Origin of the sequence: Paractinoplanes rishiriensis (genome assembly GCF_016862375.1) — a bacterium.
Taxonomy (GTDB): Bacteria; Actinomycetota; Actinomycetes; order Mycobacteriales; family Micromonosporaceae; genus Actinoplanes; species Actinoplanes rishiriensis.
Window position 1 is genome coordinate 1 of the sequence record NZ_BOMV01000116.1, and the last position, 45,690, is coordinate 45,690.

The 45,690-nt window shown below is 68.9% G+C and carries 41 protein-coding genes and 1 pseudogene; 35 read left to right on the forward strand and 7 right to left on the reverse strand.

Annotation, left to right across the window (positions count from 1 at the left end; all coding sequences use genetic code 11):
- The first annotated feature begins 232 nt into the window (after positions 1-232).
- The 4 genes from Ari01nite_RS46960 to Ari01nite_RS46975 all read left to right on the forward strand — a co-directional run bounded on the left by Ari01nite_RS46960 (position 233) and on the right by Ari01nite_RS46975 (position 4,188).
- Positions 233-523: a site-specific integrase gene (locus Ari01nite_RS46960; protein ID WP_203790959.1), complete on the forward strand. Its 291-nt coding sequence runs from the start codon at positions 233-235 to the stop codon at positions 521-523.
- A 407-nt stretch (positions 524-930) separates the two neighbouring features.
- Positions 931-2,124 carry a pentapeptide repeat-containing protein gene (locus Ari01nite_RS46965; protein ID WP_203790960.1) on the forward strand — a complete coding sequence of 398 codons (1,194 nt, stop codon included), beginning with the start codon at positions 931-933 and terminating at the stop codon, positions 2,122-2,124.
- A 263-nt stretch (positions 2,125-2,387) separates the two neighbouring features.
- The gene (locus Ari01nite_RS46970; RefSeq protein ID WP_203790961.1) at positions 2,388-2,975 is read left to right on the forward strand and encodes an AAA family ATPase; all 588 of its coding nucleotides are present in this window, start codon (positions 2,388-2,390) and stop codon (positions 2,973-2,975) included.
- A 277-nt stretch (positions 2,976-3,252) separates the two neighbouring features.
- Positions 3,253-4,188 carry a hypothetical protein gene (locus Ari01nite_RS46975; RefSeq protein WP_203790962.1) on the forward strand — a complete coding sequence of 312 codons (936 nt, stop codon included), beginning with the start codon at positions 3,253-3,255 and terminating at the stop codon, positions 4,186-4,188.
- Positions 4,189-4,591: 403 nt separating this feature from the next.
- Here the strand turns inward: Ari01nite_RS46975 and Ari01nite_RS51195 are convergent, their stop codons facing one another.
- The 3 genes from Ari01nite_RS51195 to Ari01nite_RS46990 all read right to left on the reverse strand — a co-directional run bounded on the left by Ari01nite_RS51195 (position 4,592) and on the right by Ari01nite_RS46990 (position 7,512).
- On the reverse strand, positions 4,592-4,723 hold the full coding sequence (locus Ari01nite_RS51195; protein ID WP_275410948.1) for a hypothetical protein: 132 nt from the start codon (positions 4,721-4,723) through the stop codon (positions 4,592-4,594).
- Between the two features lie 245 nt (positions 4,724-4,968).
- On the reverse strand, positions 4,969-5,373 hold the full coding sequence (locus tag Ari01nite_RS46985; RefSeq protein WP_239163633.1) for a hypothetical protein: 405 nt from the start codon (positions 5,371-5,373) through the stop codon (positions 4,969-4,971).
- A 252-nt stretch (positions 5,374-5,625) separates the two neighbouring features.
- Entirely contained in the window at positions 5,626-7,512 is a 1,887-nt protein-coding gene (locus Ari01nite_RS46990; RefSeq protein WP_203790963.1) for a sensor histidine kinase, read from the reverse strand.
- Between the two features lie 870 nt (positions 7,513-8,382).
- On the opposite strand from Ari01nite_RS46990, the gene Ari01nite_RS50655 reads away from it, so the two are divergent.
- Both Ari01nite_RS50655 and Ari01nite_RS47000 read left to right on the forward strand, forming a co-directional pair.
- The gene (locus tag Ari01nite_RS50655; protein ID WP_239163634.1) at positions 8,383-8,859 is read left to right on the forward strand and encodes a hypothetical protein; all 477 of its coding nucleotides are present in this window, start codon (positions 8,383-8,385) and stop codon (positions 8,857-8,859) included.
- A 50-nt stretch (positions 8,860-8,909) separates the two neighbouring features.
- A complete protein-coding gene (locus tag Ari01nite_RS47000) occupies positions 8,910-9,284 on the forward strand; it encodes an integrase (protein WP_203790965.1) in 375 nt (124 codons plus the stop codon).
- 211 nt (positions 9,285-9,495) lie between these two features.
- On the opposite strand, the gene Ari01nite_RS47005 is transcribed toward Ari01nite_RS47000, so the two are convergent.
- The 4 genes from Ari01nite_RS47005 to Ari01nite_RS47020 form a co-directional block, all read right to left on the reverse strand.
- Positions 9,496-10,536 (reverse strand): tyrosine-type recombinase/integrase, encoded by a 1,041-nt coding sequence (locus Ari01nite_RS47005; RefSeq protein WP_203790967.1) that lies wholly within the window; start codon positions 10,534-10,536, stop codon positions 9,496-9,498.
- Positions 10,533-10,976 (reverse strand): AbrB/MazE/SpoVT family DNA-binding domain-containing protein, encoded by a 444-nt coding sequence (locus Ari01nite_RS47010; RefSeq protein WP_203790968.1) that lies wholly within the window; start codon positions 10,974-10,976, stop codon positions 10,533-10,535. Before Ari01nite_RS47010 ends, Ari01nite_RS47005 begins: the two co-directional genes overlap by 4 nt.
- Before the next feature lie 42 nt (positions 10,977-11,018).
- Positions 11,019-11,966: a TRM11 family SAM-dependent methyltransferase gene (locus Ari01nite_RS47015; RefSeq protein WP_203790969.1), complete on the reverse strand. Its 948-nt coding sequence runs from the start codon at positions 11,964-11,966 to the stop codon at positions 11,019-11,021.
- Between the two features lie 103 nt (positions 11,967-12,069).
- Positions 12,070-12,813, reverse strand: a complete 744-nt coding sequence (locus tag Ari01nite_RS47020) for a hypothetical protein (protein WP_203790970.1) — start codon at positions 12,811-12,813, stop codon at positions 12,070-12,072.
- 1,712 nt (positions 12,814-14,525) lie between these two features.
- On the opposite strand from Ari01nite_RS47020, the gene Ari01nite_RS47025 reads away from it, so the two are divergent.
- The 29 genes and pseudogenes from Ari01nite_RS47025 to Ari01nite_RS47165 all read left to right on the forward strand — a co-directional run bounded on the left by Ari01nite_RS47025 (position 14,526) and on the right by Ari01nite_RS47165 (position 45,608).
- Positions 14,526-15,368: a hypothetical protein gene (locus tag Ari01nite_RS47025; RefSeq protein ID WP_203790971.1), complete on the forward strand. Its 843-nt coding sequence runs from the start codon at positions 14,526-14,528 to the stop codon at positions 15,366-15,368.
- Positions 15,369-15,864: 496 nt separating this feature from the next.
- On the forward strand, positions 15,865-16,206 hold the full coding sequence (locus Ari01nite_RS47030) for a pilin (protein WP_203790972.1): 342 nt from the start codon (positions 15,865-15,867) through the stop codon (positions 16,204-16,206).
- A gap of 1 nt (position 16,207) precedes the next feature.
- A complete protein-coding gene (locus Ari01nite_RS47035; protein ID WP_203790973.1) occupies positions 16,208-17,635 on the forward strand; it encodes a hypothetical protein in 1,428 nt (475 codons plus the stop codon).
- Between the two features lie 112 nt (positions 17,636-17,747).
- Positions 17,748-18,692: a PrgI family protein gene (locus Ari01nite_RS47040; protein ID WP_203790975.1), complete on the forward strand. Its 945-nt coding sequence runs from the start codon at positions 17,748-17,750 to the stop codon at positions 18,690-18,692.
- A 6-nt stretch (positions 18,693-18,698) separates the two neighbouring features.
- On the forward strand, positions 18,699-20,531 hold the full coding sequence (locus Ari01nite_RS47045; RefSeq protein ID WP_239163635.1) for a VirB4 family type IV secretion system protein: 1,833 nt from the start codon (positions 18,699-18,701) through the stop codon (positions 20,529-20,531).
- Between the two features lie 20 nt (positions 20,532-20,551).
- Positions 20,552-23,122, forward strand: a complete 2,571-nt coding sequence (locus Ari01nite_RS51200; protein WP_275410950.1) for a type IV secretory system conjugative DNA transfer family protein — start codon at positions 20,552-20,554, stop codon at positions 23,120-23,122.
- Entirely contained in the window at positions 23,119-23,994 is an 876-nt protein-coding gene (locus Ari01nite_RS47055; RefSeq protein WP_203790976.1) for an adenine nucleotide alpha hydrolase family protein, read from the forward strand. Before Ari01nite_RS51200 ends, Ari01nite_RS47055 begins: the two co-directional genes overlap by 4 nt.
- On the forward strand, positions 23,991-25,133 hold the full coding sequence (locus Ari01nite_RS47060) for a replication-relaxation family protein (protein ID WP_203790977.1): 1,143 nt from the start codon (positions 23,991-23,993) through the stop codon (positions 25,131-25,133). Before Ari01nite_RS47055 ends, Ari01nite_RS47060 begins: the two co-directional genes overlap by 4 nt.
- Before the next feature lie 146 nt (positions 25,134-25,279).
- Positions 25,280-26,026, forward strand: a pseudogene (locus Ari01nite_RS47065) (GP88 family protein); the annotation flags it as partial.
- Positions 26,027-26,225: 199 nt separating this feature from the next.
- Entirely contained in the window at positions 26,226-26,924 is a 699-nt protein-coding gene (locus tag Ari01nite_RS47070) for a DNA-methyltransferase (RefSeq protein ID WP_239163637.1), read from the forward strand.
- Positions 26,925-27,600: 676 nt separating this feature from the next.
- Complete coding sequence (locus Ari01nite_RS47075; RefSeq protein WP_203790979.1) at positions 27,601-28,317, forward strand: hypothetical protein; 717 nt, start codon at positions 27,601-27,603, stop codon at positions 28,315-28,317.
- 25 nt (positions 28,318-28,342) lie between these two features.
- Positions 28,343-29,146 (forward strand): hypothetical protein, encoded by an 804-nt coding sequence (locus Ari01nite_RS47080; RefSeq protein WP_203790980.1) that lies wholly within the window; start codon positions 28,343-28,345, stop codon positions 29,144-29,146.
- A gap of 144 nt (positions 29,147-29,290) precedes the next feature.
- Positions 29,291-30,091: a hypothetical protein gene (locus Ari01nite_RS47085; RefSeq protein ID WP_203790982.1), complete on the forward strand. Its 801-nt coding sequence runs from the start codon at positions 29,291-29,293 to the stop codon at positions 30,089-30,091.
- A gap of 273 nt (positions 30,092-30,364) precedes the next feature.
- Positions 30,365-31,594, forward strand: a complete 1,230-nt coding sequence (locus tag Ari01nite_RS47090) for a Rossmann-fold NAD(P)-binding domain-containing protein (protein WP_438872306.1) — start codon at positions 30,365-30,367, stop codon at positions 31,592-31,594.
- A 311-nt stretch (positions 31,595-31,905) separates the two neighbouring features.
- Positions 31,906-32,193, forward strand: coding sequence for a DUF5983 family protein (locus Ari01nite_RS47095; protein ID WP_203790984.1), 288 nt, complete (start codon positions 31,906-31,908; stop codon positions 32,191-32,193).
- Positions 32,194-32,370: 177 nt separating this feature from the next.
- On the forward strand, positions 32,371-33,303 hold the full coding sequence (locus tag Ari01nite_RS47100; protein WP_203790986.1) for a GGDEF domain-containing protein: 933 nt from the start codon (positions 32,371-32,373) through the stop codon (positions 33,301-33,303).
- 387 nt (positions 33,304-33,690) lie between these two features.
- On the forward strand, positions 33,691-34,257 hold the full coding sequence (locus Ari01nite_RS47105; protein WP_203790988.1) for a hypothetical protein: 567 nt from the start codon (positions 33,691-33,693) through the stop codon (positions 34,255-34,257).
- A 528-nt stretch (positions 34,258-34,785) separates the two neighbouring features.
- Positions 34,786-35,517: a hypothetical protein gene (locus Ari01nite_RS47110; RefSeq protein WP_203790989.1), complete on the forward strand. Its 732-nt coding sequence runs from the start codon at positions 34,786-34,788 to the stop codon at positions 35,515-35,517.
- A 430-nt stretch (positions 35,518-35,947) separates the two neighbouring features.
- Positions 35,948-37,297 carry an FAD-dependent oxidoreductase gene (locus Ari01nite_RS47115; protein WP_203790991.1) on the forward strand — a complete coding sequence of 450 codons (1,350 nt, stop codon included), beginning with the start codon at positions 35,948-35,950 and terminating at the stop codon, positions 37,295-37,297.
- 267 nt (positions 37,298-37,564) lie between these two features.
- Positions 37,565-37,732, forward strand: a complete 168-nt coding sequence (locus Ari01nite_RS47120; RefSeq protein WP_203790993.1) for a hypothetical protein — start codon at positions 37,565-37,567, stop codon at positions 37,730-37,732.
- A 274-nt stretch (positions 37,733-38,006) separates the two neighbouring features.
- A complete protein-coding gene (locus Ari01nite_RS47125) occupies positions 38,007-39,074 on the forward strand; it encodes a DUF4192 domain-containing protein (RefSeq protein WP_203790995.1) in 1,068 nt (355 codons plus the stop codon).
- Between the two features lie 178 nt (positions 39,075-39,252).
- Complete coding sequence (locus Ari01nite_RS47130; protein ID WP_203790997.1) at positions 39,253-39,693, forward strand: DUF3085 domain-containing protein; 441 nt, start codon at positions 39,253-39,255, stop codon at positions 39,691-39,693.
- A gap of 344 nt (positions 39,694-40,037) precedes the next feature.
- Positions 40,038-40,637: a hypothetical protein gene (locus tag Ari01nite_RS47135; RefSeq protein WP_203790999.1), complete on the forward strand. Its 600-nt coding sequence runs from the start codon at positions 40,038-40,040 to the stop codon at positions 40,635-40,637.
- 164 nt (positions 40,638-40,801) lie between these two features.
- On the forward strand, positions 40,802-41,179 hold the full coding sequence (locus tag Ari01nite_RS47140; RefSeq protein WP_203791001.1) for a hypothetical protein: 378 nt from the start codon (positions 40,802-40,804) through the stop codon (positions 41,177-41,179).
- An 11-nt stretch (positions 41,180-41,190) separates the two neighbouring features.
- On the forward strand, positions 41,191-41,379 hold the full coding sequence (locus tag Ari01nite_RS47145; RefSeq protein ID WP_203791003.1) for a hypothetical protein: 189 nt from the start codon (positions 41,191-41,193) through the stop codon (positions 41,377-41,379).
- 284 nt (positions 41,380-41,663) lie between these two features.
- Positions 41,664-42,095, forward strand: coding sequence for a hypothetical protein (locus tag Ari01nite_RS47150; protein ID WP_203791005.1), 432 nt, complete (start codon positions 41,664-41,666; stop codon positions 42,093-42,095).
- Between the two features lie 219 nt (positions 42,096-42,314).
- Positions 42,315-43,376 (forward strand): ArdC-like ssDNA-binding domain-containing protein, encoded by a 1,062-nt coding sequence (locus Ari01nite_RS47155; protein WP_203791007.1) that lies wholly within the window; start codon positions 42,315-42,317, stop codon positions 43,374-43,376.
- The gene (locus tag Ari01nite_RS47160; protein WP_203791009.1) at positions 43,373-44,293 is read left to right on the forward strand and encodes a DNA-processing protein DprA; all 921 of its coding nucleotides are present in this window, start codon (positions 43,373-43,375) and stop codon (positions 44,291-44,293) included. Before Ari01nite_RS47155 ends, Ari01nite_RS47160 begins: the two co-directional genes overlap by 4 nt.
- A 202-nt stretch (positions 44,294-44,495) precedes the next feature.
- Entirely contained in the window at positions 44,496-45,608 is a 1,113-nt protein-coding gene (locus Ari01nite_RS47165; protein WP_203791011.1) for a hypothetical protein, read from the forward strand.
- Positions 45,609-45,690 lie beyond the last annotated feature (82 nt).

Sequence of the window (45,690 nt, forward strand, 5' to 3'; positions counted from 1 at the left end):
GACGGGGCACGGCGGGGCACATGATCCGGGTCTTAGCTTGACGACACTCGCTATGGTCCATCGCTATGGGCGCGATCAAGCCGTGGCATCTGTTCTTATGTCTCATCGTTGTGTTGATGATCGTTGGAGTGATGGCTCTCGTCAGCGCAGGACGAAAGAAGTAACAGCTCTTGCTCTTGGCGTCCTCATCTGCCGCGCCGAGGCGTGGCGATCACGCTGGCGGTGACGCACCGTGAGCTATGACTGCCTCTTCTGTTCCGATCAGCTTGCTGTCGTCGACGAGCGCGTGCTGCGCTCAGCGGTGGCCGCATACCTGGGCCGGTACCGGGGTGAGTCCCGGGTGCACACAAGCTCCGATCTGAAGGTGTTCCTGACCTGGTGCGTAGGTCGGGACCTTGATCCGCTGAACCTGGGCCGGGCCGAGATTGAACGCTATCTTCGCTGGCTGCAAGAGGTCCGCCGCTACCAGCCCTCGACCGTCTCCCGGCGGCTGTCGGTGTCGGGCCGGGGAGCGGACGGCTGACTGGCGGCGTTGCACGAGGACGCGGCGGGGTGCAGCTTCTGCAAGGGCTTGGCGTGGCGGCTGAGCGGTGAGCGACTTGCGGGATGAGGGAACCTGTGTGTGTGACAGAGCGATGGCGCACCGCGTGGCGCAACTTCTGCGGAGCCTGGGACCGAAGGCGAATTTTGCTCTTCGCGGCAGCCACAACAGGGATGGCAGGGATAGCGGTGTCGGTGTGGCAGGGGCCGGCTGCCCGGCTCACGGCATTGGCCAGCGACGTGGTCCATAAGTTCTGGCCAGGCATAATCTTGTTGCTAACGACCGTTTTGCTGGTCGTGCTAGCGCGGCGCCCGCAAGTCCGCGGAGCCTCTGCCCTCCATGAGGAACCAGCCGGGCCGCGTTGGCCGTGGATCCTTTCTGATGTCGGCGTGTGGATCGTCTCCAGCGGCTTGCTGGTCGTCGGCCTCGTCGCCTTCGCAGTCATGTGGCAGATCGCCGAGCATCTACCGGACAGCGATCGGGGAAAGGCGCAGATCGATGCAATTAAATACGGGCTCGGGATTGTCGCCGCGGCTGGCGCGGCCGTTGCCCTGCTGGTCAGCGTGCGCCGCCAGCAGCTATCCGAGTACAGCCACCGTCTGGAGTTGCGCAGGCAAGAGCACACCGAGAAGGATGCCGCTGCGCGGCACGTTACTGATCTGTACACCAAGGCCGTCGAACAACTCGGCTCTGCTGACGCCGCCGTGCGCCTCGGCGGACTGTACGCGCTGGAACGCGTAGCACAGGAGAATCCGCCACAGCGGCAAACCATCGTCGACGTCATCTGCGCCTACCTGCGGATGCCGTATGCGGAGCCCGACAGATCCCGCACCTCGGCGGCGTCCGAGCTTCCTCTCACAGAACTGCCAATGGCTCGCCCGGCACCCGCGGCGGATGATTCCCGGGGCGCGCTTCAAGAACTGCAAGTCCGATTAACCGCGCAACGCCTGCTCGCAACGCACCTACGATGGCGGGCGGACGACGAGCGGAGTCAGCCGCAACCAGAAGGTTTCTGGTCCGATATCGATCTTGACCTCACGGGCGCCCGGCTCATCGACTGGAACCTCGACTTCTGCCGCCTCCGGAAGGGCGCCTTCAGAAATGCGACCTTCACCGGAAGGGTGAGCTCGCTGAGTGTGCGTTTCACCCACACCGCGGACTTCTCGGGGGCACTCTTTGCCAGCAGCGTGGAGTTCGCTGGAGCCCGATTTTTCCACGACGCCATCTTCGAAGGAGCCAGCTTCGCTGGCACTGCCGGATTCTCCGGGGCTGTCTTCGGCGGCCATGCAGTGTTCCGTGGCACGCTCACTGGAGTCGCTGTATTTATGGTGGCCACCTTCACCGGCAATGCGATCTTCCAATCGGCCTCGACATACAGAATCGCGCTGGACCACGCAATGGTTACTCCCCGAGACAGTCGTGAAGACGCGTGGCCCCAAGGATGGCGGCTAGCACGCGACGAACCGACGATCTACCCGAACCACTGGGGACTCATCTACGAACCTCCGACTGAGCAAGTGAATCGGACCCGAAGCCAACCTTCGGAGATGAACGAACGTCGAAGGGATCGGGTGGAAGAATAGAAGCCCGGACAGTTGTCAAGGCGTCTGAACACCGTACTATCAGTCTATTTGCACAGTAAACTGAGGAACTGCGCGTGCACTATGCCGCGATTTGGGTGACCGGCGGTCTGCGTTGATCATGCGCGCTGGCAAGCGTCTCGAGGCGGACGTGCCGATACCGGCGTGAGACCCCTGTGAACCCAGGCCATGCCCAACGTCGTTTGCATGAACGCATTCATGGTTGCACGTAGGAAAATCCGTTGCCGAAGGATGGCCCGGTCTGCATGATCGCCTCCATGGCTGTTCAGCGACTGCCCGGGTGCCTGATCGTGACCGGACTGCCGGGGGCGGGGAAGTCGACCGTGACCCGGCTCGTGGCTGGTGCTCTGCCCAGGGCGGCTCGTGTGGACGGGGACGACCTCAACGAGATGATCCTATCCGGCCGGGTTTGGGCGTTGGGCGAGCCAGCCGATGAGGCGGCCCGGCAGGTCGAGCTATGTATACGCAACTTGTGCGCGCTCGCCGGCAACTTTGCCGACGCCGGCTTCACACCGGTGATCGACTGGGTGGTGCCGTCCCGGGAGAAGTTGAATCTGTTCATCGGGCTTCTCGCGCCACGCCCAGTCTTATTCATCGTTCTCGCACCTCGGTTGGACGTTTGCCGGGAACGTAACGCGACCAGGGACCCTGACCAGCGGATAAACGACGACTATTTCGCCTCCACCAGTCCGCCCTCGGCTTCCTCGCTGGCCGACGAATTGAGTCGTGACCTTGGCGACGTTGGCTGGTGGTTCGATACCTCGACTCTCACGCCGGAGCAGTCAGCCGAGCTGATTGTGCGGGAAGCTGGTCGTCGTAGCTTGGTGGTGTGAACGCACGCCTATTCGGCCCGACGCGACGGCAAACCGGAAGTCGCGCTGGACGCACTGTTCTGCCGCGAACCGCTCGCCACGGAGCGTGACGGCCGGCTGAGTAGCTCGACTCGCGGACATGCCGATGAGTGTGCACGTGATCTTGTTTGGCGAAGCGGCGGCTTCGAATGAGGCGTTGCTGGCGAAGCATCGCCCGTGCGCAGCCAAGTCACTCGGGGAAGTCCACCAAAGAGTTAACCAGCCGACACGGTCGTGAGTGAGATGCTACAGATTGCGGGTGACAGAGACCGATGCGCAAAAAATAGCCAGGCTGTGTGACACATGGCGTACCGCGGCGATGACGTCAAACAGAATCGTCGTCGGAGCGGAGCACGAGCGCTTGCGTTTACTGGCCAACGGTATCCAATTCCACCTGCTCGATTTTGATGCACTTAGAACGGCATCTGTAGGGCTGTGCGGCGTACATCTGTTGCCGCGCAGGAATGTCGTCGAGAGTGTCGACCACTACATGTTCTGGGCCTGGTGCGGCGAGGTGCTGCTGAGTTCGTTGTCTCCGTACGCCGGGGCGCTCGACCCGGAGGTCGGTCAGCTTATGCGCCTCGCGGTGAGAACGGCACTGGTTCCAGCACCGGCGGAGACACCAGAAGGTGCGCGCCGAGAGGCGGAAATGCTATCAAACCTTGCCCCAAATCCGCGGTTCCTTATTTCCGAGACGGGACACCTGCTGGGCTATTTGGCATTTCCGCTGTTGGAGGCCATTGTGAAGCTAGCTTGCAAGCAACACCTTACGCTGGCGGGCGGCGTGATAAAGGACTTCGATGGAAAGAGCCGCTCATACAAGTCCGGCAAGATATGCAGCAACGTCGTCGATATGATATATCTGCTAGTCAACGAGGTTGCCGACCAGGATCTGAAAGACGACATCATCAAGATCATCGGATTCATGGCCGAGTGCGAGGCCGAGCCCGATGGTCTCTCGGTGCTGCACACCTGGCGCAACTCGTCGGTCCACGGAGAGGTCGCCCTACCCACGATTGGTGGCGCCGTGGCAACTCTCGCCTTGAGGATCGCACTGCAGGACATTGCATCTGACTATGATGAGATACGGGCAAATATTGCTCGTTCATTCGAGCACAACGTTCAGCGCAAACAGCGATCTGGCCACTGGATGATCCTCCCTTCGACCTACTATCCGGCCTTCGCTCGCAATTAGCCCTCCGGTTTCGGAAGGGTCTCTGAACCCGCGCCGGTCTTGCGTGGGCGAGCAGTCCCCCTTGCACAGGCGGCGGCGAGCAGGTCCAACGCTTCAGTTTCGGTGGCGACCTCACCAGCAAGCGTCTCCGAACCAACGCTTGATCAGCTGCGCACTCGTGCCGTGATGAGGGCTCGGGGCCGCCCGATAACCGAACGGCCCCGGACTCGGCCCGGCTCGAACGGGCTGCCACCCTCTCCGGTTGCGGATGCGGTCATCCGGAGCCAGCGCACCTTGGGCGAGGACGGGCAAAGCCTAGACGCAATGCCCGTTCCTGCCGATCGGATTCCTGAGTAGGACACGTGGCGGCCATCCGGCATCCGGATCTGCCGCGAACAAGTTGGCCGTCCGGGGGGCGGCCCGGCTACTGCCCGAATGTGTACCGCAGGTTCGCGTTGATCAGCTCGTTGAGCCGTTTGCGCAGGTGTCCGAGCAGCGACGGATCCGGCAGCGGCTCCTCCACGAGCAGGGTCCACCGCAGGTCAGTGCCTGCCACACCGTCGGACGCCAGGTCGAATCGAACTCGGGCGTCGGGCCGCCTATCCCACAGAGGACCAGACAACGAAATCCGGCTCCCGGGCATCGATCAGCTGCGGCGGCTGCTCATCGTCCAGGAGCAACAACCACGGTCGAGCCGGATCCCGGTCGGGGTCGGTCAGCACCTCGAAGACGACATGGGGTGGTGCTGGCTGATTACGCTGCCGGCTGCCTGCTTCAAGCATGCCTTAGCGGTAGGATGGGTTACCGCCGGTGTGGTCGGCCCTTTCCGCCGTAGAGATGGACGCGGTGGTCGATGTCGTGGTCGGGTGTGCGAGCGGTGAATCCGTCGGGTCTGACTTCGCCGTTGGCGAGGAGTATGAGCCAGTCCTCGTAGAACCAGCTCGGGTTGCAGGCGCAGGTCGTGATGGTGAACCGGAAATTTGCCCGGTAGCGGCCGATCTGCCCTGGCAGGAGTGTGAAAAGGCGGGCTGGTCCGCTCTGGCGGGGGTAGGCGGCATGGCCGGGTAGCCGGTCGACGAGGACCGTCGAGGTATCTGTGGACAACCATAGGTCAAGGTCGCGTGCTCGCTCGAGCCCGCCGGTCGTTACCTCGTCGTGGGCCGTGTATCCGGTGGCTTCGTCGGCGAGTACGTCGTGGATGAGCACGTCCGCGCCATCTGGTGGCAGTGGAAGCGTCGCCGGACGGCACAGTCCACGGCGGGAGTTCGCGTGTGGTGCGCCGCGGGCCGCCGGGCTCCATCGCACGCGTATCCGCTGGATAGTGATCACTACCTACCTTGACCTGCGGGGTCGCGATGGCGCCAGTGGATTCCGTCGGGATTTGCCGCCGTTAGGGCGGGTCCGGGAAGGGCGCCGGTCAGCCGCGGTCGGCGGAAGCTGCTGCGTGGCGGACCGTGATCAGTGTCGCCGGCGGGCAGGTCGAGATTCTGTGCCGGTTCGGTCGCTGATGGTGGTGCGGTCGGACGGCGATGGCCAGGCCGGGGCGGGAGCCAGCGGGAGGGTGGCCGTCACCGCGAAACCGTCGTGGTGTGGGCCGGCGGTGAAGTCACCGCCGATCGCGTTCAGGCGTTCCTGCAGGCCGATTAGGCCGTGGCCGGTGGAGGGCACGGTGCCGCGCTTGCCGGTGTGGTGGTCGGTCACGTCGATGCCGAGTTCTGAGTCGGTCCAGGTCAGGCGGACGTGGGCGGTGGCGTCCGGTCCGGCGTACTTCGTGGAGTTGGTCAGCGCCTCCTGGATGATTCGGTAGGCCGTCAGGTTGACGCTCGGGTCGAGGTCGGCCGGGGTGCCGGTGGTCTCGATGGTCACGGACAGGCCGGTGGTGCGCATGTGGGAGAGCAGCTCGTTCAGGGCCTCCAAGCCCGGGTGCTGAGCTGGTGGGGCCGCCCCGTCCGGGGTGATGAGAGTCAATAGGTGGGCCAGTTCGGTCATCGAGCGGTCGCCGGCTTCGCGGATGGCGTCAACGGCGGCTTCGGCGCGGGTGGGGTCGCTGCTCAGGACGGCGCGGGCACCGGCGGCTTGCAGGAGCATCATGGTCACGGTGTGCGAGACGATGTCGTGCAGCTCGTGGGCCAGTTGCAGGCGTTCGGCGCGTCGCTCGCGGGCGGCGGCGCGGGCGGCGGCTTTGCCCTCGGCCGCGCGCCGCATCGAGTAACCCAGCAGCCAGGGCATGGTAACGATCACCGTGCACATCGCCGCTGTGACGGCTACGTCGACGGGGTCACTGAAATTGCCGCCCTGCCGGTGGAACAGAAGCGCGTACGGGGCGGTGCACACGAACGCCGTCTGAATCGAGACCCGACGGTCTAAGAGGCGAGACACGGCGTGCAGGGCGATCAGCGGACCGACGATGTAGTCGGAGTCCGGCCGGACTTCAAGTATCGCGACAGCGAACGCGAGGTGCAGTGCCATGACCGCCAGCGGCCAGCGCCACCTCAGCAGCAGTGCCAGCATGACGGCGGCGTAGAAGAAGTAGACCTTCTCGTTGCCCATCGGTCGCACTTGACCGAGCCACACATACCAGTCGATGTAGCACGTGGTTGCGACGAGCGCGCTGTCCAGCAGCAGTCGTACGCCAACGCGGCGCGTGCGGTGCCCGTCCGGCTCGTCCTGTGCGGACAACCGCATCACACTCAGCATGCGGCGCAGTTCGGCCATGGCGCGGGTGCCGTCCTCCTGGACGGCTTCCAGCGCGCGTGCCGCTCGGCCCGGGTCGCCGGCCAGAGCCTTCCGGGCTATGGCCGCTTCGTCGCGCATCACGTCGACCGAGCGTGTGATGATCTCGTGCAACTCCCGGGCGAGCTGCACGCGTTCGGCACGCCGCGCGTGCGCGACGGCTTTCGCTGTCATCTGCTCCTGGACCGCCCGCTGCATCCAGTAGCCCAGAATCCACGCACTGACCGTAAGACCGGCGACCGTGCCGCCCAAGATGTGTGCCGGAAACCCGTCGGCGGACCACTCATAGGTAGCTATCCCGAACGGGATGGCGCACGCGAGCGCCGCAGCGATCGAGACGCGTCGATCACTTTGCCGGGCCGCGGCATGCAGCGCGATGAGTAACAGCAGGCCGAAATGCCAAGCACCTAATACGCTTGCCGCGGTCAGGTGGGCGAGGTTGATGAGGAAGGCCGTCATCGGCCACCGCCATCGCACCAGAAGCACCAGTGATGCAACGATGACCGCGTACAACGATTCCCAATCCCGCCCGGATTCGAGGTGGCCGCGGAAAAATTCCGGGTGGTCGAGGTAGACCGCCATGGCGATGAGAGGTACGTCGATCAGCAGCAACCTGGGAGAGGCAGGGACCGGGTGAGGGGAAGCCATCATCGCCAACCGGAATCGGGACGCAAAGCTGATCAGTTCGAAAATAGACCCAGAACAGTCAGCGTGTGCGCGTTTCCGTCAGACCGACCCCAACCGCGCTGCAGATTTGGCCTCGGAGGCATATCGCTATGCGGCCAGCGATAGCGAACGCAAGATCAAATCACTCTACAGAACGACCGTTCGGCTGATTGATAGCTGTTGAGGCGAGAAGCCGTTGCGGCATACTCTCATAGCCGCTGATAGGCGCGGCCGCGCACGGTCGCTGTCCGCGTGGTCCGCAAGCACGCCTGCCGAGATCGTCGCATCGCGCGCGGCTGGCAAGGCTGATCTCGGCAGTGGTACACAACGAATCCGTCGTTCGGCTCGAGCTCTACCGCAGATCGATCGATCCTCCGCCTGCAGGCGACAGCCTGGGCCGGAGACCTCGGACCCTGTCCGCGATCCTGGAGTGCGTGCTCGGGAGCCGGCCGTCCATCGATCGCCGCGATGCCAGATCAGGAGCGAAGAGACCACGTCGGCTCGGATCCGGCACCGCGAACGGTTCCTCCGCATGATGTGGCTCCGCGATATGTTCCCAGCGCCCGGGCACCTGATCCATAAGAAGAAAGCCGCCCGGGTGAAGTTCCCCTGAGCGGCTTCCCTGTTCGCTATGGCAGTGCAATAGTCGTAGATAGGCTGGCCGACGGTTGGCCATCGGTCCGTGTCGATCTCCGGACACTTTCGCGTAGCACTCGTGCGACGTTCGGGGATTGCGTGTTCAACACCGTTTGAGCACGCGGTCCCGAGTCATCTCTCACTCCCTGTTACCTTCGCGGACTCGCGGAGGTACGAGCCATGACCATTCCTTCGCTGGCGCCGATCATCCCGGCCGCGCCGATGTCGGGTCGAAGAACAGCGTCTCCACTCCGCGGCGGCTCACTGGCGCAGCAGCGTCCGATGCCGTTGCCGCCGACACCCGTGACCCGCGATGACAGCATCACATACGCGCTGGCTACGCTGGACTGCCACGGCCGGGTCGCCGATCGTAAGGTCATGGCGGCGCTCGGCTGGACCGAGGCGACCGCGCTGACGATCCGCCAGCGGCAGGGGTTGATCGTGGTGGACGCGGACCGCGACGGCGCCTTCCGGTTGACTGCCCGTTTGTTCCTGCACCTGCCCGCCGCGGTACGCGGCTGGTGTGGGCTGCGCAGCGGCGATCGAGTGCTGTTGGCGGCACGCTCACATCAGGGACGTTTGGTCGTGCATCCGCCGGCCGTACTGGGTGCGGCCCTCGACGAACTGCACACCCGGCTCCTGGACGGTGCGTCGTGACTGGGGCAAGTACCGCGGAGCTCGAAGCGGCCCGGTTGCTGCTGGCGAGGATGGGTATCAGCCCGGACGACCTGCTCAACGCGGCGCCGCGCACGTTGGCGCCGACCTTCGCGGAGTACGTGCCGATCGTGTCAGCGGCGGTCGGCAACGGCACCCGCAGGGTCTACGGCAGTTACTGGAACCGTGTGGTCACGCGGTGGGGTGAGCGACGGCTCGACGAGGTGAACGCCTCGGACATCGACCTCAGCGACGTCTGCACCAGTCTGGAGACCGGTAAGGTCCCCGGTCGTTTCAACCGCGGTGCGCTTACTCCGACGATTTCTCCGGCGCTTGAGTCAGTGATTCTGACGGCTTCCGGTGACCGTGCCATGTCGGCGGGCGACAACATCGCGGCGAAGTTGGTGGGGTATGCGGCGACCCGCTGACGCTCGAAAAGATCCGGGATCGGGATGGGCAGGCGGGAGTCGCGCATCCCGAGATAGGAGTATACGAATTTCTTCCAATGGCCGGCGGCTGCTAGTTCGTCAGTGCTCAGCCCGGGGTAGTGACCTCGGAGACGTCCTTAACGCACTCCACCGGCAGGGCGTCGATCAGGCCCGATCACAGGACTGGTGGCGCCGACGATCACGTCTACGTTCATGAGGCTGGCGGCGAAGCGGCGAGTGGGTGTGGTTCGCCGGTGAGGGCGGACAACGCCGACGCGACTTCCTCGATGTCGGCTTTGATGTAGGTGGTAGTTGCTGCGGCGTCGCTTGTGCTGGCATGGCCGGCGTAGGCGCGGGCGACGGCGTACCCGAAGTGCCGTTCCACCCAGGTCAGCGTGGTGTGCCGTAGCCAGTGTGTGCTGACCTGTTGGGTCGCCACCCAGGGCAGATACCGGCCGAGGCGCTGCCACAGGTAGTCGTAGCGGCGGCGGGTGATCGGGCGGCCGTTGCGGTAGCGCAGCAACGGGCCCTGTACCTGGTTGCCGCCACGCTGCTCGTAGTGGTTGGCCAAGGCCGTGGCTAGGGTCGGCGAGATTGGCTGCCATCGAATGGTTTCGCCTTTCTCGTGCAGGCGGAGAAGGCACTGTTCACGGTCGAGGTCCGCACGGCGCGCGGCGAGGGCGCCGCCGCGGCGGCATGCCGTTTCCACGTGCAATCGCAGGATGAGCAGATCCAGGTCGGAGTCGTCGCCGGTGCTCCCGGCTACCTCGATGATCTCGGCGAGCCGCGGCGCGGGAATCGCGCGGCGAGTGCTGGGCTGCCGCCGTGGCTTGGCGACGCGGGCCGCTGGGTTGTCGGCCTCGGTGATCAGTCTGTCCGCGACCGCGTGCCGATAGAGACAGCGCAAGGCGGAAATCAGATGCTGGACGGCAGTCCGGCCGCCGCGGGCGTTTCGTCGTTTCACCACGGTGCGGCGAATGTCTTCGGCGAGTTGTTTGATCTCCAGCGGTGTGGGCTCGTCGATCCGCCGATCGCCCCATCGCTCGATCACGCGCCGCCAGTAGGTGTCGTAGGCGCGTCGGGTGCCCGGTCCGACAGCTGCGGTCACCCGCGGGATGTACTCGTTGAACGTCGGGATGGACGTTGCGGAGGCATGCTCTGTTTGAAGCAGTTGCTCGGGTGTGAGGCCGAGTTCGCGCAGCAGAGCGGTGACTGCGGCGATACGCGCGTTCGCCGGCAATTCGGGATTCATCGTGGACCCTCGTAAGTGCTGTACTGACGCAGCGCGAACGTCAGCACTACGGGTGAATAGATGTGAAGGGCGTTCGGGTCGTCGTCGGCCGCGAGCAGCAGATGATCGCCTGATCCGATCCCGGCCCGGCGGCGGATGGCGGCGGGGATGACAAGCCAGCCCAGGCCGTTGATCACCGCCGCCACGTCGCTGGGCCTGGGTGCCGCCGATGCGGCTGCGGCGATCAGAATGTGGTCGGTGGTCAATGACAGATCCACCCGTTGTCCCGGTATCCAGCCGAGCACATCACGAAAGAGTCGGCTCGCGATGCGGCCGTGCCCGTCGAGCTTCGACATGCCGAACCACATCGGGCGGCCATACCGAGATGGCGCTATCTGGGGCAGCGGCAGGCTTCGGTCGCCTGTCGGCGTGTCGCTCGGCCGCCGTTCGTCGGCGCTCATCGCCGGCTCCGCCGCCGGAGGTGCGACACGGCAGGCGCCTGGTCACCTCGCGGCATGGTCGAGACCACCTCCCGGCGTCTGGGTCGAGAGAACGAGGACATCGCTGTGTCGAACGGCACTGAAACGGTGATTAGCGAGATCGCATGTTCGTGGGCTGCGTGCCGTTGCCGCGGGCGTGGTGGGACGCTTGGAGCGTGGCAGGGCGTCGGTCGCGATGCGGTGGTCGGCCAGGTGCAGCCCGGCTCGGGTGGCGGTGTGCAGTATCGGGCCGGTCAGATCGTGCAGTCGGCCGTCCCGCCACCATGGGCGGGTGACCAGCACGATGAGGCCGTCGGGCCGCAGCAGCAGCCGGCACTGGTTCAGGACGGCGAACATGCCGATGTTCCAGTCGACCAGGAGACGATATTCGACCAGACGGCTTTGCCCGGGCGCCGAGGCACGGCGTGATGTGTCCAGCGGGATGCTGCGTGTGCGCGGGGGCGCGGCCAGCACCAGATCCACGCTGCCTGCCAGCCGCGCGGCCAGGGCGGCGGACGGTCTGGTCGCATCGCCGTGCACGATCCGCGGCGCACCGGCCGCTCCGAGAAGGCGCGCGCGGCGTAGGTTGTCGCGGGCGATGCTGACCCAGTCCCGCTCGATCTCTATTCCGGTCGAGCGGCGTCCGAGATAAGCGGCTTCGACCAGGCTGGTGCCGGTGCCGGCGAACGGGTCGAACACCAGGCCGCCGGGTGCGGTGTAGTCGAGGATGAGGTCGCGGGCGAGGTCGGGGGCCATCCGGTCGGGATGGGCGCGTGATCCGGCGACATAGCGGCCTCGCCGCTGTTTGATCAGGCTGCGCTGTCCGACGTCGAGGACAGATACCGGTACGTCGCGGCGCCCACGTACGGGAAGGACGGCGCGGCGACCGTCTGTCACGACGCTGTCATCAGCGACCGGCGACGTGACGGGCGTGGCCGCGCCTGGCGCCTCGTCTCTGGGTGCGTGGGTCACGCAGGCCGGGTGATGACACACGGTGTGTCGCGCAGCCGGGACCGCGTCAGGTGCTGTGGCCGCGGCAACGCGTTGGACGTCGCCGAGCTTTCCGGGCAGATGTTCAGTCACGGTGGTCACCGCCGATGGCGAACATCAGGATGTGCCGGTGAATCGCGAGGTGAGTGTCGTCGAGGTACGCCGGTTCCGGTCCGACCGGGGCTGGTGGCAGTTGTCCGCTGTCGGCGCCCGGGTCAGTGATCGGGCCTGTCACCGCGATGATGTGCTCGACGAGATCGAATCCGCTGGTCCTCGCCGCGGGGATCAACTCCCGTTTGTACTGCTGATAGCCGTCGGCGACACGGTCTGAGGCCAAGGCGACGATCGTTGCGCCGTCGCGGTTGAGCAGCATGCGGCAGGCCGCGAACAGGTCCGCCAGCGCCGCATGACCAGCCCGGTAGTCGTGGCCGCCGGACGGCCAGCTCAATACGATGAGTGCCACACGCCCGGCGACATGGTCGAGGTCCGCCAGGTCCGCCGCGGTGCTGACGGAGCGGTAGTCGCAGCCGGCTGCGCCGGCTGTTCCGGCAAGGACCGGGTCGGCGCCGAGCGACACGATCGTGTCGCCAGGACTGCCGTATCGCGCCACGATCATCGCGGTCACCGCGGCGGTCAAAATGTCGGCGCTGGACCTGTCGGTTCCCGCATTCACGTCGTCGACGTGGCACACGGTGATCGGCACAGGAGCCTCGCCACCGAAGTCATCGGGGGCAACGAGCTCGGCGACCGCCGTGTGGTCGATGAACCGAACAGTGCGCCAGCCGGTGGAGTCGGCCTGCCGCTGAGGCCGTTCGGAGAAGTGAGCCATGGGTAGGTGCGGCTGCCCTGCCGGCTGATTCGTATTCACACCTACACATGGCCCAACCAGCTACGGTCCGGCTGGCGTCGTTGGGACTGCTGCACCCAACTGACCCAACTGACTCCGCGATACCTGGGCAGACGGGTACCCAACCGGCCATCGCGGCGGCGAGTTGGGTACCCAACTAGGCAGGTATTGGCGGCCCTAGCGGCCCGCCACCGCGACGGCACGGCATCGCCGGAGCCCGAAACACGATTGCGGCCAGACCTATCCGGGAGACCGGTTGCCGGGTGTCGCCTCATCCGACGCTGCGAACTGTTTGCCCGATCGCCCGTTGGGGTCCCACCGGGTGCGTACCGGTTACCGCACCGGTACCGCACCCGGCCCGGTACGACGGGATGTACCGGTCGCCGGGCGGGACGACTCACGCGGCTGCGAAGTTACCGGTACCGGAGCCGTACCGGTGCAGCCGGAGCAGCGGTACTGGGACGGGCAAAACCGCGCTGCGGTAAGCCCGGCCGCCGACAAATCTCGTCGCCCAGCCGCGGGCGGTGATCCCTTTCGCCCGGGAACGCCGCGCCCCGCGGATCGGTTCCCACGAGCTTCTGCCGTTGGCTGTTGATGCGCCATGAGCGCTCGATCGCCGATGCCGGCATGGTGGACGGGAATCGCCCGCTCGACATGGAGACCCCTCTGCGGCAACCGCCGGAACAATCACTTTCAGCTACCGAATCACCGGGACGGCCCGCCCTGTCTTTCCTTTATCGCATGACTGATCATCGACGAAGTGCGACTTCGCCGCACATCAGATGGGTTTCCTACGGGGCTGCTCGAGCTCGACCGCCCTGGCGCTGCGGCAGCTAGGGCCGAAGACAGTTACTAATCGTGGTGACATCGTCTTTCCGTCGCCTGGAGATTATTGAAGGTCCGTCGTACTTCGCCCCGCGTGTCCCGGGCTACCCGGCGTCACTTGTTGCGCCCCGCAGGACCAAGCGGCGGTGGCACTAACCGGTGACGCGGCGCCGAGGTTACCGCTAACTCGCGTAACTACCGGGGGCCATTCCGGTAATTGCTCACATTGAGAGTGGTAGGCGTAGCGGTAACGGGCCCGGCGCGGGACCAGCCGGCGAACTTTCGCCACCAGGTACCGGTACCGGCGCCACCAGGTACCGGTACCGGGTGCCCGCTGGGATGCCTCGGCTAACGCGCGGCCGGGATCTGCATGATGCGACCGGGGACCGGGTTGAGCGACTCGGCGTCCAGGCGATAGGGGCATTCGCCTGGTGCGAGCTCACCCTCTCTCACGCGGACCACAGCAGAGTCCGCCATCACCTCGTCTTGGACTCAGCAGGCCCTTCGAACACTCCTCACCCTCGCTGCGTCGGCCAGTTGGGTAACCGGCTTCCAACTGGCCCAACGGATGCGGGTTGAGCTGCGTAAACAGACGCAGATGCCGTGGAGGTCGGCGTACAGCCGGCGGGCACCGACGGCGGGCTGAACCGGGCCCGGCTCGAAGCGCTTGAGCTGGGGCCAACAGCCCAACCGGTGGTCACTTGTTCATCGTCTCGGGGCCATCCCCGCAGTGGCCAACTCGTTGGGCGGTCATGGCTTGCTGGGCAGGTCCCGCGCCGAGCGGGCGGACCAGCGGGTTCACCGCCCGGCGCTCACCGATGTTCGGAGAGATCCTGATGCCTACTTCTGGGGACGACGAGCGTCCAAGGGTGCGGCGTGCTCCGTGGCCGTCGACAGCGTTGGCCGCAGCGGAGCGGGCGTTCCAGCTGATCACCTGCGAGCCGCGTCCGCTGAGCTTGGACTGCCGAGGGATTCCCGGCCTGCCCGAGGCGGAGGTACCGCTGGGTAAGCTGCGCCGCCTGCTGCTGCACAACGACACCAGTCGAGAGACCCGCGACGCGGTGTGGCGCCGACTGGTGGTCAACGCCCGCAGCGGGGCGCCGGCCTGGCGAGTCGCCGCGGTAGGTATGGCCACACCCGGTCTGCGCCGCATGGCCGGGCTGCTGGCCCGCAACTGGCACGGCGACTCGTCCGACCGCGATTCCGAAATGATCACCGGTTTCCTGGACCGGTTGGCCGACATCGACCTGAACCACAGCCGGATCGCCGGCAAGCTGATCGATGCCGGCGCCCGGGCGGTCAAGGCCGTCCTCGAACGGGAGTCCACCGCGGAGATCGTGCACACGGCGGCGACTTGGTCGGTGCCGCCACGGCCGACCTTCGATCACCCGGACTGGGTCCTGGCGCGGGCGGTCGCCGCGGGGGTGATCGCCCCCGAGGAATGGGAGCTGATCAGCCAAACCCGCCTCGAGGAGCAGTCGCTGCACAGCGTGGCCGAGCAACTCGCGATCAGCACAGCGATCGCGGCGGCCTGGCGGCGCGCCGCCGAACGCAAGGTGGCCGAGGCCATCACCGACGGCGAACTGGACCGGATCTCCTTGACCGAGGTCATGGCCCGGATGCGGCGCCGCGCCGTCCATCGCCGGCGGCTCGCCGCGACAGCGATGCGGCAGCCCACCTCCGGATCCACGGTGGCACCGGCCACGGCATAGACCGCCACAGCAGTACAGCTCCTCACGGCAGCGGGGGCGATGACCCGGACAGGGTCATCGCCCCCGCTTTTGTGTTTCCGGCACCGATCAGGGGCCCGGGCCGGCCTGGTCGCACAACAGACCCGGTGCTCGTGCGGCGTCCGGCGGGACCGAGGTCCGGCTGAAGTTCCGGTTGGGTCAGTTGGATTCCCGTTGGCTCGCCGGGCCCGATCACCGGCTGAGTTGGCCACCCAACCAGAGCCCTTTGTGGTCAAGGAATCGCCGTCACCGCCGCCGTTTCGGGCGCCGGGGGCGCGGGGTTCCCCGCGCCACCAACGGCCTCACGTCGGCGGGCGGGGACCGGCCGAGCTGGTCGTGTTCCCCCTCATCTCTCGGATCTGTGAAGGAGCAAGGGCTCCCACGGTCCCGCCTGCTGTTCGCCGACGTCCTGCGGTGACGCCTCCCATCCCTTTTCGCAAAGCCCCGCCCGAGCGCGGGGCGGGAGGTGTACCCACCCATGCATCACAAGATCATCAAAGGTGTCGTGATCACGGTCGCGGCCACCGCCACACTCCTGCTCGCCGCCGGGGCCGCGCATGCGGCACCCCCGGTACCGCCGCCCGCCACCTACGATCTGGCCACGGTCATCAACCACCTGCGGTGGTGGGTGTGCGGGATCATCGGCACCGTCGCCACCCTGTTCCTCACCATCGGCGGAGTCCGCTACATGATGGCTCAAGGCGATCCGTCGGAGATGGAACGGGCCAAGGGCAGCTTCAAGTCGGCCGGGATCGGCTACGCGCTCGCCCTGCTCTCGCCGGTGCTGATGACCATCCTGTCCAGCATCGTGCAGGTCTGACATGGCCGATTGGCTCGCCGACGGCATCCTCATCTGGCTGCTGACGCACGTCTCCGACACCATCGACGTGCTGTGGAAACTGCTCGTGCGGATGGTATTCGTCCTCCCGGACGTCACCACCCTGCCGCAGGTGCAGGCGGTGGCTGGCAACTCTCTGGCGGTCGTCAACACCTGCTTCGTGCTGGCGATCGTCGCCACTGGGGTATTGATCATGACCCAGCACACGGTGCAGGTCCGCTACGGTGCTGACGAACTGGTACCTCGTCTGGTGATCGGGTTCGTCGCCGCGAACTTCGCGATGCCGATCTGCAGCCAGCTGATCGTGATCTGCAACAGCCTGACCCGGGCCGTCGCCGGATCATTGGACACCAGCGACGCGTTCGCCCAGCTGTTGCGGATTGTGGTCGGTGCGCTGACCAACGACGGCGAGCGGTTGCTCCTTGTCTGTATCGGGCTGATGATCGCCGTGCTGGCCGGCATGCTGCTGGTCAGCTTCATCGTCCGGATCGGCTGGCTGGTGCTCCTGGTCGGCGCTTCGCCGATCGCGCTGTCCTGCCACGCGACCCCGTTCACCGATCCGGTCGCCCGACTGTGGTGGCGCTCCATCGGCGGGGTGCTGGGAACGGTGACCTTGCAGGCGTTCGCGCTGCACACCACCGTCAACATTTTCCTGAGTCCGGACGCGAACGTGGCGGCCCTGGGTTTTCCGCTCGATCCGACCGGCGTCTTCAATTTGCTGATCATCGCGTGCCTGCTCTGGATCACCATCAAGATTCCGGGGCTGATGCGCAAGTACGTCACGCAGAGCGCCGGCGGCCGCAACGCGGCCGGGATGTTCCTGCGGATGCTGGTGATCCAGCAACTCACCGGCATGATCCGGCTGCCGCTCAAGGGTGTCGGTGCCGCGCTGACCGGGCGCCGCGCGGCCGCACGCGCCGCCACGGGCGGTGGCCCCAATGCGGCCACCACCGCGATCCCGTATTGGCGGCCGCGTATGCCGCAAACAGCCACGCCTCGCCGGATTGGCGCCACCGCCGCGGCGCCGGGCAGTGGCAGCCCGACGACCCGGCCCATCGTTCCGCCGGGCGTCAACCCGGCCACCGCGATGCCCCGGACCCGACCCGCGTGGCGGGGCGGCACCCCGGGAACAGCGCCCGGTACGAGCTTGGTTAGACCGGGCACCGCCCGGCCGGTCGTGCCACCGGGCACCACACCGGCCACGGCGATGCCCCGGACCCGACCTGCGTGGCGGGGCGGCACCCCCACGACATCGCCACCTCCGAGCGCGACCCGGCAGGTCCCAGCCCGGCCGGTCGTGCCGCCGGGTACCACGCCGGGCACCGCGATGCCGCGAATGCGCCCGATGTGGCAGAACCCGTCGCGGCAACCGCCGTCAGGTGGCCGGCCAGGTCCACGACGCCGGACCTGACCGACGCGCCCGCGGTGCCGTCTGCTCTCGTGCCGCCGCGGTGGTCGGGATCAGGCGGCACCGTCCGTGCCGTCATCCCCTTCCTGCACTTTCCCGCTGAGAGGACTGTCTGATGGACGCTGATCTTGAGGTTCGTGCCCGCATTCCCGCTGATATCGAGGCGCCGGACCGCGTTTTCTACCAGTTGACCGCCCGGCAGGTCGCGATTCTGGCCGTCGCCTCCGCGGTCAGCTACCTGTTGTTCTCTGCGACGCACCGGCTGCTGCCGATGCCGCTGGTGGTGGCGGCCGTGATGCCGATCCTGGGCGTGGCGACCGCGGTCGCGCTGGCACGTCGTGACGGCCTGCCGATGGACGTTTGGCTGTGGGCGGCCGTTATGCACCTCCGCGCCCCGCGCCGGACGGCTCCGGCGCCCGAAGTGGCTGCACCGCTACCGGGCTGGGCCCCGGCGAGCTCCACGACGCCGGAGCCGGCGCCGTCGGTGCTGCGGCTGCCGGCCGTGGCGATCGCCGGTAACGGGGTCATCGATCTGGGCGACGGCGGCTCGGCCGCGCTGGTCGCGGCCACCACCGTCAACGTCGGGTTGCGTACCGGCGCGGAGCAGGCCGCCGCGGTCGGCGGCTACGCCCGATGGCTCAACAGCTTGACCGGGCCGGTGCAGATCGTCGTGTCGGCGCAGCGTGTCGATCTGACCAGCCACGCCCAGCGTATCGCCGACGCCGCCGAAACCCTGCCGCATCCCGCCCTCGCAGATGCCGCCCTGGATTACGCCGAGCATCTGCTTGACATCGGTGAGCAGCGCGACCCGTTATGGCGCACCGTCACCCTGGCCTGCACGGCGACCGGCGAACGGGCGAGCGCAGCGGAGGCGATGCGTCACGCCGAACACACCGCTGCCGCGCTGGCCAGCCTCGGCTCGCAGGCCCGGGTCCTGGACGGCGAGACCGCCGCGGCGGTGCTCACTGCTGCGACCGATCCGTACCAGCCGACCGACGCCAGCTGGCCCCGGGCGCTGCCCCAGCACCCGGTCACCGCCGCCGACCCGGACCGCAGGTGACGCGTCATGAGCAGACGTGAACCGAAAACCGGGCAGCGCGGCAAGCGCCGCTGGTGGGGACACCGTGGTCAGCTCGACGACGCGGCCGCCCAGGACCAGGCCGTCCTCGGCGCCGTGCTCGGGCCGGCGGCGATCGAGACCGGGCCCCGGCAGCTGCACGTGGGTGACGGCTTCACCGCCACGCTGATCATCACCGGGTATCCGTCCGAGGTCGGCATGGCCTGGCTGGACCCGCTGCTGTCCTGGCCCGGGCGCCTGGACGTGGTGCAACACATCGAACCGATCCCGTCCGCGACCGCCGCCCGGCGGCTGCGCACCCAGCGGGCGCGGCTGGAGTCCAACCGGCGCGCCGACGCGGAGAAGGGCCGGCTCGCTGATCCAGTCACCGAGGCCGCCGCCGAGGACGCCGCGGATCTGGCCGACCGGGTCGCCCGCGGCGCGTCCCGGATGTTTCGGGTCGGGCACTACCTGTGTGTCCACGCCCCGACCGAAGAAGAGCTCGTCGAGGCCGTCGCCGATGTGCGGGCCGCCGCCGCGTCGGTGCTGCTGGACACCCAGCCGGCGACCTGGCGGCAGTTGCAGGGTTGGCTGTCGACGCTGCCGGTGGCCACCGATCTGCTGCGGATGCGGCGCGTCTTCGACACCGACGCCCTCGCCGCGTCGTTCCCACTGGCCTCAGCCGACCTGCCGGCCCCGCTGCCGGGTGAGGGCGTACCGGCCGGCGGTGTGCTGTACGGGGTGAACATCGCCTCCAACGGGGTGGTGTGGTGGGACCGCTGGAACCAGGACAACCACAACTCCGTCGTGCTCGCCCGTAGCGGCGCCGGCAAGTCGTACCTGGTCAAGCTGGAGACGCTGCGGTCGCTGTACGACGGCGTCCAGGTGTCGATCATCGACCCCGAGGACGAGTACCTGCGGTTGTGCGACGCCGTCGGTGGCACCGCGATCCAGCTCGGGATGCCCGGCATCCGGGTCAACCCGTTCGACATCCCGCCCGGCGAACAGCGCCCCGACGGGCTGCAACGCCGCGCCATGTTCCTACACACCCTGGTCGCGGTGCTGCTCGGTGAGCAGCCGCCGCCGGCCGAACGCTCGGCGCTGGACCGGGCGATCAACGCTACCTACGCGACGGCCGGGATCACCAACGACCCCGCCACCTGGAACAGGCCCGCCCCGCTGCTGCGGGACCTGTCCGCCACCCTGGAGTCCTCCGACCTAGCGGCGGCGCAGAACCTGGCCGCCCGGCTGTCGCCGTGGACCGAAGGCTCGTTCAAAGACTTGTTCGACGGGCCCACCACCTTCCGCCCGCGCGGGCATCTGGTGGTCTGGTCCACCCGGCAGCTCGCCGACGAGCTTCGCGGCCCCGGCATGCTGCTCGCCCTCGACGCGATCTGGCGCGACGTCGACGTCCCCACCGGCCGCGCCGACGGCATCGGCTCCCGCCGACTGGTCGTCGTCGACGAAGCCTGGACCCTGCTTCGTGAGGGCGAAGGCGCCAAGTTTTTGTATCGCCTGGCGAAAGCGGCCCGCAAGCGGCGCGCCGGCGTCGCGGTCATCACCCAGGACGCCGCCGACCTGCTCGGCTCCGAACTCGGCCAGGCCGTCATCGCCAACGCCGCCACCCAAATCCTGATGCGCCAGGCACCCCAGGCCATCGACCTGATCGCCGACACCTTTGCGCTGACCGCTGGTGAGGCCCGCATGCTGCTGGCCGCCGGCCGGGGCGAAGCCCTGCTACTGGCCGGAGCTCATCGGGTGGCGTTCCAAACCGTCGCGTCAGCCCGCGAGCACCAGCTCTGCGCCGGCCTGGCCGACCTGCTCGACGACACCGACTTCTAACCCCTGAGGGAGCATCCATCTTGTTCACCACTGTTGTTGCGGCGAGCCCTGATCCGGCGCCGCCACCCCCGCGATACGGGCCCCCGGAATTGCACTTCCCGGGGCTGCCACAACTCGAATCCGCGCTCTCCTGGGCCGGCCACCATCCCTGGTGGCCGGCCCTTCTGCTTATCGGGCTGGTCCTGATCCTCACCGTCATCAGGGTCGGGATCGACAACGCCCGGCACCGGCGGCTGACCTCACACGCCCACCAGATCCACATCACCCCACCGCCGGAAGTCGACCCGGCCGGCGTCGCCGCCTGGTGGGCCAACCTGTTCGAACTACTCGCCCCCACACCGTGGCGGCGCCTCCTCTACGGCACCCCGCACGTCGCCCTGGAATACCGGTGGGCCGGGCGGGAGCTGACCGTCGTGGTGTGGCTGCCCGGCACCATCGCGGCCGGGCCCGTCGCCGCGGCCGCCCGCGCCGCCTGGCCCGGCGCCGCGGCCACCGTCACCGACGCCCAGCCACCGATCCCCGCCGACGCCTTCGCCGTCGGCGGCGCCCTCGCCCCGGCGATGCCGGCCTGGTACCCCCTGGAAACCGACCACGACGCCGACCCGATGCGCGCCCTGGTCGCCGCCGGCACCGACCTGCACCGCACCGAAGCCGCCTGCGTGCAGATCCTCGCCCGCCCCGCCAGCCCCCGCCGGGCCGCCGCGCTGCGCCGCGGCGCAGCCGGCCTGCGCACCGGCACCCCGCCCGGCGGCGGGCTGCTCGACCCGACCACCTACCTACGCGGCCTGCTGAACGTCACCACGGAGATGCTCACCCCCGGCCGCCCGCCGAGGCCCGCCCGCCCCGGCTACGGCAGCGGGCGGGCCGCCACCGCGGACCCGATCCGGGATCGTGACGCCCGGCCGGCGATCGACAAGAGCATCACCGCACAGTGGGAAGTCGCCATCCGCTACGCCGCCGCGAACACCGGGCACCGCCGCGACGAGAAGGTGCCCGACGCGCTGAAGCGCCGGCTGACCACGACCGCGCACGGCATCGCTTCGTCGTACGGGATCTACAGCGGCCGCAACCGGCTGCGCCGCCTCAAACTCGCGGTCCCGGCTCCATCGCTGGCCGCGCGCCGGTACCGGCGCGGGTTCCTGCTGTCCGCCGAGGAACTGGCGACCATCGCCGCCCTGCCCACCGACGTCGCCGTCGCCGGGCTCGACCGGGCCCGCGCCAAAGCCGTGCCGGCACCGGTAGCGATCCCGTCCGGCGGACGCGGCACCAAGATCCTCGGCAAAGCCGAGGTCGGCGGCCACTCCGTCGCCGTGAACCTGATCGATGCCCGCCAACACTTCCACGTGCTGGGCGCCACCGGCTCCGGCAAGAGCACCGAGATGTGCCACATGGCCATCGACGACGTCAAAGCCGGCCGCGGCGTGGTCGTCATCGACCCCAAAGGCGACCTGGCCCTGGACATCCTCGACCGGCTTCCCGCCTCGATAGCCGACCGGATCGTCATCATCGACCCCGACCAGCCCCGCGGCGCCACCCTCAACCCGCTGTCCGGCTTCGACGACGACCTGGTCGTCGACAACATCGTCTCGATCTTCTCGAAGATCTTCCAAAGGCACTGGGGACCCCGCATCGACGACGTGCTGCGGGTGGCGTGCTTGACGCTGATGCGGCACGCCAACGCCAACCTGACGCTGGTGCCGCCGCTGCTCAACGACAAGCAGTTCCGGGCGCCGTTCACCGTCGGACTCGACGACCCGGAAGGGCTCAAGGGGTTCTGGGAGTGGTACGAGTCCACCCCCGCCTCGCTGCGGGCCCAGGTGATCGGCCCAGTATTGGCGCGGCTGCGGAGCTTCCTGCTGCGTGACTTCGTACGCAACACGCTCGGCGTCCCGAAGTCCAGCTTCGACATGGGCAAGGTCCTCAACGGCGGCATCCTCATCGCCCGGCTCCCCAAAGGCCAGTTGGGTGAGGAAACCGCCAAACTGATGGGCTCGTTCGTGTTCGCCAGCGTCTGGCAGGCCGCGACCGCCCGGGCCCGGCTGCCCGAGGACCAGCGCCGCGACGCCACCTGCTACATCGACGAGTCCCACAACATCCTCAATCTCGCCGGGTCGGTCACCGACATGCTCGCCGAGGCCCGCGGCTACCACCTCTCGCTGGTCCTGGCCCACCAGAACCTCACCCAACTGCCGCGCGAAACCCAACTGGCGCTATCGGCCAACGCCCGCAACAAGCTGTTCTTCAACTGCTCCCCGGAAGACGCCCACCAGCTCGCCCGGCACACCATTCCGCAGCTCGACGAGCACGACCTGTCGCACCTGGACGCCTACATCGGCGCCGCCCGGCTTGTCGTCAACTCCCGGGAGACCGCCGCGTTCACCCTGCGCACCCGGCCGCCGCTGGACGTGGTCGGGCAGGCCAGCATGATCCGCGAAGCCGTCGCCCGGCCCGAGGACACCCAACCGGCCGCGATCGAGCAACTCGCCCGACGCAATGCACGCCGTAAAGCCAGACCGGCCGGCCGAACAACGGCGGGCGACGCTGCGCCAGAGGCCGACGATTCCACGAATGGGTCCGGGGCGGTCGCATGACTGGTCCCGTCGCGCGTTACTTGAGTCTCGGTGCCGGTGTCCAAAGCTCGACGCTGCTGCTCCTGGCCATCCAAGGGCGGATCCCATCCTTCGACGCAGCCGTCTTCGCAGACACCGGCTGGGAGCCGGCCGCGGTCTACTCGCATCTGCGGCGCCTGGAGGAACTCGCCGCAACGGCCGGGACCCCGATCGTGCGGGTGTCGGCCGGCAACATCCGCGACGACGCCCTGAACCCGCAGCACCGGTTCGCGTCCATGCCGCTGTTCACCCTCGGCCCAGACGGCGAGAGAGGTATGGCTAGGCGCCAGTGCACCTCGGAATACAAAATTCGTCCTATTAAGACAGAAGTCCGGCGACGGCTCGGCTACCCGTACCCGGCGCGGGTCCCCGCCGGCGTGTTCGTGCAGATGGCCATCGGTATCTCGGTCGATGAGGTCCAGCGGGCACGCGACGCGGACGTGGCCTACATGCGCAACACCTTCCCCCTGCTCGATCTAGGGTGGCGGCGCGGTGACTGCTCGGCGTTCTTAGCCGAGCACGGACTGGCGGACACCCCACGGTCGGCGTGCCTCGGTTGCCCGTACCGGTCGGACCTGGAATGGGTGAAGGTCCGCGACAACGACCCGGCAGGATGGTCGGACGCCGTCGCGTTCGACGCCGCGATCCGCCGCGGCTCTGCACGGGCCAACGCGGCCGGCCAACCCCTGCGCGGACGATTCTTTCTGCACCGGCAGCGCATCCCGCTCGAGCAGGTGCAACTACGGCCTCAACGCGGCGACGAGGACGAGGAACAGGGTTGCGGGCCGTGGACGTGCCCGCATCCCACCGCCGCAGCCGAGTTCGACGCCCCACCCGATCGGACCCCACGGTGACCGGCAGCCGACGCACCGGGACTCAGCCCGGTGCTGAAGCGGCCGGCACCAGGGCCGGCGGGCCGAAACCGGTTTCGACCGGCCCGGGTTCCGGGCCGGGTCTACCCCCGGGCACGCCGGCAGACCGCGACAGCACCCCGGCCGGCACCCAACCGCCCAGCTCAAGGCCCGTATCGGGGCCGGCCAACCGGCCCCGAAATATCCCTGAGGGGGATACCTCCCGACCGGGGGTCGGTCCCTCCGGTCCGACGTCCCGCCGCACCCCGTCACCGGCTCCCTCGCTCGCGGCGATCTCCCCGCGTCTGGAACCCCGTGACTACGTCCTCGCTCATCTACTGCACGAGCATCGGACGCTGACCACCGAGCAGGTCACGGCGATGCTGTTCACCTCGCCGCGGACTTGCCGCAACCGGCTCAACGTGCTGCGCCGCCTGGGCTGGATTGACTGGTTCCAGCCGATTAGGCCCGGCACTCGTCTGCCCGTGCACTGGATCGCCGGGCCACTGTCAGCGCGTTACGTCGCGCTGGCCACCGGTGGCCGGGCACCCACGGCGAAAGCTCTACGCGAAACGCAGGACCGCATTGTCGCCGCGACCTCCCACCTGGTCCACACCGTGGGCACCAACCAGTTCTTCGTCGACCTGATCGCCGCCTCCCGCCGCGGTAGAGGGCGGTTGACGCGGTGGTGGGCAGGCCTGGTGATCGCCGGTGCCACCGGACGGCGGGTGCACCCGGACGGCCACGGCGTCTGGCAGGACCGTGACGCGACGGTCGCCTGGTTCCTGGAGTTCGACACCGGCACTGAATCCCTGCCGGTAGTCGCGGCGAAACTGCCGCCGTACCGGCGGCTGCGTGAGGCCGGCGGCCCCGGCTGGCCGGTGCTGATCCTGCTGCCCGGCCCCGACCGGGAAACCCACCTGCACCAGCACCTGTCGAGGGCTGGGCGCATCGGCGTCACGGTGGCCACCGCCACCCACGCGCCAGCGCACCGCGACCCGACCGGCCCGATCTGGCGGCTGGTCGGCAACGGCCGCCGCCGCCACCGGCTGACCGACCTGCCCGCCGAGATCGGCGTGGCGGGCGGCTTCCACCCGGGACCGCCCATTCCCGAGCAGGACCCGCTCTACCTGCTCGGCTAAATCCGCCGCCGACTGATCTCGGCGGCGTCATCCGCGCACGGGCGCCGCCCTCTGCGCGTCTGCGCCCGCCCAGCTGGTGCCGGTTCATCACCGGCGCTCGCAGGGCGGGCGCAGCTCCTTTTTGACCCCAACCCTTGAGGAGTCCATTGACTAACCCCACACCGACAACCGACTCGCCGGTGACCCGGCCGAAGCGGCTGCTGACCCAGAACCGCGAACTACGCGCCATCGGCGTCTGGAACTGGACCCTGCCCGCCTGGGCAGGCCGGCTGCCGGACGGCCGGACCTACAACACGTGCCCGTCGGCCGGGATCTGCGCTCGCCTGTGCTACGCGCGGCAGGGCACCTATCTGTGGCCGGTGGTTCGCAACAAACACCAGGCCAACCTGGCATTCGTCCTCGACGACTTGCCGGGCTGGGAAGCCGCGATGCTGGCCGAGCTCTCCGCGAAGCGGTTCAACGGCGCGTGGATCCGCATCCATGACAGCGGCGACTTCTTCTCCGATGATTACTTGCGGGCGTGGCTGCGGATATGCCGGGCCCGTCCCGACCTGCACCTGTACTGCTATACGAAGGAGGTCGACCGGTTCCGGCGCATCGTCGAGGCTGACCCGCCGCCCAACTTCTTGTGGGTGTACTCCTACGGCGGCACCCAGGACCGGGACCTGAATCCCGGCGTCGACCGGGTCGCCGACGTGTTCGCAGACGAGCAAGCCATCGCCGACGCCGGTTGGTCCTCACAAGAGGCCAGCGACCTGCTCGCGGTCCTCGGCCCTCACCTGGTCGGGATTCCCGCCAACCGGATCCGCGCCTTTCTCAAGGCCATGCAGGGCCGGCGCTTCAGCGACCTGCAAGCCGACGCCGACGCAGCCCGTGCCGCCCGTCGCCGCCGCACCTGCGGCACCGGCCGCGCGCACGTAAGCGGCACCATCGCGCATGCCCCGGCGCGGGTGTCCGGCGGGCGTTCCTCCGGCGCGGTGAGGGCCGCGACGGTGCATTCCGAGGAGCCGGGACCTGGCCAGGGTTGAGCCGTACTACGCCGACGAGACCGTCACGCTGTACCTCGGCGACTGCCGCAACCTGCTACCCGAGTTGTATGCGGATCTGATCATCGCCGATCCGCCGTACGAGCAGACCTCGCTGAGCTGGGACCGGTGGCCCGCCGGCTGGCTGACTGCCGCCGCCAGCGTCGCGAACGCGATGTGGTGCTTCCTGCCGCTGCGCCAGTTCGCGATGCCGCCCTACCGGGGCCAGGAATTCGCCGCCGCCGGATGGCGGCTCTCCCAGGACCTCGAACCGGCCGCCGACACCGCCGAGGACCACTGGACCTGGGAGAAACACAACGGGTCCGGCTTCAGCACCGACCGGCTCCGCCGCGTCCACGAAACGGTGACCCACTGGTACCGCGGCCGCTGGTCGGCCGTTCACCATCAGGTTCCCACCGTCCCCGGTCAGATCCGGCCGTCGGCGACCATCGCGCACCGCAGCCAGCCGACCCACACCGGCCGCATCCGATCGGCCGGCTACACCTACGGACCCACCCGGCTGGCCCGCTCCGTGGTCCGGGTGCGCTCCGCGCACGGAACGGCGATCCACCCGACCCAGAAACCGGTCGAGCTGCTCGATCTGCTGATCCGCTACGGCTGCCCGCCGGGCGGTGTCGTCCTCGACCCGTTCTCCGGGTCGGGATCGACCGCGATCGCGGCCCGCGCCGCCGGCTGCCGGGCGATCCTGATCGAGGCCGACGAAGCGCACTGCACCCGTTCGGCCCACTGGCTCGCCACCACCTGAGTCGCCCTCCCGTAACACCAGTGGCCTAGCCGCCCGGCGCCAGGCCCAACTGAGGGATCCGAACCCAACTGACCAACCAGACCCGCACGCAACCTGACCCAATTGGTTCCTGGAACACGGCAACTTCGCTGGTCAGCCCACAAGTGCGGGGCCGGGCAGCGCCACCGGAACCAGTTGGGTTAGCGGGCTACGGTGAGAGCTCATTTCACCTGAACCCCCACATCGCACCGCTCGCACCACTTCGGGCTCTGCCCGCCGCGGTCCGGAAACCGCACGTGCCCACCGGCCATACGACCGGTCGGCTGCGATCTTCCTCCCGGCGCCCACCGCCCAACCCGCACCACCTAGGACCACCGCGGCTTCGCGCCTCACAGGCACCACCCCGGGCGACACCATCGCGGGCCTGACCGGCAAGCACCTTACCGGCTTCTTCTGCGCCCACGACAGCAGAAGGCTGTCACCCGCGAGGTTGCCCTCCCGCTCCGGGGCCACACCGCCCGCCCGATCGGCTCACCGACGCACCGTCACGACGGCCGCCGTCAGCGATCCACACGGATCGGTTTCCTGTCGGATCTGCCAGCCATCTACACCACCACCTTCACCCGCCACACAGCCCTGCGCATTTCCGAGGGGCGCCTTCTGCGTGCCCGCATGCGATCACCGAAGGAGGACCATCATGTCCAACACCATCGCGACCGCCACTCCCGACGGCAGCTCGTCGGGCACCACCGCACCCGCGCGAACCGTCATCGTCTGCCTGCCCATCAACACCGATCCGCAGTTCCTGCCCGCGCTGGGCCACGCCCGGCTCGCCACCGCCGGCTACACGGTGCTCGGCACGGTCCTGCGCTTCCCGGCCCCGGGCCGCCGCGCCCGCAAGCACCTCGACGTCCACCACGGCTTCACCTGCGCAGGCCCGATCGGTCTGCTCGACCTCGACGGCATGCGCCGCGCCGCCGCCGCAGCCGCCGCACAGACCTGGCAGCACTGGAACTACATCGTCGCCGGCACCCCCATCGCGCGGCCCTGGTGGGTCTTCGCCGACCGGTACATCGCCGACCCGGCCCGCTACCCGATCGCCCAGGCCCAGCAGGACTACCTCACCCAGCCCCGGATCCTGGCGATGCGCGCCTTCAACGCGCTGCACCACAACGCTCTGCCGACCGGTGAGCTGGAAGCCCTGCAACAGGGCCTGAACACCTACGCCACCCTCGGCCAGCTGGCTGCCGTCGCCGCCGACGGTCTCGCCACCGCCGACGGCTGCATCCTCATCCCCGCCAGCACCCGGCTGGACGACCAGCTGACCTACCTGCACCACGCCAACCACCACCTCGCGGCGCTGCCGGCCAACCAGCCGATCACCGCGTACGCCGTCACCACCCCTGCCGCCTAACGTCCCAATCAGCGAAGGAGCCGTCATGTCCGTGTTGGACACCCTTTACCGCGGCCCGCTCGCCGAGCGTGCCCGCCGGCACCGGTGGGACCAGCCGTGCCGCACCACCATGCTGGTTTGCCTGCCGGCCCGAGCCGGCCGCACGAGCATCGAGGCCCTCGGCGAGGCCCGCGCCCGGCTCGCCGGTCACGCCGTCACCGGCCACGCCGCCCTCGACAACGCCCACTTCCCGCTCTGGCGCCACCCCGGCCACGCCGAACAGCACCTGCTGATCAGTCCGCGCATCACCGCCGGCCGGGACACCATCTCCACCTGCGCGGGCGCACCGATCGGGCTGCTGGACCTGAACACCACCGCCGAGCGGCTTCTGACGGTCGCGGTGGCCGGCCACGCGCGGTGGGCGCAGATCGTGCAGGACACCCCGGCAGCGGCCCCGTGGTGGCCGTTCCTCGACCGCCACCACAGCGAACCCGAGCAGTACCCGCTCGAGGCGGCACTGTCCGACTTCGCCGCCCAACCGCAGGTCGCCGCGATGCTGCGACACGACGCCGGCACCGTGGCGGCGCACCGGTTCGACGGCGACTGCTACGGCCCCGGCCTGTCCGCGCTGCACGTCGGTGCCGTCACCTACGCCGACTACCTCACCGGCGTACTCACCTACGGCGGCGGCCTGCTCAGCCTCGACGGTGACCTGCTGGTGCCGTCCTGGACCGACCTGCTGGTCGAACAGTCACTGAACGAACGAGCCAGCTTCCATCAGCAGGCCCGCGGTCATCTGACGGCGCTGAACCCGACGACCGTCGTCGTCGCGGTCACCTGCCACCGCTAGCTCTCCTTAGCTCCAATTCCGGCGACGCCGTTGCGCTGAACAAACCCGATGTCCCTTTCTGGCCCGGTCACGATCGTTGCCGCAGCCACTAAAAGGGGTGCGGCATCCGCGGCCGGGCGGTCCCTGAAATCCCAGGAGTATCTGATGTCCACCGCGCACCCGACCGATTCCGCCGACACCAACCTGAACCGCCCGATCCGGCACGTACTCAGTGACGAGAGCATCACCGACATCCTGACGGTGATCCGCGAAGCCACGAGCACCAGCCAGCTTCTGGAAGACACGATCCGCGCGCTCTACCGAGCGATCCTCGCTGGCAACCCCGCTGCTGCGAGCTCTGCAATCCGGCCCGACAATTACGCGCTGCCCGCCACCCAGTGGCAGGCCATCATCAGCGCGGCCATCGGCCGGGCTGAACAGTGGGGCACCCAGGCCGTAGTCGTTCTGGACCTGGCAATGAACCTGATGCCCCGCCGATACGACGACCCGACGGTGCCGGAGCCGCACATGCCGCTGCCGGACTACCGGCCGGCCGTGCGCACGATCGAGTGGGCAAGCGACGCCATCGACGTGGTCACCGCCGTGTCCGCCCACCTCGACCAACTTCGGGCCGTCTATGGCCCCGCCTCGCTGCAGTTCCTCGACGCCGCCGACAGCTGGCAGCGGGCCCTGACGGCGATCATCACCATGAACCTCGGCGCGACGGCCACGGTCAGCAAGGACGGGCCGATGAGCTTGCTCGTGCGTACTGGCAGCGGACTGATCTACGCCGCCACGTTCCACGCCGACGTACGCCGCTGCACCGTTGCCGGCTGCGGCGCACATCTGCGAGACGACGGCACCATCCCGGCGTCCCACGCAGACCATCCGGTGCCCGAGCACCAGCACATCGCGTCCTACCCGCTCGACGGCCCGCGCCCCGGTACCTGGTCACTGCACTCCTGACGATTCGTCCAGGACGACAACCGCGGCGACCGCCTGGCGCCGTACGTGCACGTCCGCAATGTGCCCACCAGCGGGGTGAGGACCAGTCGGTACTCACCGACCTGCGGGCCCTCGCGTCCCGCACGTCGCACCAAAGGCATTGCAAGACACCCGGCGCCGCCCTCGGCGCCGTCGGCCGTTGCCCGGCCACCACTCGCACCCCTTGCGAACCCGGGCACGGCCGCATGGCCGCGCCCGGGCTCCCACCACGCCTTCGAGCAAAGGAGCCCTGACGTGAGCCACCTTTTCCCGCACATCGCCGCGGACACCGGCTACGACCGCCGCCGACCGGTGGCCCTACACGCACCGGCCCGCCAGCCGCGGATCGCCATCATCGGCGGTTCACTGACCGGCCCGACGCTGGCGCTGCTGCTCATCCAAGCGGGGTTCGATGCTGTCACCGTTTATGAAGCCGCCCCCGCTGCGGCGACACTCGGCGGTGGCCTGATCTCCCTGGAGCACTCGTCGCTGGATGTGCTCGACCGCCTCGGCATCGACCAGGACGAGTTCGTCAAGTTCCGCTTCGAGACGATCACCCAGATCACCGGCAACGACGCGGCCGGTAGCGGGGTGACCCGGCGGGTCTACCCGGGCCGCTTCACCACCTGGCCACTGCTGCACGACGCCCTGACCCGCAGGCTCCCGGCCGGCGTCGTGCAGCACGGTCAGAAAGTGACCGGTTTGGCCGAGACGCGCGGGATGCCGGTCCTGCACTTCGCCGACGGTGCCAGCGCCCCGGCCGACCTGGTCGCGTTCGCCGACGGCCGGGCCTCCGTCGGGCGGCGACTGCTGGACCCGCACCGGCAGCTGCACTACGCCGGCTACGTCGGCCACCGAGGCCAAACCTCGCACCTGCCGACCGAGCTGTCGCAGTTCCTGCGCCTGGAGCCGTGCCCCGGCGTGCAGTTCAACATCGCCCCGATTCCGGGTGGCTGCGACTGGACGTTCTACCTCAATGCCAGCGCCGAGCGCTACACCGATCTGTTCGGGGCCTCGCCTCACCGGCGGGTCTTCGCCCTGCCGCACCACGTTGGCCCCGCCGCGCGTCACGAGGTCGACACCTACGCTGCCCTGCACCTGCCTGCCGACCAGGCGGACGTCGTGCACGCCAGCCACCTGCGCATGGCGGTGCCGATGCTGGATATCGACCCGCCCACCCAGATGGTGTGGCCCATCGGCGCCGGCCACGCCGTCCTGCTCGGCGACGCCCTCGCCCCGGTACGCCCGCACACCGCCCGCGGCGCGAACAACGGCATCGAACAGGCCGCCGGCCTGGCAGCTGTTCTGCGTCAGCACCGCGCCTACCGCGCCGACCTGCCCGCTGCGCTCACTGGCTGGCAGCGTCGGCACTTGCCCGCTGCGGTCACCGCCGTCCGGCTGGGCCCGACCATCGGGCACCGCCTCGGGTTGGGCACCCGCCACTGCGAAGTCACAACCCGCAGCCTTGCCGCCGCTGCCGGCTGAACGACCTAAGCCCCCTGCACCAGATCGCGGCGGGCTGGCTCTCGCACCTCACCACCCGCGGGCCGCCCCACCCGGCACGTGTTCAGCCGGGTGCGCCGCCTGCTCCGCCGGGCCGCAATCCGTCACGCGGGCAGGAACACGCGGCGGCCGGCCGATCGATCCGAGAATCCGTCTCTTTACCTGAGCACCAGCACGCGGGGCGTCCTCGTGGCGCGGCGGGCAACAACCCGGCACGCGTGGTCGCTGCCTCAGGAATTCCGCTTCCGATCACGGCCAGCAACCCGCCGACCTTTTCTTATTCGCACAGAGAAATGGAGCTCGTCATCGACCCGATTCCGCTGCTGCTGGAGCTGTCCGACCGGCACCTGCCGCCCGGTCTGGCCGAAACCCTGGCGGCCATCACCGGCCTGACCGTCTCCTGGACCGCGGTGGGTGTCCTGCTGCACGTCCCGGCCCGCCAACAGCTGCCGTACACGCTGCGCAACTGTCCGGCCACCATGGCCGCGATCCTGCGCTACGCCCGCAGTCTCGGCTGCGACTACGTGCTCATCGGCCCCGACGCCGACATCGACCAGGCCCTGCCAGCCTGGGATCAGTGAACACAGTCCGGCCCACCACCTGACCCCCGCGCACAGCCCTGCCCGCCCGACCTTCTGCGACCGCCGTATGCACGGCGGTCGTCTGCGTCTTGCCCGAGGACCCACCCATCCGCCGAGGGCTCGTCCCACGAACGACGTTCTGTCCCCGGGCACTGCCATAGAGAGGAGCGCCGTCCCATGCCGACCACGACCCGTCAGGCCCCGACATGGGCACCTGACCACGTCCCGCACACCCTGACGATCATCACCACAGCCGTCACCGCCGTGGCCGCCGTAGGCATCGCGTACGGACTGCATGCCGGCATTGCGCTGCTGCTGGTCGCCGTCATCAAGGTCTACATGACGCTGATGGTCGTCGGCGCCTATCACGTGGACACCTGGCACCGGCGCCAGGTCACCGCAGCTGTCCGCGCCGCCTACACCGACACACTCACCGGCCTGCCCACTCGGCCAGTGATGGACGACCTGCTCACCGCCGCGACCTGCGAACGGCTGCCGGTGACGGTCGCGGTCGCCGACGCCGACGGCCTGCACTGGGTCAATGCCACCTTCGGCCACGCCGGCGGCGACCAATACCTCACCGAAGTCGCCCGGCGACTGTCCCGCGCGGTGCCCACCGGCGGCACCCTCGTGCGGCAGGGCGGCGACGAATTCACCCTGCTCGTGCCCGGCACCACCACCCCAGCCCAACTGGCCACGATGATCGGGTCGGCTTTCGCGGGACCGGCCACCATCGGCGGTCAGCACCTGCAACCGCGGGCCAGCGTCGGCATCCACACCGGCACCGGTGACGCCTGGAATGTGCTGGCCTGCGCTGACGCGGCCATGTACACCGCGAAGGAGACCGGCGGCAACCACATCCTGACCTACGAACCCGAGCGTGACGGCGTCCCGGAAGCCGACGGCACCCGCCCAACCAGCCGCCCCCGCGACCGGCAACCGGCCGGGAACCCGCCCGGCGCGAGCGTCGCCACGTGGGCCATCACCAGCGCGCCGGCAGCGGCCGTGCGCACACCGGCACACCCGGACGGGTCCCGCGCATCGCCATCTCCTGGTCGGTGCGCGTCTCGTACAACGCCACCATCGAGCGCGCCGAACTGCCAGGACTGACACCGCAGTCACGCCCAAGGCGGACGCCTCGACCTGGACGCTTTGGCCACAGCACCGGTCGGGCCCGCCCTCCATCAGCTGCTCGCAGCCCACGAAATACCGCAGAACTCCGACGGCGTACCGGACCGGCAGATCGAGACCGTGGAGGAACTACCCCTCCCACCGGCCGACTGAACGCACCGCGGCCGCAAAGGCTCCGGCAACAACTGGCCCGACCGGCCACCTGCTCCCGGCGAGCCACGCGAAGTAGAAGGTCACCCTCGTGCCAGGCCGCACGCCGGCACCATCGAAGCCCGCCCGCAGCACCAGCTGTCCCTCAGCCGGAGCCGCGCAGGGCGGCACGCGAGCCCGGCTGAGCACCGATCTGTTCCCAGGGATGTGATCAGCATGCTCGACGAACCCGAGCGTGACCCCCCACCCGGAATCGGGCACACCGACGACGGCCCCGACCCGCACGGCCTGCTCTACTACAGCGATGTCAAGGCCCTGCGCCACGCCGACACCATCACCGTGCGCGCCCAGGACGGGCTCGGCAGTATCCAGGCCACCCTCACCGCCCCCGACGGGCTGCGGATCTACACCGCCCAGCAGCAACGGGCCTTCCCCGAGGCGGCCGGCTTCGTACGGCACCGCCGGATCACTGTCGACGCCGACATCGCCGGCTTCGACAGCGGTCGCCGCTGGCACGACCAGCTGCCCGGCGCCGCCGCGGCCACCGTCATCGACACCGCCGCCCTCAACGACATCTGGCAATCCATCGCCGCGTTCCTGCGGACCGGCGACGTGTTGCGGCTGCGGTTCCGCGCCGACAGCAGCCACGACCCGCTGTCGGGCTACCCGCTGCACCGCGACGAGCTTTACCTGATCATCCAGCGCCGACACCGCCGGTGGATGTTCCTGCTCGACGTCACCGTGCGCCCCAGCGGCAACCGCATGGTGACCACTACCGACTGACCGCGGCCGCGGTCAGCCAGTCCAGGTCACCGGCACACGTCCCGACGGGTTGCCGTCGTGACCTGCCGATCCTGTGCACCACCCGGCACCTGCGCCTTTCCCGCGCGGGTGCTCGTCGGCCGTTGCCCGGCCACCCGCGAGACCACGCGAACCCGGGCACGGCCGTCACGGCTGCGCCCGGGTTCCCTCATGCGAAGGGACACCCGTCATGAACCCGTCACCGCAGTCCCACCCGTTCGCCCCGGCGCACCCGCACGCTGCCCGCGGCGCCCACAACGGCATCGGCCAGGCCGCCGGCCCAGCCCAGCACCGCAAAGCTCGGCGCCGACCCGGACACCGCTCGCGACTGGCAACACCGTCACCTGCCTGCGGCCGTCGCCGTCGTTCCGGCTCGACCCGGTACCCGGCCACCGATCCCACTTCGGCCTGCCGCCTGACCTCACACCCCCACCTGGTCAGGTACGGCGGGCGAGGAGAACCGCGCGTCCGGCTGCGCCAGCGCTTGATCTCGAGAAAAGAACTCGTGTGATGGGCGCACAAGCTGTCGTCACCATCATCGACCGCCAGGCCCAGACCCGGTCGTACTGGGCGCCCTGGGCCCACCCCGACTACCTCATCCCCGCCGTCGCCGAGTTCGTGGCCTGGGCCGACCAGCAGCGGTATCGGCTCACCGCCGACACCTGGCTGGCCTACGCCGACGCCTACCCCGGCACCCTGCCCCGCGAAGACGTCACCGACAGCGCCGCGGACCCCGCCTTGGTCGGTGACTTGGACTACCGCTATGAGCTGGACCTGCACGATGACTCCCGGGCACTGCGGCTGCGGGCGTTCCAAGTACGCGATCCCGACGGCCAGCCCCGGCCCTACCTGTTCGACGAGTTGACCCGGGCCACCCTGTTCGGCGAAGCGGCCCGCTTGTGTGACCTGCTGGCCGACCTCGCCGATCAACGACCCGGCGACGCCGCATTGGCCGACAGCGACGCCTGGCGCCGGCGCGCCAAGCAGTTCCGGCGCTTGCATTCCTCCCGCGCGGTGACAGCTCTGGCCGCCAACCTGGGCACCATCGTCACCGCCGGGACGTTCGCCGAGCCGAACCCGTCGATGGTGATCGCCGGGGTGCACGTCGTGGCCCACGCCGCCGTCGACGGCACCCTGTACATCGCGGTGTATCCCGGCGACGCCGACACCTGGATCCGCCGCCCGGACGGCACACCGGCCATCCACCTCACGGTCGACGACCACGCCATCTATAGCAGCTGATGCTGGCTTTCCCACCGGGCGACCGGCGCACCACCGGCGCACTCTGACGTGTTGTTTGACGGAGGAACGCCAGGCCCGGTGTGGACCGATTGATCGGGACTGCATGTCGGCCCTTTGTACGCAGCCGAGCCACGGTAGGCATCGCGCGGCGCGTTGCGTGCAGGTGGTGGGGTGCAGCCGGACTGCAGGCCCGCAGAAACCGCATCGAAAGCTGCGCGGCGACCGCTCGCCGGCAGCTGAACCACCACGCCGGCCCAGGCCGGCCGATCGCTGCACTGCTGAGGGTCTGGCCTCGCCGACCCCGAGCTAACCATCCGAAGTGATCCTTCCGGGACCGCGCCAGCCGCGTGCCGCAAACCGGGAGGCATCCCGGTGGGTGGCGCGTGGCCCGGCGCCGGCGCCCGGATCCTGAAGAAAGGATGCGGAGCCGATGTTCGAGCCTTCCGCACAGATCGAATCCCTGCTGGCCGCCGTCGCCGCGGAGAAGTCAGTCTCCGGCGGCATGCGGGCGATGATGCAACGGCAGTCCGAGTTTGACAGCCCGTTTGCGGCCCAGCTGACCGGCATCGCCCTGGACCCCCACGGTCGGGCATTCGCCGACGCGTTCCTGGACGACTATTGGGTCGACCAAGCGCGCCGGCAGAACCTGCTCGACGCGGTCGACACCGACCGTGAGCTCATCATCGGCAGCGGATTCCACGCCGCCGTGTACGCCGCGGTACGCGTCCTGAGCGGCTTGCCGAAGCCGCTGGTGCTCGAACGTCACGACAGGCCGGGCGGCACCTTCGCGATGACCGCACGGCCGACGTTCTACCTCAACTCCCGCAACCGCGCTGGCAACGCGGGACTCGCCGGCGACCAGGGCTCCGCTCTGAACTACCTGCCCGGCGCGCCGATCCAAGCCGCGAACGTATCCATGGCCGAGTACCAGACCAACGTCGACATGGCGCTGGTCATTCGTCTCACGCTGGCGCAGTACGCCGACGTCGTCACCGGCGCGACCGTCGGGTCCGTCACCCGAGACGGCACCGGCGTCGAGATCGACATCGCCGACCGCGGTCCGCTGTTCGCCGCGCGGATCATTGACGCGCGAGGACTCGGCGACCCCACCGATCAGGACCTCGCCAACGGCGCCACGATCTGCACCTTCCCACAATTCATGCAGCGCCTGACCGGCCGGTGGCCGCTGCGTGGCCTGCGACGCGTCGCGGTCATCGGAGGCGGCGACTCCGGCAAATGCGCCGTCGAAGCCCTGCTCGGCATCGGCCCGGCACCGTTGCTGGCCGCCGCCGCCCTCGACACCGTTGAACGCGTCGACTGGTACGCAGGCGACCTGCCGACCACCTGCGACGATTGGCAACAGGACATTCGCGGCCGATACCAGGCCATCGGCCGCTATCTACGCCCGGACCGGCACGGCGCGCAGCGGCTGGCCGTGCGCAACCGGCGAGCGCAGCCGATCGCCCTGCTCGGATCGGCACTGATCAACGGCCGCAGCTACGACCTGGCAGTCGCCTGCACCGGCAACACCACGGCGACCATCAGCGGACTCTACGCCGGCGACTTCGAGGAATACGCGGCACCGGACGGCACCGTCGTGGCCCGCCGGCACGCCGACCTGCCCGCATTCCAGATCGGTCCGCACGCCCGGCTGCCGTTCACCCAGAGGGAGCAAGCCGACGGCATCGCCGACATCGCCGCCAACGCCGTCGCGATGTTCCGTACCGCGACCAAGACGGCGGCCTTGGCCGCCACCCTCGACCCGGCGACGCGGAATTGACCACCACCATCACGCTCGACGAGCCGACAGATCAGACCAGGAGCGGACCGCCAGCCGGGCCAGCTGCTGACCCACCGGCTCGACCAGCAGTGGGCCAACTACCGCACACCGCCGCCTGAGATCGCCGCCCACGCCGAGGACCTCACCGAGCCGTCGGCACCGCCGCGCTGAGCTCACCAACCCCGCATCAAGGCACATCGCGATCGCGGCGATCGCCGCGCCCGCAATACCGACCTCAACGACATACCTGAAGAAAGGCAGACCGTCATGGGCAAGCACGAAGCTCCCGAGCCGAAGCGTCCCCTGCGCCACCGCCTCACACAACGCGCCATGCACCCGATCGTCCACGTGGCCGCCCTCGTCGCGCTGCACAGCGCCGCACTGCTCGTCATCGCCGGCCTCGAGAAGACACCCCTGCCGCTGCTCCTGCACTGATCACTTGCAGCGCTGCCGGCCTGGCAAGCCCCGGTAGACAGGCGGATCGCCGCCACAAACCGATCGCCGGAACAACCTTTGCGTTTCAAGCACCGCACCGAGCCGCGGCCGCAACCGTCCGCGGCTCGGTGCCCGTCCCCGCCGACGGCAGCAGCCGAGAACGCAAACGCCCACAGCTATGAACAGGTCCTCGTTGCGGCGCGACAGCGTCACCTGAACGCGTCAACGGGTCGCGCCGAGGACCGTTCCGCCATCACCGCTAAAGGAGAAAGAAATGAGCCACACCGATCGGCCCACTATCCGGGTCACCACCGTTCGGGACCTGCTTGCTCTGATTCCCTTCCTGCTGCGATTCCAGCCAGAGGACAGTCTTGTGGTGATCGTTCTGGGTAGGGACGGCATTGCGTTCACTGCCCGGATCGCCCTGGCCGGCCCTGGCCCGGTGTCCCCGGCTCTTCATGCCGTTTGGGCCACGATCGCCGAGAAGGTCGCAGCCCTGCGCGACGGCAGCGTCGTGCTCATCGGCTACGGCACAGCCGACCGGGTTCAGGCGGCAGTCGACACCGGCACCGTAGTGCTGCGCCGAGCGGGCATCCCGATCAGTGAAGTGCTGCGCGTGGCCGACGGCCACTACTGGCACCTCGACCGCCCCAACATGGTCGACGGCGTCGCGTTTGACCCCACCGCCAGTCCCGTCGCTGCCGCAGCGGTGTACGCCGGACTGGTCGCTGTGCCCAGCCGCGACGCGGTGGCCGCCGCACTCGCGCCGATCGCCGGCGCCGCCCGCGAGCGGATGTCCACCGCCACCGCCGATGCCTGCGCGTTCCTCCTGGAATTGCTGGACGCCGCCCGTCCCGACACTGGTAACTCCGACACTGACCATTCCAAAACCGGCAGCTCCGGCGACCTCGACGAGGATCCTGACTCCGTCCTGGACACACCGCTCGGACTCGCGCTGCAGCGAGGGGCGCGCATCTACCTCACCCGGGCGCAGGACAGCTACCGCACCGGTCGGCCGGTCGACGACGACACGGCCGCCGTCCTGACCGTCCTGCTCGTTCTGCCTTCACTGCGCGACTACGCAGCCCGGCTCACTAACACCGAACCGTGGCAGCAACAGATGTGGACCGACCTGATCCGCCGCGCCGAACCGGCATTCACTGCCGGGCCGGCTGCGCTGCTCGCTCTCTGCGCACTGCGCTGCGGAGATGGAGCGCTAGCTGACATCGCCGTCAGGCGGGCATTGGACGCCGACCCCGACGACCGGCTCGCGCAGTTACTCGCCTGCGCCGTCGCCGCCGGCATCGGCCCGGACACCGTTGCCGCGCTCCTCGCCGCCTGAACCGCCTGGCGAATTCCCGCCCGGGCCCCCGCCGTCCAGCGTTTCGTACCGGTACGGGCTGTGGCTCGCCACGAGACCATCGGCCGCGGCCGGCCCGCCCACACCCTGTTTCTGTCTGGCCTGTAGCGAACGCTGCCAGGTGACCGTGTCCGATATCCCCCATCGTGGAGGAGCCCTCATGATCCGCCTGCGATTCCCGCTGCGTGACGTGCTGATTCTGGCCGAACACGCCATCGCCGCCCCCGACCACAGACCGACCTACATCAACACCGTGGACGGCACGACGCCGGGACCGGCGCTCTGGTTCGTCGGCGACGAAGGCCTCTACCTGATGTCCAACGGCCGGCCGGGCCAACCTCACCCCGCCGGCGGCGACCGGCTGTACGTCGTCTACGCCGACGGCTACCACACCTCGATGTCCAAACATGCCATTGCCGACAAGATCGGCGGCGATGACTTCGTCGAAGCGCTGCCACTGCTCGTCCCCACGCCCGGCGGGACCACCCTGCATGCCCAGCTCACCGAGGCCGCCGCGGATGGCGGCGACCTGTTCGTCATCGACGTCGGTGCCACAGCGATGGACATCTTCATCGCCGACTCCCGCGGCCGTATCCGATGAGCCGACCCACCAGCGACGACATACGGAGATCAACCCTTGCCGCGTAAAGGTAGTCCGCCACCGCCGGGCCGCTGGCCGACGACAGATGGGGCCGCTCGATAGCTACGGCCACCACGACGTATGCGGCAGCGGCCGGGTGACCCGCCCGAATTCGACGAGCACCTCTTCGCCGCCGGTGTTGAGCAGTAACCCCCAACGACATCGACAGCACCGTGCAGTAATCGCCAGCGGCACTCGCCGCAACCGCTAACACCCGGAACCCTCAAGGGCAACGCCGACTTCGGTCGCCCTTGACCGGGCGCCAAGTCGGCGATGTCCATCCCTAACGGATGGAGACCTATCGCATGAGCACCACACACACTCGCGGCCACCAGAGCGCGGCAGCGGATGGCCCGGCCGTCCTGGTCGCCGCGATCGACGCGCAGACCGGCCCGCTGTTGGCCGTGATGGACTGGGCCGACGACGAGATCACCGAGGCCAGCCGCCGTCACCCCGCCCAGGCCGACCTGCTGTTCCACGCGTTCAGCCTGCTGCTGCCTCGCCAGATCGGTGCCGGCATGGGCACCGAGTTCGTCTACCGTGGCCACGTCCGTGAGCTTCTGCAGCGGGTTGCCGTAGGCGAGGATCTGCGACTCGCGACCGCCACCGAAATCTGCCTCACGTTGGCACAGGTCAGCGCGGTGACCCCGATGCACGGCGCGGGTGCCGGCCTCTATTTCCGGATGTGGCTGGCCGCCTTCGGAGATCACCCGGTCAGAGCCGACCAGCCCGGCAACGAGCGCCACTACGAGCACCTGTACGGGGCACAGATCGACGAGCTGGAAGCCGAACTCCGGCGCAAGATCGCCGACCCCGACCGGCAGCTCGGCCACATTGCCTGCGACGGCTGCCACCACGGCCGTCCTGTCTCCTGCCGATTCAATGCGGCTGACACCACGCCGTGACTGCTCCCGCAACAACGCAGGGCATGGCCGCAGCCGGCATCACCTCACTCGCCACGGTGCCGTGCCATCGGAGCCGCCCGCCAGAACGTTCCGGCGGCCTGCCTCGCAGTGGCAACTCCAACGATCACCGGCGCCACGCCGACCACCAACGAGGGAGAACAATAGTGTCCGAAACCGACGACGCCAAACTCACTATTACCTGGTCGCACACCGACACTTACCGGCGATCGTTGCCTGTCAGTGCCGTAGCCGACGTGACGGGCCTGGCCGTCGAAGAACTGCTCGCCGACCCGTCACTGCTGTCCGGTGCCGCCAACCCGGCCACCGCCGAGCTGTTGAAAGCAGCACACAATGCCGCGAGCTGGCTGCCCCCAACGGAGGTCGAGATCATCGACAGCCAGACCAATGACCAGACCAATCTGCTCGACCTGCTCGACCGGGCACGCCGGGCGATACGGGCCGAAGTCGAGGCCGGCAGCACCGCTGGTCGCGCATTTGCCGCGCTGATGGCCGGCCTGCGACGCGAAGGGCTGATCGACTGATCGCGACCACCGTGGCCCCGCAGTCGCACGGTGAGCCGGTCGACGTCAGCCGGTTCGACAGCGACACCCATCGCCTCGCGCAGGCCGCCTGCCGGCATGTGATCCACTGCGTCGTCGACGGCACCACCCGCCGCGCGGTCGCGCCGATGCTCGACTACGCCCGCAGCGTCGGCGACGACAACCTGACCGTGCTCACCTAGGCGCAGCTCACCGGGGGCGTGCACGCTGCCGCCGACACCCGCGGACGGCACCACCACGACGGCAGCGCCCGGCCAGTCGTAGACCGCCGCCGAACACCCGCGCCGCCCAGCGCGGATGTCGGGGCTACGCCGACAAAGCCGCCGATCGGATCAGCCGCTCGGCGATTCGCCCGCACCGGACATTTGCCCGGCGCGTTGACGTTCCTTCACCGCAAGCAAGCACTTGACGGCGGTGGTGGTGCGGCAACGCACCACCACCCGCCCGTCGTGCGGAAAGCCCCGAAATGATCATTTTGGCCCTCCCGCGATTCTTCGACACCGATCCGATCCTGACCGTGCTCACCGGGCGGGTTGCCGGTGGACCCGGCCCCAGCCGCTACCAGCTCGTCGACGCGGCCGGGAAGGTCGTGCTACGAGCGCTGGTGCGTTGGTTCACCGGCCACAGCACCATCACCGTCAGTCTGAACATCATCAACACCTACCAGTTCTATCCGACCGTTGCGGTCACGGTGACCGATGCCCGGATCGGCCGGCCGCCGCTGTGGCGCCCTCCTATCACCGACGTCGAGATCCGAGCGCTGGACGACTGGGCTTACGAGCACATCTATCCGTTCACCGGAGTCGGTCACACCGACGGCGACTCCTGGTACGACGTCACCATCATCGCCAGCTCGCTGCCGTGGCTGACCGGCTACACCTTCAACTGGGGCTACTGACCCCCGGTACTTGACCGGCACGGCGGCACGGCGAGCCGGTTGCCTGATTCCTCAGCTGTCAGCTGGCAGAGCTGACGGGCGTGCCGCCCAGCCCGCGGCGCTGTCCACCTGATCAACGCGGTCTCCCGCGGCCTCCACCGTGTGCCTACGGGCAAGCTGGGGCCGCGTGGTCCCAGCCTGTCCCGCCGCCACATCGGCGGAGAACAGGAGGGCCACCCGATGGCCACCACACACCGCACCCAGCAGACCGACCAACAACATGCATTTCTGGAGAAGATCCGAACCGACTTCGAGCAGCGGCTGGCAAGGTTGGCCGCCGACCCGGGGCAGTGGGTCGAGTTCATCGAGCAAGCGGCCGTGTTCGGCGCCCGCTACAGCCTGGGCAATCAGCTGCTGCTGATGATGCAAGCCGCCGAACGCGACATCACCGCGCAGTATTTTCTGCCGTTCGGCAACAAGGCCGGCACCAGCGGCTGGAAGCGGCACGGCCGCCAGGTCCGCACCGGCGAAAAGGCGTTCAAGATCTGGGCGCCGATCCGACGCCGTCCCAACGAGGAACAAGCCGCGCAGTGGCAGGCCGAAGGCCGCACGGTGCGCCGCGAGCCGTCCGGGCGCCTGGCCGCCCAGGTCGTCGGGTTCCGGCTCTCGCCGACGTTCGAGTTGTCGCAGACCGACGGGAAACCGTTCGAGATCCCCACCGTGCGGCAGATACGACGGGTCAAGGTTTCCGCTGCCGGTATGCCGCAGCTGCTCGACGGTGACGACCCGACCGGCGCCTTCGACGACGTGGTGAAACTGATCACCGACGCCGGGTACAGCTTCGAACTCGCCCCGCCGGGCAGCCGCTACCTCGGCACCGCCAACGGCGTCACGGTCGGCGGCACCGCACGGCTCGTCCGGGTGCGCGACGACGTCAGCGCCGCCCAACAGGTCAAGACCACCGCCCACGAGCTGGCCCACATCCTCTGCGGCCACCTCGACGACACCGCGCCGGGGCAGGACCTGCACCGCGGCCGACGCGAAACCGAAGCCGAAAGCGTCGCGCACATCGTCTGCGCCGTCCTCGGCCTCGACACCGCCGCCTACAGCGACGCCTACGTGCTGGGCTGGGCCAACGGCGACCTAGACCTGGTCAAGCAGTGCGCCGACACCGTGCTGCGCGTCGCCAAGACCATCCTCACTCAGCTCGCCCCCGAGGCCGGTGACACCGCCGACCCCGACCCGGCGGACGACCCAGCCGACGTGCCCGGCCGCACTCTCTTCGAAGGAGTCACCATATGAGCATCGACCGCGAACTGATCAGGGTGGCGCGGGCCACCCTGGCCTTGCTGGATCCCACCCGCAACGAGGCCCTGCACCAGCTGCTGGCCTTCTTCGGCCCGGTCGAGGCGCTCGCCTGGCTGAACGCGCCGACCCGCACACCCGCCGAGCAAGCGGAAATCCTGCGCGGCGTCAGCATCGATCGGCTCCTTGCGCATCACGCCACCGTCGCCGCAAGGACCGAGGAAGCGGGAGCCCGGGTGCTGATCCCGGAGGACGACGCATGGCCGGCCAGGCTCGACGATCTCAGCCGCGTCGCGTTCACCGGCGCACCCAGTTCCGCGCTGTGCCTGTGGATCCGCGGTAACGGCGACCCGTCGACCGCGTTGCGGCGCGTCGTGGCCGTGACCGGAGCGAGGGCGGCTACCGCGTACGGACAAACCGTGGCCGGCGATGTGAGCTACGGCCTGGCAGGGCAGGGCTGGAGTGTCGCGGCCGGCAGCAGCGTCGGCATCGACAGCGCCGCCCTGCGCGGCGCGCTCGCCGCCGGTGGCCCTGCCATCGCGGTCCTTCCCGCAGGCATCGACCGGCCGTACCCCGCCGCCAACACGGACGTACTTGCCCGGGTCGCCGACCGGGGACTGCTGATCAGCGCGGACCCGCCCGACAGTGCCACCACCAGCCGTCGCTTCGTCGCCGCCCGCCGCCTGCTGGCCGGCTTGGGCCACGGCGCTGTGGTCGTCGAAGCCGCCGCAGGCAGCCAAGCCCTGACCGTCCTCGACGAAACGATCAGCCGGGGACGGCGGGCGATGGTGGTCCCCGGCCCGGTCACGTCTGCGATGTCCTCAGGTACCCACGCGTACCTGCGCGAACACCCGCAGGCACGCCTGGTACGCCACACCGCCGACATCGTCGCCGAGCTACCGTCCGCTGGCTGACACCACCGCCTGACGTGACCGGCACGCGGCCTCCACACCGCCGGCCACCGCCGACCGTCCGCGACGCATCCTGCGCCGCACCCGGCCCACACCACCAAGTCCTGTTCCTGCGCATACGCGCGGGACGCACACGCCTTGTTGTTCCAGGCGAGCGTCCCGCGACCGGGGCGCTCGCCTGCCCACGTGCAGGAGGAACCGCGACATGCACCCTGAACGACCTTCCATTCCGACCGCCGGCGCCTCTACCACAAGCCGTCTCACCGAACGCGCCGCCTGGGCGTTCTATCTCATCGCCGCCGCCGGATCGAGCGTCGGCCAGATTTGGGTAGCCGTCACTACCCCGCCCTGGCCGGACACGATCGCCTGGTGGTGGCGGGCGCTGCTGGTACTGCCGTTCGCCGTCGTGATCGATCTCGGCGGGGTGGTCACCGCCGCGTTCGCCGACACCCGTCGCCGGCTCGGTGAAAACGCCACCGGATGGAGGCTGCTGTCCGCCGGCTCTGCCGTGCTCGCCGTGGCCATCAACGTGATCGGCCACCACCACACCCCGTACCTGGCCGCGGTGTTCGGCGGACTCGGCGTGTTCGCGTACACCGTGTGGCCGCTGCACAGCGCCGCCCGCCGCCGTGACGCGCTGCGCGCCATCGGCAAACTCACCGACACCGCACCGGTCTACGGCCTCATCCAGTGGTGGCGCGAGCCCGCCGTCACCCGCCGGGCCTGCGCTTTAGCTGTGCAGCACGGCTACTCCGTGCAGCAGTCACTGACGCTGGCCCGTGCGCAGCTGCGCGACGAACGGCGCACCGCCGCACTCAGCATCCACGTCGAAACACTCATCCGCGCCCGCCACGACGACCCGACCCTGGCCGCGATTGCGGCCACCACCATCGACATCGACGCCGTCGCCGCAGCCCTGAGCGCGCAGGCCGACATCGACGGCTGGGCCCGCGCCATCGGCGTCGACCTTGTACCACCCACCCCCGAACCAGCGGCCGGCGCCACCGCACCCGACCTGCTCGCTCTCGACGCCGGACCGGACATGGTGGAACTGCCCAAAGACGTGCTGCGGCGGGTACCCGTCCAGCAAGCCGACTACGACCACTGGCGCGGCATCTGGCAGACCTGGCAACAGCAGCCCGACGACAGCCACCACACCATCGCCGGCCGCCACGACATCTCCGCCCGGCAAGCCCAATGGATTCGCGCCGCCGGCACCGCCGGGCTGCTCCACTCACCGATCCCGCCGATCACCCGGCTCCAACGCCTCATCCAGGCCAACGGGCACACCCCCGGCGGGCTCCCCAGCGCACCGTGACCTGCCTGGCCGGGAGGACCACCGATCACGTCGTTCTCCCGGCCAGGACCCGTTCCTTTCGCGGCTACCGCGATCTCAGTGA

Bases quoted from the DNA above. Each gene is read 5' to 3' on its own strand.
- Ari01nite_RS47130 (WP_203790997.1), top strand. From the start codon at position 39,253: ATGATCCGCCTGCGATTCCCGCTGCGTGACGTGCTGATTCTGGCCGAA.
- Ari01nite_RS47160 (WP_203791009.1), top strand. From the start codon at position 43,373: ATGAGCATCGACCGCGAACTGATCAGGGTGGCGCGGGCCACCCTGGCC.
- Ari01nite_RS46970 (WP_203790961.1), top strand. From the start codon at position 2,388: ATGATCGCCTCCATGGCTGTTCAGCGACTGCCCGGGTGCCTGATCGTG.
- Ari01nite_RS47135 (WP_203790999.1), top strand. From the start codon at position 40,038: ATGAGCACCACACACACTCGCGGCCACCAGAGCGCGGCAGCGGATGGC.
- Ari01nite_RS47165 (WP_203791011.1), top strand. From the start codon at position 44,496: ATGCACCCTGAACGACCTTCCATTCCGACCGCCGGCGCCTCTACCACA.
- Ari01nite_RS50655 (WP_239163634.1), top strand. From the start codon at position 8,383: ATGACCATTCCTTCGCTGGCGCCGATCATCCCGGCCGCGCCGATGTCG.
- Ari01nite_RS47040 (WP_203790975.1), top strand. From the start codon at position 17,748: ATGGACGCTGATCTTGAGGTTCGTGCCCGCATTCCCGCTGATATCGAG.
- Ari01nite_RS47080 (WP_203790980.1), top strand. From the start codon at position 28,343: ATGTCCGTGTTGGACACCCTTTACCGCGGCCCGCTCGCCGAGCGTGCC.
- Ari01nite_RS47125 (WP_203790995.1), top strand. From the start codon at position 38,007: ATGAGCCACACCGATCGGCCCACTATCCGGGTCACCACCGTTCGGGAC.
- Ari01nite_RS47010 (WP_203790968.1), bottom strand. From the start codon at position 10,976: ATGAGCGCCGACGAACGGCGGCCGAGCGACACGCCGACAGGCGACCGA.
- Ari01nite_RS47020 (WP_203790970.1), bottom strand. From the start codon at position 12,813: ATGGCTCACTTCTCCGAACGGCCTCAGCGGCAGGCCGACTCCACCGGC.
- Ari01nite_RS47005 (WP_203790967.1), bottom strand. From the start codon at position 10,536: ATGAATCCCGAATTGCCGGCGAACGCGCGTATCGCCGCAGTCACCGCT.
- Ari01nite_RS47105 (WP_203790988.1), top strand. From the start codon at position 33,691: ATGCTCGACGAACCCGAGCGTGACCCCCCACCCGGAATCGGGCACACC.
- Ari01nite_RS47150 (WP_203791005.1), top strand. From the start codon at position 41,664: ATGATCATTTTGGCCCTCCCGCGATTCTTCGACACCGATCCGATCCTG.
- Ari01nite_RS47100 (WP_203790986.1), top strand. From the start codon at position 32,371: ATGCCGACCACGACCCGTCAGGCCCCGACATGGGCACCTGACCACGTC.
- Ari01nite_RS47110 (WP_203790989.1), top strand. From the start codon at position 34,786: ATGGGCGCACAAGCTGTCGTCACCATCATCGACCGCCAGGCCCAGACC.
- Ari01nite_RS47035 (WP_203790973.1), top strand. From the start codon at position 16,208: ATGGCCGATTGGCTCGCCGACGGCATCCTCATCTGGCTGCTGACGCAC.
- Ari01nite_RS47045 (WP_239163635.1), top strand. From the start codon at position 18,699: ATGAGCAGACGTGAACCGAAAACCGGGCAGCGCGGCAAGCGCCGCTGG.
- Ari01nite_RS47075 (WP_203790979.1), top strand. From the start codon at position 27,601: ATGTCCAACACCATCGCGACCGCCACTCCCGACGGCAGCTCGTCGGGC.
- Ari01nite_RS47095 (WP_203790984.1), top strand. From the start codon at position 31,906: ATGGAGCTCGTCATCGACCCGATTCCGCTGCTGCTGGAGCTGTCCGAC.
- Ari01nite_RS47030 (WP_203790972.1), top strand. From the start codon at position 15,865: ATGCATCACAAGATCATCAAAGGTGTCGTGATCACGGTCGCGGCCACC.
- Ari01nite_RS47000 (WP_203790965.1), top strand. From the start codon at position 8,910: ATGGGTATCAGCCCGGACGACCTGCTCAACGCGGCGCCGCGCACGTTG.
- Ari01nite_RS47055 (WP_203790976.1), top strand. From the start codon at position 23,119: ATGACTGGTCCCGTCGCGCGTTACTTGAGTCTCGGTGCCGGTGTCCAA.
- Ari01nite_RS47115 (WP_203790991.1), top strand. From the start codon at position 35,948: ATGTTCGAGCCTTCCGCACAGATCGAATCCCTGCTGGCCGCCGTCGCC.
- Ari01nite_RS47155 (WP_203791007.1), top strand. From the start codon at position 42,315: ATGGCCACCACACACCGCACCCAGCAGACCGACCAACAACATGCATTT.
- Ari01nite_RS47085 (WP_203790982.1), top strand. From the start codon at position 29,291: ATGTCCACCGCGCACCCGACCGATTCCGCCGACACCAACCTGAACCGC.
- Ari01nite_RS47120 (WP_203790993.1), top strand. From the start codon at position 37,565: ATGGGCAAGCACGAAGCTCCCGAGCCGAAGCGTCCCCTGCGCCACCGC.